The organism is Pseudomonas sp. NS1(2017) (genome assembly GCF_002269425.1).
Classification (GTDB): Bacteria; Pseudomonadota; Gammaproteobacteria; order Pseudomonadales; family Pseudomonadaceae; genus Aquipseudomonas; species Aquipseudomonas reactans.
Window position 1 is genome coordinate 1 of sequence record NZ_CP022960.1, and the last position, 57,671, is coordinate 57,671.

General features: G+C 60.5%; 49 protein-coding genes and 1 tRNA gene (1 of these 50 running past the window's edge). 21 read left to right on the forward strand and 29 right to left on the reverse strand.

Annotation, left to right across the window (positions count from 1 at the left end):
* Positions 1-202: 202 nt before the first annotated feature.
* From CI807_RS00005 to CI807_RS00015, 3 genes are all read left to right on the forward strand, one after another.
* Positions 203-279: transfer RNA gene (locus tag CI807_RS00005), tRNA-Met, on the forward strand.
* 279 nt (positions 280-558) lie between these two features.
* Positions 559-3,201: a bifunctional lysylphosphatidylglycerol flippase/synthetase MprF gene (gene mprF, locus CI807_RS00010; protein ID WP_095013415.1), complete on the forward strand. Its 2,643-nt coding sequence runs from the start codon at positions 559-561 to the stop codon at positions 3,199-3,201.
* Entirely contained in the window at positions 3,201-4,481 is a 1,281-nt protein-coding gene (locus CI807_RS00015; RefSeq protein ID WP_095013416.1) for a virulence factor family protein, read from the forward strand. Before mprF ends, CI807_RS00015 begins: the two co-directional genes overlap by 1 nt.
* A 123-nt stretch (positions 4,482-4,604) precedes the next feature.
* On the opposite strand, the gene recJ is transcribed toward CI807_RS00015, so the two are convergent.
* Together recJ and CI807_RS00025 are read right to left on the reverse strand one after the other, a co-directional pair.
* Complete coding sequence (gene recJ / locus CI807_RS00020) at positions 4,605-6,314, reverse strand: single-stranded-DNA-specific exonuclease RecJ (protein ID WP_095013417.1); 1,710 nt, start codon at positions 6,312-6,314, stop codon at positions 4,605-4,607.
* A 132-nt stretch (positions 6,315-6,446) separates the two neighbouring features.
* Positions 6,447-6,989, reverse strand: a complete 543-nt coding sequence (locus CI807_RS00025; RefSeq protein WP_095013418.1) for a YaeQ family protein — start codon at positions 6,987-6,989, stop codon at positions 6,447-6,449.
* Positions 6,990-7,125: 136 nt separating this feature from the next.
* Here CI807_RS00025 and CI807_RS00030 point away from each other — a divergent pair, with 136 nt between their 5' ends.
* Positions 7,126-8,325 (forward strand): CaiB/BaiF CoA-transferase family protein, encoded by a 1,200-nt coding sequence (locus CI807_RS00030; RefSeq protein WP_095013419.1) that lies wholly within the window; start codon positions 7,126-7,128, stop codon positions 8,323-8,325.
* A complete protein-coding gene (locus CI807_RS00035) occupies positions 8,325-9,191 on the forward strand; it encodes a TIGR02285 family protein (protein ID WP_095013420.1) in 867 nt (288 codons plus the stop codon). Before CI807_RS00030 ends, CI807_RS00035 begins: the two co-directional genes overlap by 1 nt.
* A gap of 170 nt (positions 9,192-9,361) precedes the next feature.
* On the opposite strand, the gene CI807_RS00040 is transcribed toward CI807_RS00035, so the two are convergent.
* Entirely contained in the window at positions 9,362-9,646 is a 285-nt protein-coding gene (locus CI807_RS00040) for a DUF3509 domain-containing protein (RefSeq protein WP_033898579.1), read from the reverse strand.
* A 314-nt stretch (positions 9,647-9,960) separates the two neighbouring features.
* Between CI807_RS00040 and CI807_RS00045 the strand changes: the two genes are divergently transcribed.
* Positions 9,961-10,170: a hypothetical protein gene (locus CI807_RS00045; RefSeq protein WP_033898580.1), complete on the forward strand. Its 210-nt coding sequence runs from the start codon at positions 9,961-9,963 to the stop codon at positions 10,168-10,170.
* A gap of 80 nt (positions 10,171-10,250) precedes the next feature.
* Here the strand turns inward: CI807_RS00045 and thrC are convergent, their stop codons facing one another.
* From thrC to xerD, 4 genes are all read right to left on the reverse strand, one after another.
* Entirely contained in the window at positions 10,251-11,660 is a 1,410-nt protein-coding gene (thrC, locus tag CI807_RS00050; protein ID WP_095013421.1) for a threonine synthase, read from the reverse strand.
* Between the two features lie 67 nt (positions 11,661-11,727).
* Positions 11,728-13,032: a homoserine dehydrogenase gene (locus tag CI807_RS00055; protein WP_010207988.1), complete on the reverse strand. Its 1,305-nt coding sequence runs from the start codon at positions 13,030-13,032 to the stop codon at positions 11,728-11,730.
* A 129-nt stretch (positions 13,033-13,161) separates the two neighbouring features.
* The gene (locus CI807_RS00060; RefSeq protein ID WP_010207987.1) at positions 13,162-13,893 is read right to left on the reverse strand and encodes a thioredoxin fold domain-containing protein; all 732 of its coding nucleotides are present in this window, start codon (positions 13,891-13,893) and stop codon (positions 13,162-13,164) included.
* Positions 13,894-14,035: 142 nt separating this feature from the next.
* Positions 14,036-14,932 carry a site-specific tyrosine recombinase XerD gene (gene xerD, locus CI807_RS00065; protein ID WP_095013422.1) on the reverse strand — a complete coding sequence of 299 codons (897 nt, stop codon included), beginning with the start codon at positions 14,930-14,932 and terminating at the stop codon, positions 14,036-14,038.
* 107 nt (positions 14,933-15,039) lie between these two features.
* Here xerD and CI807_RS00070 point away from each other — a divergent pair, with 107 nt between their 5' ends.
* Positions 15,040-16,848 carry a sodium:proton antiporter gene (locus CI807_RS00070; protein ID WP_095013423.1) on the forward strand — a complete coding sequence of 603 codons (1,809 nt, stop codon included), beginning with the start codon at positions 15,040-15,042 and terminating at the stop codon, positions 16,846-16,848.
* Here the strand turns inward: CI807_RS00070 and CI807_RS00075 are convergent, their stop codons facing one another.
* From CI807_RS00075 to ffh, 6 genes are all read right to left on the reverse strand, one after another.
* Entirely contained in the window at positions 16,849-17,262 is a 414-nt protein-coding gene (locus tag CI807_RS00075; protein ID WP_016977715.1) for an acyl-CoA thioesterase, read from the reverse strand.
* Positions 17,263-17,344: 82 nt separating this feature from the next.
* Positions 17,345-17,695, reverse strand: a complete 351-nt coding sequence (gene rplS / locus CI807_RS00080) for a 50S ribosomal protein L19 (protein ID WP_003175895.1) — start codon at positions 17,693-17,695, stop codon at positions 17,345-17,347.
* A 45-nt stretch (positions 17,696-17,740) separates the two neighbouring features.
* Positions 17,741-18,514 (reverse strand): tRNA (guanosine(37)-N1)-methyltransferase TrmD, encoded by a 774-nt coding sequence (gene trmD, locus CI807_RS00085; RefSeq protein ID WP_016977714.1) that lies wholly within the window; start codon positions 18,512-18,514, stop codon positions 17,741-17,743.
* Complete coding sequence (gene rimM / locus CI807_RS00090; RefSeq protein ID WP_033898585.1) at positions 18,496-19,032, reverse strand: ribosome maturation factor RimM; 537 nt, start codon at positions 19,030-19,032, stop codon at positions 18,496-18,498. The genes trmD and rimM overlap by 19 nt, the downstream gene beginning before the upstream one ends.
* Before the next feature lie 5 nt (positions 19,033-19,037).
* A complete protein-coding gene (gene rpsP / locus CI807_RS00095) occupies positions 19,038-19,289 on the reverse strand; it encodes a 30S ribosomal protein S16 (protein WP_003175899.1) in 252 nt (83 codons plus the stop codon).
* A gap of 250 nt (positions 19,290-19,539) precedes the next feature.
* Positions 19,540-20,916, reverse strand: a complete 1,377-nt coding sequence (gene ffh, locus CI807_RS00100) for a signal recognition particle protein (protein ID WP_003193965.1) — start codon at positions 20,914-20,916, stop codon at positions 19,540-19,542.
* Between the two features lie 234 nt (positions 20,917-21,150).
* Between ffh and CI807_RS00105 the strand changes: the two genes are divergently transcribed.
* The 3 genes from CI807_RS00105 (at position 21,151) to CI807_RS00115 (ending at position 24,750) form a co-directional block, all read left to right on the forward strand.
* Complete coding sequence (locus CI807_RS00105; protein WP_095013424.1) at positions 21,151-21,963, forward strand: inner membrane protein YpjD; 813 nt, start codon at positions 21,151-21,153, stop codon at positions 21,961-21,963.
* 12 nt (positions 21,964-21,975) lie between these two features.
* Positions 21,976-23,214 (forward strand): transporter associated domain-containing protein, encoded by a 1,239-nt coding sequence (locus CI807_RS00110; protein WP_095013425.1) that lies wholly within the window; start codon positions 21,976-21,978, stop codon positions 23,212-23,214.
* Between the two features lie 222 nt (positions 23,215-23,436).
* Positions 23,437-24,750: an MFS transporter gene (locus CI807_RS00115; protein ID WP_033898588.1), complete on the forward strand. Its 1,314-nt coding sequence runs from the start codon at positions 23,437-23,439 to the stop codon at positions 24,748-24,750.
* Positions 24,751-24,858: 108 nt separating this feature from the next.
* Here CI807_RS00115 and purT read toward each other — a convergent pair whose 3' ends face one another.
* The 5 genes from purT to CI807_RS00145 form a co-directional block, all read right to left on the reverse strand.
* Positions 24,859-26,040, reverse strand: a complete 1,182-nt coding sequence (gene purT / locus CI807_RS00120) for a formate-dependent phosphoribosylglycinamide formyltransferase (RefSeq protein WP_017139720.1) — start codon at positions 26,038-26,040, stop codon at positions 24,859-24,861.
* Between the two features lie 69 nt (positions 26,041-26,109).
* Positions 26,110-26,577 carry a VUT family protein gene (locus CI807_RS00125; protein ID WP_015885703.1) on the reverse strand — a complete coding sequence of 156 codons (468 nt, stop codon included), beginning with the start codon at positions 26,575-26,577 and terminating at the stop codon, positions 26,110-26,112.
* 123 nt (positions 26,578-26,700) lie between these two features.
* On the reverse strand, positions 26,701-26,916 hold the full coding sequence (locus CI807_RS00135) for a DUF1289 domain-containing protein (RefSeq protein ID WP_095013426.1): 216 nt from the start codon (positions 26,914-26,916) through the stop codon (positions 26,701-26,703).
* Positions 26,913-27,437, reverse strand: a complete 525-nt coding sequence (locus CI807_RS00140; protein WP_095013427.1) for a gamma carbonic anhydrase family protein — start codon at positions 27,435-27,437, stop codon at positions 26,913-26,915. The genes CI807_RS00135 and CI807_RS00140 overlap by 4 nt, the downstream gene beginning before the upstream one ends.
* A gap of 36 nt (positions 27,438-27,473) precedes the next feature.
* Positions 27,474-28,076: a CoA pyrophosphatase gene (locus tag CI807_RS00145; RefSeq protein WP_033898592.1), complete on the reverse strand. Its 603-nt coding sequence runs from the start codon at positions 28,074-28,076 to the stop codon at positions 27,474-27,476.
* Positions 28,077-28,225: 149 nt separating this feature from the next.
* Between CI807_RS00145 and CI807_RS00150 the strand changes: the two genes are divergently transcribed.
* From CI807_RS00150 to nagE, 7 genes are all read left to right on the forward strand, one after another.
* Positions 28,226-28,774 (forward strand): NUDIX hydrolase, encoded by a 549-nt coding sequence (locus CI807_RS00150; RefSeq protein ID WP_095013428.1) that lies wholly within the window; start codon positions 28,226-28,228, stop codon positions 28,772-28,774.
* Positions 28,775-28,794: 20 nt separating this feature from the next.
* On the forward strand, positions 28,795-29,298 hold the full coding sequence (locus tag CI807_RS00155; protein ID WP_028617820.1) for a murein L,D-transpeptidase family protein: 504 nt from the start codon (positions 28,795-28,797) through the stop codon (positions 29,296-29,298).
* Positions 29,299-29,561: 263 nt separating this feature from the next.
* The gene (locus CI807_RS00160) at positions 29,562-30,320 is read left to right on the forward strand and encodes a GntR family transcriptional regulator (RefSeq protein ID WP_016977704.1); all 759 of its coding nucleotides are present in this window, start codon (positions 29,562-29,564) and stop codon (positions 30,318-30,320) included.
* Positions 30,321-30,330: 10 nt separating this feature from the next.
* Entirely contained in the window at positions 30,331-31,437 is a 1,107-nt protein-coding gene (gene nagA, locus CI807_RS00165) for an N-acetylglucosamine-6-phosphate deacetylase (RefSeq protein ID WP_095013429.1), read from the forward strand.
* The gene (locus tag CI807_RS00170; protein ID WP_095013430.1) at positions 31,430-32,440 is read left to right on the forward strand and encodes an SIS domain-containing protein; all 1,011 of its coding nucleotides are present in this window, start codon (positions 31,430-31,432) and stop codon (positions 32,438-32,440) included. Before nagA ends, CI807_RS00170 begins: the two co-directional genes overlap by 8 nt.
* 29 nt (positions 32,441-32,469) lie before the next feature.
* The gene (gene ptsP / locus CI807_RS00175; protein ID WP_095013431.1) at positions 32,470-34,980 is read left to right on the forward strand and encodes a phosphoenolpyruvate--protein phosphotransferase; all 2,511 of its coding nucleotides are present in this window, start codon (positions 32,470-32,472) and stop codon (positions 34,978-34,980) included.
* A 27-nt stretch (positions 34,981-35,007) separates the two neighbouring features.
* On the forward strand, positions 35,008-36,705 hold the full coding sequence (gene nagE / locus CI807_RS00180) for an N-acetylglucosamine-specific PTS transporter subunit IIBC (RefSeq protein WP_095013432.1): 1,698 nt from the start codon (positions 35,008-35,010) through the stop codon (positions 36,703-36,705).
* Between the two features lie 86 nt (positions 36,706-36,791).
* On the opposite strand, the gene CI807_RS00185 is transcribed toward nagE, so the two are convergent.
* The 4 genes from CI807_RS00185 to purL all read right to left on the reverse strand — a co-directional run bounded on the left by CI807_RS00185 (position 36,792) and on the right by purL (position 42,373).
* Positions 36,792-37,244: a hypothetical protein gene (locus CI807_RS00185; protein ID WP_095013433.1), complete on the reverse strand. Its 453-nt coding sequence runs from the start codon at positions 37,242-37,244 to the stop codon at positions 36,792-36,794.
* Complete coding sequence (locus tag CI807_RS00190; RefSeq protein ID WP_256578697.1) at positions 37,228-37,869, reverse strand: DUF6036 family nucleotidyltransferase; 642 nt, start codon at positions 37,867-37,869, stop codon at positions 37,228-37,230. Before CI807_RS00190 ends, CI807_RS00185 begins: the two co-directional genes overlap by 17 nt.
* A gap of 291 nt (positions 37,870-38,160) precedes the next feature.
* Entirely contained in the window at positions 38,161-38,472 is a 312-nt protein-coding gene (locus CI807_RS00195; protein WP_016977698.1) for an NIF3 1, read from the reverse strand.
* 4 nt (positions 38,473-38,476) lie between these two features.
* Positions 38,477-42,373 carry a phosphoribosylformylglycinamidine synthase gene (gene purL / locus CI807_RS00200; protein ID WP_095013434.1) on the reverse strand — a complete coding sequence of 1,299 codons (3,897 nt, stop codon included), beginning with the start codon at positions 42,371-42,373 and terminating at the stop codon, positions 38,477-38,479.
* A gap of 287 nt (positions 42,374-42,660) precedes the next feature.
* Between purL and mltF the strand changes: the two genes are divergently transcribed.
* Entirely contained in the window at positions 42,661-44,115 is a 1,455-nt protein-coding gene (gene mltF, locus CI807_RS00205; RefSeq protein WP_095013435.1) for a membrane-bound lytic murein transglycosylase MltF, read from the forward strand.
* Between the two features lie 90 nt (positions 44,116-44,205).
* On the opposite strand, the gene CI807_RS00210 is transcribed toward mltF, so the two are convergent.
* The 5 genes from CI807_RS00210 to treP form a co-directional block, all read right to left on the reverse strand.
* Positions 44,206-44,502, reverse strand: coding sequence for a PTS transporter subunit EIIB (locus CI807_RS00210; protein ID WP_095013436.1), 297 nt, complete (start codon positions 44,500-44,502; stop codon positions 44,206-44,208).
* 2 nt (positions 44,503-44,504) lie between these two features.
* The gene (gene ptsP / locus CI807_RS00215) at positions 44,505-47,021 is read right to left on the reverse strand and encodes a phosphoenolpyruvate--protein phosphotransferase (protein ID WP_095013437.1); all 2,517 of its coding nucleotides are present in this window, start codon (positions 47,019-47,021) and stop codon (positions 44,505-44,507) included.
* Positions 47,022-47,164: 143 nt separating this feature from the next.
* Entirely contained in the window at positions 47,165-48,385 is a 1,221-nt protein-coding gene (locus CI807_RS00220; RefSeq protein ID WP_095013438.1) for a carbohydrate porin, read from the reverse strand.
* A gap of 69 nt (positions 48,386-48,454) precedes the next feature.
* Entirely contained in the window at positions 48,455-50,101 is a 1,647-nt protein-coding gene (treC, locus tag CI807_RS00225) for an alpha,alpha-phosphotrehalase (RefSeq protein WP_095013439.1), read from the reverse strand.
* Positions 50,102-50,131: 30 nt separating this feature from the next.
* Entirely contained in the window at positions 50,132-51,574 is a 1,443-nt protein-coding gene (gene treP, locus CI807_RS00230) for a PTS system trehalose-specific EIIBC component (RefSeq protein WP_095013440.1), read from the reverse strand.
* Between the two features lie 239 nt (positions 51,575-51,813).
* Here treP and treR point away from each other — a divergent pair, with 239 nt between their 5' ends.
* Positions 51,814-52,518, forward strand: coding sequence for a trehalose operon repressor (gene treR, locus CI807_RS00235; protein ID WP_093513880.1), 705 nt, complete (start codon positions 51,814-51,816; stop codon positions 52,516-52,518).
* A 16-nt stretch (positions 52,519-52,534) separates the two neighbouring features.
* Here treR and CI807_RS00240 read toward each other — a convergent pair whose 3' ends face one another.
* Positions 52,535-53,770: a type II toxin-antitoxin system HipA family toxin gene (locus tag CI807_RS00240; RefSeq protein WP_095013441.1), complete on the reverse strand. Its 1,236-nt coding sequence runs from the start codon at positions 53,768-53,770 to the stop codon at positions 52,535-52,537.
* Entirely contained in the window at positions 53,754-54,008 is a 255-nt protein-coding gene (locus CI807_RS00245) for a helix-turn-helix transcriptional regulator (protein WP_095013442.1), read from the reverse strand. Before CI807_RS00245 ends, CI807_RS00240 begins: the two co-directional genes overlap by 17 nt.
* Positions 54,009-54,205: 197 nt before the next feature.
* Between CI807_RS00245 and CI807_RS00250 the strand changes: the two genes are divergently transcribed.
* Together CI807_RS00250 and CI807_RS00255 are read left to right on the forward strand one after the other, a co-directional pair.
* The gene (locus CI807_RS00250) at positions 54,206-55,048 is read left to right on the forward strand and encodes an alpha/beta hydrolase (RefSeq protein ID WP_256578698.1); all 843 of its coding nucleotides are present in this window, start codon (positions 54,206-54,208) and stop codon (positions 55,046-55,048) included.
* A gap of 328 nt (positions 55,049-55,376) precedes the next feature.
* Positions 55,377-57,671: the 5' portion of an autotransporter outer membrane beta-barrel domain-containing protein gene (locus tag CI807_RS00255; protein ID WP_095013443.1), read on the forward strand. It continues 9 nt past the right edge of the window; only the first 2,295 of its 2,304 coding nucleotides appear in the window; it begins with the start codon at positions 55,377-55,379; its stop codon lies off the right edge, out of view.

Consider the following 57,671-nt stretch of genomic DNA (forward strand, 5'->3'; position numbering starts at 1 on the left):
AAAAAGGCTACTCGAAAGAGTGGCCTTTTTTGTGTCTGCTCGTTTTTCCTTCCTGTACGAAAATTGTAAGACAAAAAAATCTTTACTCGTCGCGCACTTACCGTCCTTGGTCAACGTGTAACGACAAATTCACACTTATTTGACCCATCAGCCCATTAACGGTTGACACCCCGCCGCTGGGCTGTAGAATGCCGCCCACAGACGCGGGATGGAGCAGTCTGGTAGCTCGTCGGGCTCATAACCCGAAGGTCGTCGGTTCAAATCCGGCTCCCGCAACCAAACATCAAAAAAGGCTACTCGAAAGAGTGGCCTTTTTTGTATCCGGTGAAAAAGTTCTTCTGAAACAATGGCATGGCATCTTTCATGAAACCGCTCGCGGTTTGTAGAGTCCATCTCATTGCAAGCTATGCTCAATGCTCAAGCGCTGCCCTCTACGACCAATGGCCGCAGTCGCCGCACCCGGTGATACGCGTTAATATTTGTAATTATTTTGTCCATAGGGATTGGTAACTTGGCTGGATACCTCCATCCTGTCGCGCACAATCCACGAGGTGATTGATGCGCGCCAACTCGTCTGAACCACAAGACACTGTCACAGCAGAACAACCGATCACACCCACCCGTTTGCGTTGGCTGGATCTGGTGAGCAAGTACCGGCAACCCATCGGGCTGGCCGTCACTCTATTGTTGTTCGCCATCGCCCTGATCGCCTGCCGCCACCTGCTGTTGGAACTGGACCTCTACGCCCTCCACGATTCGATCCTGGAAGTGCCCAAGCCCGCCTTGCTGGGTGCGTTTGCGGCGGCCGTCGCCGGTTTCGTCATTCTATTGGGCTATGAATTTTCCGGCGCGCGCTACGCGGGCGTGAACCTGCCCGCCAAAACCCTGGCCCTCGGTGGCTTTACCGCCTTCGCCATCGGTAATGCGATTGGCCTGTCGATGCTCTCCGGTGGTTCGGTGCGTTACCGTTTATATGCACGCCATGGCATCGGGGCTTCGGAAGTCGCCCATATGACGGTGTTCGCCAGCCTGGCGCTCGGCACCGCACTGCCGCCACTGGCTGCATTGGCGACACTGAGCAACCTGCCCGCCGCATCGACCTACCTGCATTTGCCACAGGCTGTGCTGGGCGGTATTGCTGGCGCGGTGCTGTTGTTGTCGGCGGTGTTGTGCATCGGCATTTATCGCCGTCGCCTGCCGGAACAACCCTACCCGGATAACCTGCTGGTAAAAGCCGGTCGTCGCACCCTGCGCCTGCCAGGTCGCCGCCTGACCTTCCTGCAACTGATCATTACCGCGCTGGACGTGGCCGCTGCCGCCACTGTCCTTTATATGCTGCTGCCGGAAGCGCCGCCGTTCGGTCCCTTCCTGCTGGTGTACCTGCTGGCCCTCGCCGCCGGCGTGCTCAGCCATGTGCCGGGCGGTGTGGGCGTATTCGAAGCGATCCTGCTGGCGGCCTTCGCCGACAAACTGGGGGCCGCGCCATTGGCCGCCGCCCTGCTGCTGTATCGCATGATCTACGTGGTGTTGCCGCTGCTGATCGCCTGCGTGTTCCTGCTGGTCAACGAAGCACAGCGCCTGTTCCAGACCCAGCAAAGCCTGCGGGTTGCCTCGGGGCTGGCCGCGCCAGTGCTGGCCGTACTGGTTTTTTTGTCCGGCGTGGTCCTGCTGTTCTCTGGCGCCACGCCCGAAATCGACTCACGCCTGGAAAACATCGGCTTCCTGATTCCCCACCGCCTGATTGACGCGTCGCACTTTGGCGCCAGCCTGATCGGCGTGCTGTGCCTGTTGTTGGCCCAGGGCCTGCGCCGACGCTTGTCGGCGGCCTGGATGCTGACCATGGTGCTGCTGTTGGTCGGTGCCCTGCTTTCGCTGCTCAAGGGTTTCGACTGGGAAGAAGCCAGCCTGATGACCATGACCGCGATCCTGCTGGCGATCTTCCGCCGCTCTTTCTACCGTGCCAGCCGCCTCACCGAACTGCCCTTCTCGCCGCTGTACCTGGTGGCCAGTGTCTGCGTGCTGGGTGCTTCGATGTGGTTGCTGCTGTTCGCCTATCAAGACGTGCCGTACAGCCATCAGCTGTGGTGGCAGTTCACCCTGGACGCCAACGCCCCACGCGGCCTGCGTTCGCTGTTGGGTGCCGCTGTGGTGCTGGTGGTTGTGTCGCTGACCTGGCTGCTGCGCACCGCGCGCCCGGTGATCCACTTGCCGACGCCGGACGAACTGGAGCGCGCCAGCAAGATCCTGATGGCCTCGTCCCAGCCCGACGGAGGCCTGGCGCTTACCGGCGATAAAGCGCTGCTGTTCCACCCCAATGATGAAGCGTTCCTCATGTACGCCCGTCGCGGCCGCAGCCTGGTAGCCTTGTACGACCCGATTGGCCCGACCCAGCCACGGGCCGAGATGATCTGGCAGTTCCGTGACCTGTGCGACATTCACCATGCGCGCCCGGTGTTCTACCAGGTCCGCGCCGAGAACCTGCCGTACTACATGGACATCGGCCTCACCGCCATCAAGCTGGGCGAAGAAGCCCGCGTCGACCTGAAACGCTTTGACCTGGAAGCCAAGGGCAAAGAGATGAAGGACCTGCGCTACACCTGGAACCGCGGCTCGCGGGACGGCCTGTCCCTGGAGATCTGCGAACCGGGCACCGCGCCGATGGACGAGCTCAAGGTAATCTCCGATGCCTGGCTGACCGGCAAGAACGTACGGGAAAAAGGCTTTTCCCTGGGACGTTTCAGCGACGACTACCTCAAGCACTTTCGCATTGCGATCATTCGCTTCGAAGGGCGCCCGGTGGCCTTCGCCAACCTGCTCGAGACCTTCAACCACGACCTGGCCAGCCTCGATCTGATGCGCGCCCACCCGGAAGCGCCCAAGCTGACCATGGAGTTCATGATGGTCGGCCTGATTCAACACTATAAGAGTCACGGCTACGCCCGCTTCAGCCTCGGCATGGTGCCGTTGTCGGGCCTGCAACCACGACGCGGCGCCCCGCTGACCCAACGCCTGGGTTCGATGGTGTTCCGTCGTGGCGAGCAACTGTATAACTTCCAAGGTTTGCGCCGCTTCAAAGACAAGTTCCAGCCTGACTGGGAACCCCGTTACATGGCCGTGCCCGCAGGACTTGATCCGCTGGTGGCACTGGCCGATACCGCCGCCCTGATCGCGGGCGGCTTGACTGGATTGGTGAAACGCTGATGATTCGACGCTCCTGGCGGTATGTATTGGCCTTTGTAGTGCTGCTCGCCCTGGTCCTGGGTGGCGGCTATTGGTACTGGAACCGCCCTGCCCCGCAGCCGACCCTGGAGCAACTGCCCCAGGCCGATGGCTCGGTGATGACCCGGGTAACCCCGTACGGAACGCCGAAAGCCCGTGTGGCCGTGGCCGTAATGCCCGATGAAATCCTGACCGACAGCCAACTGGTCGCCTTGAGCCAAGGCGGCAAGGCGCAGATTGTCCAGGTGATCCTGCCCAAGGACGACTGCAAGCTGCAGGAACAAGCGCTGCAAAACGCCCTGGGCCAGCTCAAGGGCCCGGCGACGCTGGTCAGCGGCATCGGCCCTGGCGCCGCCCTCGCCTGGCGCTGGCTGGCCACCCAGAACGACGACAAGGCCAACGCCATCTCCGTCGGCTTCGCCTTGGTGCAGGAAGGCTGCAAGGATCCACTGCCAAAGACAGCCGCACACGGCAATTGGCTGGTGGCCTGGAACGACAACCCTGACGATGAAAGCGCCAGTTTCGTACGTGACACCCCGCGCGCCACCACCAGTATCAGCGACTACGATATTCACTACCCGCAAGTGCTGAACAACGAGTTGCGCAAGCAACTGGTAGGTTCGGACAACGGCGGCCTGGCGATTCCGGTGGTTGAAGTGCCGGCCGGCCAAGCCAAAGATACCGTCACCCTGTTCCTTTCCGGTGACGGCGGCTGGCGCGACCTGGACCGCGACGTGGCCGGCGAAATGGCCAAGATCGGCTACCCGGTGGTGGGTATCGATACTCTGCGTTATTACTGGCAGCACAAGACCCCGGAACAAAGCGCCAAGGACCTCACCGAACTGATGCAGCACTACCGTCAGAAATGGGGCACCAAGCGCTTCGTATTGACCGGTTATTCGTTCGGCGCAGACGTACTGCCAGCGATCTACAACCGTATGCCGGAAAACGAGCAGCAGCGTGTGGATGCAATCATCCTGCTGGCGTTTGCGCGCACCGGCAGCTTCGAAATTGAAGTGGAAGGCTGGTTGGGCAACGCCGGTAAAGAAGCCGCCACCGGGCCGGAAATGGCCAAGCTGCCACCTGAGAAAGTGGTGTGCATCTACGGAGCGGAAGAGGTCGACGAGAGCGGCTGCACGGACAAGACAGCCGTGGGTGAAGCGTTGAAGTTGCCAGGTGGGCATCACTTCGATGAGAACTACCCGGCGCTGGCCAAGCGGTTGGTGGATATCATCGTCAAACACCAAGCCAAAACCGAATAACCTGTAGGAGCGAGCTTGCTCGCGAAGAACGTCAACGATAACGCGGGCATCCTGGATGAACGCGTTGCCCTGAGGTTTTTCGCGAGCAAGCTCGCTCCTACTAGCGCACGGTGTTGATCGAGCCTAGCGCGGTTCGATGTGGGCAATCATCAGTTGCACCGTCTCATTCCCACGAAACTCGTTCACATCCAGCTTGTACGCCAACTCCACCCAACGCACGGTCGGGTTCGGCCAGACCTCACGGTCCACTCCGAAGGCAATGCCATCGAGTTTCACTGACCCGCATTCAGTCTTGAGCACCACCTTCAGGTGCCGCTCACCCACCACGCGCTGCTCCACCAACTGGAATACGCCGTGAAAGACCGGCTCGGGAAAGTGCTGCCCCCACGGCCCGGCATGTCGCAACGCGCGGGCCAGTTCCAAGTGAAACTCTTCCACCGCCAGGGTGCCGTCAGACAACAAGCGTCCCGTCAAATCTTCTTCACGCAGTTGCCGACGCACTTCAGCATCAAAGGCTTCGGCAAACAGTGGGAAATTTTCTTCGGGCAACGTCAGCCCCGCCGCCATGGCGTGACCGCCGTATTTGGCGATCAGGTTGGGATGCTGGCTCGCAACCACTGCCAGCGCATCACGGATATGAAAACCCTGCACAGAGCGCCCAGAGCCCTTGAGCAGGCCATCACCGGCGTCAGCGAAGGCGATGGTCGGGCGGAAGTAACGTTCTTTCATACGCGACGCGAGAATCCCGATCACACCCTGGTGCCATTCCGGGTCGAACAGGCACAAGCCATAGGGCATCGACTCCACCGGCAAGTCCTTGAGCTGGGCCAGCGCCTCGCGCTGCATGCCTTGCTCGATGGATTTGCGATCCTGGTTCATGCCGTCCAGTTGCGCGGCCATTTCCCGCGCGGCGGCAACGTCGGTGGTGAGCAGGCATTCGATGCCCAGGCTCATGTCATCCAGGCGACCCGCAGCGTTCAGGCGTGGCCCAAGGATAAATCCCAAATCGGTGGAGGTGATACGCGAAGCGTCGCGCTTGGCCACTTCCAGAATCGCCTTGATCCCCGGCCGCGCACGGCCAGCGCGGATACGCTCCAGGCCCTGATGCACCAGGATGCGGTTGTTGGCGTCCAGGGGCACTACGTCGGCGACGCTGCCCAGGGCAACGAGGTCGAGTAATTCACCGATGTTGGGTTGCGGCTTGTTGTCGTACCAGCCCAAGCTGCGCAGGCGTGCGCGCAGGGCCATCAGCACATAAAAGATCACACCCACGCCAGCCAGCGCCTTGCTCGGGAACTCACAGCCGGGCTGGTTCGGATTGACGATGGCATCTGCCGCCGGCAACTCATCACCAGGCAAGTGGTGGTCCGTCACCAACACCTGCAACCCCGCAGCTTTCGCCGCCGCCACGCCTTCGACGCTGGAAATGCCGTTGTCCACGGTGATCAGCAACTGCGGCTCGCGCTGCAGGGCGACTGCAACGATTTCCGGGGTCAGGCCGTAGCCGTACTCGAAACGGTTGGGCACCAGGTAATCGACATGGGCCGCACCGAGCAAACGCAGGCCCAGGGTGCCCACGGTGCTGGCGGTGGCGCCATCGGCGTCAAAGTCACCTACGATGAGGATGCGCTGGCGCTGCTCCAGGGCGGTCACCAGCAAGTCCACCGCCGCGTCGATACCCTTGAGCTGCTGGTAGGGAATCAACCGCGCCAGGCTTTTATCCAGCTCGGCCTCGGACTGCACCCCGCGCGCGGCGTAGAGACGAGTCAAGAGCGGTGGCAGTTCACCGAGAAACGGCAGGACAGCAGGTAACGGGCGAGGATCGATACGCATGGGAAGCAGGTGAATTCTCTTCAATAAACGGTAGGAGCGAGCTTGCTCGCGAAAATCATTAACGATGACACGGATTGCCTCGATGAACGCGGCGCCCTCAGGTTCTTCGCGAGCGAGCTCGCTCCTACAGGTTCAACCGCGTTCGCCGACCAGCCATTGCAGTTGCACTTCATGTTGGCCACGGTCGTCGGTGACGAACATCGTGCCTTCGCTGATCATCACGTCCCACTTGATGACGCGGGGCATGTCCTTGGCCAGGGTCTCCAGGACATCCTGGGGCACGGCGGCGATGTGTACGTTTTTCAGGTTATTCGCCACCGGCACCACCTTGCCCTCCCACACGCGCAAGCTGCCGTAGGCCAACAGGCTGGTGCGTTCGGTACGACGCGAGCACCAGGTGAGGCGGTCGGCATCGGGCTGGCCGACTTCGATCCAGTGCAAAACCCGATCATCCAGGCTTTTTTCCCACAGGGCTGGTTCGTCTACATCTGACAGGCCGCGCCCGAACGACAACTGCTCGTTGTACCAGAGGGCGTAGGCCAGCAGGCGCACGGTCATGCGCTCTTCGGTTTCCGATGGGTGGCGGGCGATGGTCTGTTTAACGCTCTCGTACACCGAGCGATCGAGGTCGGTGAGGTTGAGTTCGAATTTGTAGGTCGTGGACGGCTGGGCCATGAACGGGCTTCTAGAGACAGGGAAAGGCGGCCAGTCTAACCGATGGCGAGGCTATTCAACGAATCCTGCGCTGCCCAGGGCTACTCGCCTATGTTAAAAGGCATCAAACCAATGCCCTGCGCAGACAAGGAACCTCATGTCGTTCAACGCCAAACCGCTTGCCGGACTGAAAGTCATCGAACTCGGCACCCTGATCGCCGGCCCGTTTGCCTCCCGTATCTGTGCGGAGTTCGGCGCCGACGTGATCAAGGTCGAGTCTCCCGACGGCGGCGACCCGCTGCGCAAATGGCGCAAGTTGTACGAGGGCACATCGCTGTGGTGGTTCGTGCAGGCGCGTAACAAGCAGTCGCTGACACTGAACCTCAAGCACCCCGACGGCCTGTCCATCCTCAAGCAACTGTTGGCCGACGCCGACATCCTGATCGAGAATTTCCGCCCCGGCGTGCTGGAAAAACTCGGCCTGAGCTGGGAAACCCTGCACGCCCTCAATCCCAAGCTGGTGATGGTACGTCTCTCCGGCTTTGGCCAGACCGGGCCGATGAAAGACCAGCCGGGGTTTGGCGCCGTGGGCGAATCCATGGGCGGCTTGCGCTACATCACCGGTTTTGAAGACCGCCCGCCGGTCCGCACCGGTATTTCCATCGGCGACTCGATTGCCGCGCTGTGGGCAGTGATCGGCGCGCTAATGGCGCTGCGTCACCGCGAAGTCAACGGCGGCCTGGGCCAGGTGGTGGATGTGGCGCTGTACGAAGCGATCTTCGCCATGATGGAGAGCATGATTCCGGAGTTCGACGTGTTCGGCTTTATTCGCGAACGCACCGGCAACATCATGCCCGGTATCACGCCCTCCTCGATCCACACCAGCGCCGATGGCAAGCATGTGCAGATTGGCGCCAACGGCGATGCGATCTTCAAGCGCTTCATGTCCGCCATCGGCCGCGAGGACCTGGCCAACGATCCTGCACTCGCCAGCAATGATGGTCGCGATAGCCGCCGTGATGAGCTGTATGGGGTGATTGATCGCTGGGTGAACTCGCTGCCGCTGGATCAGGTGGTAGATATCCTGAATAAGGCCGAAGTGCCCGCCAGCCGTATCTACAGTGCCGAAGACATGCTTGGCGACCCGCAATTCCTGGCCAGAGAGATGTTTCTCAAGGCCCAGCTTCCCGACGGCAAGGACTTCAAGATGCCGGGTATCGTGCCCAAGTTGTCGGACACGCCGGGCAGCTGCGAATGGGTCGGACCGCAACTGGGTGAACATAACAGCGTGGTGCTGGGCGGACTGGGTTACGACGCTGCCGCCATTGTGCGTTTACGTGAGGAAGGCGCGATCTGATGGTTCGCAGGCTTGCTCAGCTTTGCCTCAGCGTCATGCTCGCCTGGGGCTCGACCGCCAACGCTGAAGACACGCTGGTCTGGCTACTCCGTGACTTGCCTCCCCTGACCATTTTCGAAGGCCCACGCAAAGGTCAGGGTGCACTGGACCAGTTACTGCCGATCCTCATCGAACACCTGCCGGAGTACCGGCACCAGGTGCTGCACGTCAATCGCGCACGGGGCATGCAAATGCTGCGTGAGCCCACGTTCACCTGTGATCCGTCATTGCTATGGACGGCCGAGCGGGCCAAGTACGTCGTATTTTCCAGCCAGGCGTTTGTGGTCGCCAGCAATGGCATCACGATCCGGCGCGACCAGCAGGAAGGCATGGCAGCCTACATCAGAGAAGGCCAGTTTGACCTGCAGGCGTTCCTCGATGCTCATAGGGCAAGGGTGGGTGCCGTGGCAGAGCGCAGTTACGGACCTGTCATCGATGAACGGCTCAAACATGCCGATGCGCACAAGCTCGCACTGCATTACGGCAATGACGCGCTGGGTAGCCTGTTGCAGATGCAACGTCTGGGTAGATTGGAGGCGGTGCTGGGTTATTGGCCGGAAATCCGTTATCACGCGATGCAACAGGGCATCGCCTCGGACGATCTGGTCTTCTACCCCATCAAAGATTCGGCGCCGTATCAGCGCATCCATATCGGTTGCTCGGACACGCCCCAAGGGCACCTGGCTATCGAGCGGATCAATCAGGCACTGCACGATCTCCCCCTGGAACAGGTGCAGCAGTCGTATGCCTCATGGCTGGACCCGGTCATGCGTGAACAGTATCTGCGGGATAACCCAAACTTTTTCCGGGACTCGCCGGAGCCCTGACAAATCACGGGCAAAAAGAAACCCCGAAGCGTGGGGAGACACTTCGGGGTTAAACGTGGCCTACAAAGACCAGTACAACAAGGCACAAACACCGGAGCACAATGTTTGCTCTTGCTGTTACGAAATCTGACCGGCCACGTTGTAGGAAGTTTCCACAGTTAAACAATTCTTCATGCGGCGGTGGCGCTGCGGGTCTGGGCTGCGTTGCGCAAGGCTGCGATGACCGAAGGCTCCAAACGCCCTTCGGCGATTTTGATGTCACGCAGCAGGCAATCCACCACATCCACCAGCACGCGCTTGTCCATCAATTGGGCGCGGTCGACTTCACGTTCGACCACGATGGCGCCAGCAGGATTCTTCACGGTTACCAGGCACTCGTCCTGCACACCAGAGGTGGTCAGCGTAACCTGATAAGGGCTCAGTGCTTCTTCGAGCAATAGGCTGATACTTTCCATCTCGATCACCACTCAATAGTTCGGGAACAATCGTTTCAACGGGAGCTGCATCTATCCTAAGTGACTGTTTGTGACGTAGGAAAGTTCGCTTTATCGTCTTTATGGGGCCGTCAGGGGGTGACGGATTCCAGCATGCGCTTGCAACATGACAGGGAAAAAACGGCGGCATATAACTGCTTACGCAATGGGCGGCTGTTTTGGGGTTGGCCGAGGGCTGAGACCCGAAGTGAATCCTATACTCGGTGAGCGCTGGTAATGCTGCTACGCAGATAAAAGCGCATGTCAAAAGGCCCTTATTGCGAAGGATGAAGACGATGTTGGAACACAACAGAGAACAGGCTGCGCTAGAGAAGATTCACGCTGACATTTCACGCATCTATGCCGAGCAACGCAAACTCAATGCCGAAGCTCACAAGATAACCCGTGAGAACTTCTGGTACCCGTTGGCTGTGGTCATGGCCATGTTCACGGTTTTCGGCACGGTATTAGCCATCGTACAAAAAATAATCACATTAGTGGTTTGAGCCAACCGGGCCTGCCAGATACAAAAAAACGCCGCTGACCCAAGGAAGGGAAAGCGGCGTTTTTGTTTGCGTGGGGCGCCTTACAACGGCTTGCCCCTATTGCCATGCTGGCTGACAAATGCCTGCACAGCCTTCAAGTCATTGGCCAGCACAGTGCAACGCTCTTCACGCTCAAACAAATCGGTCAGGTGCACTGGCAATTCCAGCGCCTTGCCCACACCCGCCTTCTCCACCGCTTCCGGGAATTTGACCGGGTGGGCGGTGCCCAGGATCACCATCGGGATGTCCAGGCTGCGACGGCACTCGCGGGCGGCCTTCACACCGATTGCGGTGTGCGGGTCCAGCAGCTCGCCGGTCTGGGCGTAGACTTCAGCGATGGTTTCGCACGTCTGCGCGTCGTCCACCGCCAGGGAATCGAACAGCTTGCGGGTTTCGGTCCAGCGCTCTTCGTCCACGCTGAAACCGCCACCGCTCTTGAAGGTGTCCATCAAACCGGCAATCGCTGCGCCGTTGCGACCGTGCATGTCGAACAGCAGGCGCTCGAAGTTTGACGAGACCATGATGTCCATCGACGGCGACAGCGTGGCGTGCAGGGTTTCCTTGACGTACTGGTTGCCGCTCATGAAGCGGTGCAGGATGTCGTTGCGGTTGGTGGCGACGATCAACTGGTTGATCGGCAGGCCCATGTTGCGCGCCAGGTAACCGGCGAAGATATCGCCGAAGTTGCCGGTCGGCACCGAGAACGATACCGAACGCGCCGGGCCGCCCAACTGCAGGGACGCGTGGAAGTAGTAAACGATCTGGGCCATGATCCGCGCCCAGTTGATCGAGTTCACGGCCACCAGGCGCGTGCCCTTCAGGAAGCTCTGGTCAGCGAAACTGTTCTTGACCATTTCCTGGCAGTCATCGAAGTTGCCTTCGATGGCGATGTTGTGGATGTTCTCACCAAAGATGGTAGTCATCTGGCGACGCTGCACTTCCGACACGCGCTGGTGCGGGTGCAGGATGAAGATGTCGACGTTTTCGCAGTGCTTGCAGCCTTCGATGGCCGCCGAGCCGGTATCACCGGAGGTGGCGCCGATGATCACCACGCGCTCGCCGCGCTTTTGCAGCACGTAGTCGAGCAGGCGACCCAGCAGTTGCAGGGCGAAATCCTTGAACGCCAGGGTCGGGCCGTGGAACAGCTCCAGTACCCATTCGTTGCCATTCAACTGGCGCAGAGGGGCGATGGCGTTGTGGGAAAACACGCCATATGTCTCTTCCAGAATCTTCTTGAAATCCGCATCCGGAATACTGCCGGTGACGAACGGGCGCATCACGCGAAACGCCAGCTCGTGGTACGGCAGGCCGGCCCAGGAAGCGATTTCCTCCTGGGTGAAACGTGGCAGGTTTTCCGGTACGTACAGGCCGCCGTCAGTGGCAAGGCCTGCCAGCAGGACGTCTTCGAAATTCAGGGCCGGTGCCTGGCCGCGGGTACTGATATAACGCATGACTGGCTCCTCTAGAGCATTCTTGAACAAGGGCCGCCGAACCTGCGGGGCCCTTGCAGCAAAACCATTAGTTCAGGTGTTCGACGCGGATCCGTACCACCGGGCCGACCACGCCTTGCAGGGCTTCCAGGGCAGCGATGGCATCATTGATGTGCTGTTCGAGCACGCGGTGAGTCAGCAGGATCATCGGCACCTGGCCGTTTTGCTCCTCGACTTCCTTCTGCATGATCGATTCGATGTTGATACCGCGCTCCGACAAGATGCTCGCAACCTGGGCCAACACGCCCGGATGGTCCTGGGCCTGGATGCGCAGGTAGTAGGCGCTTTCGCAGGCTTCGATCGGCAGGATCGGGTGGGCCGACAGCGAATCCGGCTGGAAGGCCAGGTGCGGCACACGGTTTTCCGGGTCGCTGGTCATGGCGCGGACCACATCCACCAGGTCGGCGATCACCGACGAAGCGGTCGGCTCCATGCCGGCGCCGGCGCCGTAGAACAGGGTCGAACCGGCCGCATCACCGTTGACCATCACGGCGTTCATCACGCCATTGACGTTGGCGATCAGGCGGTCGGCCGGGATCAGCGTCGGGTGCACACGCAGTTCGATGCCCGCAGGTGTGCTACGCGCGACGCCCAGGTGCTTGATGCGGTAGCCCAGGGCTTCGGCGTAGTTCACATCGGCGGTGGTCAGCTTGGTGATGCCTTCGGTGTAGGCCTTGTCGAACTGCAGCGGGATACCAAAGGCGATGGACGCCAGGATGGTCAGCTTGTGGGCAGCGTCGATACCTTCCACGTCGAAGGTCGGGTCGGCTTCGGCGTAACCCAGGGCCTGGGCTTCGGCCAGCACGTCTTCGAAGGTACGGCCCTTCTCGCGCATTTCGGTGAGGATGAAGTTACCGGTGCCGTTGATGATACCGGCCACCCAGTTGATGCGGTTGGCGGACAGGCCTTCACGGATCGCCTTGATTACCGGGATACCACCAGCCACGGCGGCTTCGAATGCGACGATCACGCCCTTCTCGCGCGCCTTGGCGAAGATCTCGTTGCCGTGCACGGCGATCAGCGCCTTGTTGGCGGTGACCACGTGCTTGCCGTTCTCGATGGCCTTGAGCACCAGCTCACGGGCCACGGTGTAGCCGCCGACCAGCTCGATGACGATATCGATTTCAGGGTTGGTGGCAACGGCGAAGACATCGTTGGTAATCGCAATACCGGTCGTTTCGAACTGGGGCTTTGGCGAACGCGTGGCAATTTGCGCCACTTCAATCCCGCGACCTGCACGGCGGGAAATTTCCTCAGCGTTACGCTGAAGTACGTTAAAGGTGCCGCCACCGACGGTCCCTAACCCACAGATGCCTACTTTGACCGGTTTCACTGAAGAACTCCCCATGAAACGGCCGACGCTAGGTCGGCCGTGGAAAACAGCCGCACGACTGCGGCTTGTAATTAACGACTCGCCGACGTGTCAGCAAGCCTTGATCGTCGACGTTTCGACGATACTGATTTATTTGGCACTGAGCGCCAGTTTGGCAACTTGTGGTGCCGGCTGGTAGCCCGGAATTACTTGGCCGTCAGCCAAAACGATGGCCGGTGTACCGTTCACGCCGATAGATTGACCGAGGGCGAACTGCTTGGAAACCGGGTTGGCACATTTGGCCGCTTTGATTTCCTTGCCATCGACCATCTTGTCCATGGCGGCTTTCTTGTCGGCCGAGCACCACACGGCTTGCAACTGCTCGTCACCCGGCGAACCCAGGCCCTGGCGCGGGAACGCGACGTAGCGCACTTCCACACCCAGCTTGTTCAGCGCAGGCACTTCGGCGTGCAGCTTGTGGCAATACGGGCAGGTAGTGTCGGTGAACACGGTGATGTGGGTCTTGGTCTCGCCGATGGCCGGGTAAACCACGGTTTCTGCTACCGGAATACCGTTGATCAGCTTGGACACGCCCAGGCGCTCGGCTTTCTCGGTGAGGTTCACCGGCTTGCCGTCCTTCAATTGGAACAGATAACCCTGGACGATGTACTGGCCGTCGGCACTGGCGTACAGCACGCGGCTGCCCTTGAGCTTGACTTCATACAGGCCGGCCATCGGGCTGGCGCTGATGCTTTCGATCGGGGTATCGAGTTGCAGGTTGGCCAGGCTCTTGCGGATGGTCTGCTCGGCAGCGTCATCGGCAAACGCAAAGGTGGAAACCAACGCAATGGCTGCGGCGGCAATAATCTGGGTCAAGCGCATGGGAACTCCTGAAGGCAGATGCAGGGACGGGAGCAGTAGCACCGATGTGGAAACTCGGGTATGGGCCGTCCCCTTTGCTAACCGGCAAAGCCTACCACAGTTGGGCCGCAGGGCAGCCCGTGACGGGATAAATTGGCGGTTTTCAGCCTCGCGGGTGGTGCTTGGCGTGCATATCCTGCAAACGTGCACGGGCAACATGGGTGTAGATCTGGGTTGTGGATAAGTCGCTGTGGCCAAGCAGCATTTGTACGACGCGCAAATCCGCACCGTGGTTGAGCAAATGCGTGGCAAATGCATGGCGCAACGTGTGGGGTGACAAGGTCTTGCCGATACCCGCGACCTTGGCCTGGTGCTTGATGCGATGCCAGAAGGTCTGCCGCGTCATCTGCTCGCCGCGCAGGCTGGGGAACAGCACGTCGCTGGGCCGCCCACCAAGCAGCTCACTGCGAGCATCACGCATATAGCGCTCGACCCACACAATCGCCTCCTCGCCCATGGGCACCAGCCTTTCCTTGCTGCCCTTACCCATTACCCGCAGCACGCCCTGGCGCAGGTTGACTTGCTCCAGGGTCAGGCTGATCAACTCGGTCACCCGCAGGCCACAGGCGTATAGAACCTCCAGCATGGCGCGGTCGCGTTGACCGATGGCTTCGCTGAGGTCGGGGGCGGCCAGCAAGGCCTCCACGTCAGTTTCTGACAGAGACTTAGGAAGAGGCCTACCTAATTGCGGCATGTCGACTTGTAGAGTCGGATCCACCGCTATCAACTTTTCACGCAACAGATAGCGATAAAAGCCACGCACTCCGGAGAGAAATCTCGCCGTGGAACGTGGCTTGTAGTTTTGCTCAAGGCGCCAGGCCAGGTGGTCGAGAATCAGCTCGCGCCCAGCATTGATCAGCTCGAGGTTTTTCTCCTGCAGCCAACCGTTGAACAGGGCCAGGTCACTGCGGTAGGCCTGGCGCGTATTGTCCGACAGGCCTTTTTCCAGCCAGAGGGCGTCGAGAAAATGGTCGATAAGCAGGTGGTCAATGGCAGGCATGGGCACTCAAGCGACGCGGCACGGGGCTTTGCGGCAATTAATTAGTGAACTGTGATTAGGGTCACTAGTCTTTCATAGCCCGCTACTTCAAGGAACAGGAAGCTTTAATGAACGAACAACAGATTTTGCTGGCCTTTGGCGGCATTGGCGTGGCCGCACTCGGCTGCCAATGGCTGGCCTGGCGCCTGAAACTGCCGGCCATTCTGTTCCTGTTACTGAGCGGGATTCTGGCAGGACCGGTACTGGGCTGGCTCGACCCACAGGAAATGTTCGGCCCGCTGCTGATGCCGCTGGTGTCGCTGGCGGTGGCGCTGATTCTGTTTGAAGGCAGCCTGACCCTGCACCTGTCGGAATGGAAGGAAATCGGCAGTGTGGTGCATCGCCTGGTCACGCTTGGCGCGCTGTCGACCTGGGCGGTGATCACCTTGGCGACTCACTGGCTGCTGGGTTTCGATTGGATGCTCGCACTGCTGTTCGGTACGCTGACCTTGGTCACAGGCCCGACTGTCATCGTTCCCATGCTGCGCGTGGTGCGCCCCAAGGCCTCCATCGCCAACATCCTGCGCTGGGAAGGCATTGTCATTGACCCTATCGGCGCCCTGCTGGCCGTCGTGGTGTACAGCTTCATTATCAGCCGAGCTTCCGGCGATGGCTTGAGCCATAGCCTGCTGACCTTCGGCGGGGTGATCGTCTGCGGCAGCCTGTTCGGGGTAGCTGGCGGCTGGGTATTGGGGCAGATCATGCGGCGGCAGTGGTTGCCGGAATACCTGCACAACCTGGCGACGTTGGCCGGGGTGCTGGGGGTATTTATCGCCTCCAACGAAGTCATGCATGAATCCGGCTTGCTGGCGGTGACCCTGATGGGCATGTGGATGGCCAACATGAAGGGCGTGGATGTGCGGCACATTCTGCACTTCAAGGAGAACCTCAGCGTGCTGCTGATTTCCGGCCTGTTTATCCTGCTGGCAGCACGCCTGGACTTGAACGCCTTGATTGCGCTGGGACCGTTCGTACTGATCCTGTTGCTGATCATTCAATTCATCGCCCGCCCTCTGAACGTCGCGCTGTCGACCGTCGGCTCGAAACTGAATTGGCGGGAGCGCGCGCTGCTGGCATGGATCGCCCCGCGCGGGATTGTGGCGGCCGCGGTGTCGGCAATCTTTGCGATTCGCCTGGATGAAGCCGGGCACGCCGGTGCGCTGCTGTTGGTGCCACTGACCTTTGCGGTGATCATCGGCACCGTGGTGCTGCAAAGTGCGACCGCACGCCCCTTGGCCCGCCTGCTGAAAGTTGCTGAGCCCGCCCCCAGCGGCTTCCTGATCGTCGGTGCGAACAGCCCGGCACGCATCCTCGGCAAGGCCTTGCAGCAACTTGGCAGCCGCGTGCTGCTGACGGACTCAAGCTGGGAAAATATCCGCGCCAGTCGGATGGAAGGGCTTCCCACCTATTTCGGTAACCCGGCCTCCCAGCATGCCGAATCGCACCTGGACCTGGTTGGGCTAGGGCATTTGCTGGCGCTCTCCCCGTCCGGCGAACTGAATACCCTGGCCGCGATGCGTTTTCGTCACGACTTCGGCCACCGCCTGTTCACCCTGAGCAGCAGCCAGGAGAGCCGCCGCACCGATAAACACCGAGCCAGCCATGAACACCGTGGCCAGTTGCTGGGCAGTCAACCCTTGACCTACACCAAGCTAGCCAGCCTGTTGGGCCAGGGCGCCGAGCTGTATAGCACGCATCTCACAGAAGGCTTCGGCTGGGAGCAGTACCAAGCGCTCCATCGAGAGCGCGCGACGTTACTGTTTGCGCGGGATACCAGCGGTTGGGTACACGTGGTCACCCCGGACATCAACTTGAAACCTGTCGCGGGTTGGACCTTGGTTGCAGTGATCCAACCCGAAAACAGCACAGCCGGCTGATCAGTCAGCAAACCCAGGCAATACCGGCACCGGGCGTTTGTCGGCGTCAATCGCGACAAAGCTGAACACGCCCTGGATCGCCTTCTCGCGGCCGTCGGCGCTCATGCTTTCGACGAACACTTCCACTTCAACCTTGAGGCTGGTGTTGCCGACCTTGATCACGCGGCCGATCAGCTCAACGATGGAGCCGGCCGGGATCGCGTGGTTGAAGTCGATGCGGTCGGTGGAGACCGTCACCAGCGGCAGGCGGCAGAAACGGGTGGCCGTGATGAACGACACTTCATCCATCCACGCCAAGGCGGTGCCGCCAAACAAGGTGTTGTGGTGGTTAGTGGTCGGCGGGAACACGGCCTTGGTCACGTGGGTCACGGACAGGTCGGTGCGGCGCTGGATTTCTTCGAGGCGGGTGGTCATGGACAGATACCGGCAAATGGACAAATTTCAGGCACAAAAAAGCAGCCCGTAGGCTGCTTTTTTCTGCATCGGGAAGCTGGACTTAAGCCAGTTTTTCCTTGATGCGAGCTGCTTTACCGGACAGGTCACGCAGGTAGTACAGCTTGGCTTTACGTACGTCACCGCGACGCTTGACGGCCATGCTGTCGATTTGCGGGCTGTAGGTCTGGAAAGTACGCTCTACGCCAACACCGTTGGAGATTTTACGAACAGTGAAAGCACTGTTCACACCACGGTTACGCTTGGCGATTACCACGCCTTCGAACGCTTGCAGACGCGAACGGTCGCCTTCCTTCACTTTCACCTGAACGACAATGGTGTCGCCCGGGGCAAAGGTAGGGATCTCTTTGGTCATCTGCTCTGCTTCGAGTGCAAGGATGATTTTGTTAGTCATGCTGTGCTCCTAAGGTAAGTCAATGGACCTACCATCGATACGTTGTTAACTATCGTCCCGCGCGAGGATGTATTCCTCGAGCAGCTTCTTCTCTTCTCCAGAAAGCGAGCGGCTTTCCAGAAGATCGGCGCGTCGTTCATAGGTCCGACCAAGGGACTGCTGTAAACGCCAACGCCGGATGTGTGCGTGATTGCCACTTAGCAATACGTCGGGAACACGCTGATCCGCATACACCTCCGGTCGGGTGTAGTGCGGGCAATCCAGCAAACCATCCGTGAAGGAATCTTCCTCCGCGGAGTCCGCATGCCCTAAAGCTCCAGGCAGCAGTCGTGTAACCGCATCTATCAGGACCATCGCCGGCAGCTCGCCGCCAGACAGGACATAGTCCCCAATCGACCACTCTTCATCGACATGAGCTTCAATAAAACGCTCGTCAATGCCTTCATAGCGACCGGCAATCAGGATCAGTGCTTCCTCATTCGCCAGTTCGCGGACCCCAGCCTGTTTCAGCTGACGGCCTTGAGGGGACAGGTAAATTACCTTCGCCTTCTCCCCGGCGGCGGCCTTGGCCTGAACCAACGCGTCTTCCAGGGGCTTGATCTTCATCACCATGCCCGGACCACCGCCAAATGGGCGATCGTCTACAGTGTGATGTCGATCCGTCGTGTAGTCTCGCGGGTTCCAACAGGTGAGCTGCAACAGCCCCTGTTTCACCGCCCGACTGGTGATGCCGTACTCGCTGATGGCGGAAAACATCTCGGGAAACAAACTGATCACTTCAATGCGCAAATTAGCCACGCTTAGAAGTCCGCGTCCCATTCCACCTTCATCTCGCCCGCGACCAGGTCGACGGCCAACACGCATTGCGCCGTATAGGGCAACAGGCGTTCGCGATCATCCAGGCTGCCAGCGCAAGGCTTGACCACCATTACATCATTGGCGCCGGTTTCCAGAAGATGATCGATTTTCCCGAACAATTGCCCGAGTTGATCAATAACCTTCAGACCTTCCAGCTGGTACCAGTAGTACTCGCCGTCGGTCAATTCAGGGAACAGGTCTCGCGGCACGCAGATCTCATAACCGGCCAGAAGACGAGCTTCTTCACGGTCATCAAGACCCTTGAGCTTTGCGACCAGGAACTTATCGCTCCCGCGTCCACTGACCAGCTCAACCTGCTTCACACTCCCTTCGCGCTTGAGCGTCCAGGTCTTGTACTGCAACAGGTTTTCAGTCGGATCAGTAAAGGAATACACCTTCACTTCGCCGCGAACGCCATGAACAGAGTAAATCTTGCCGATAACGATCAAATCATCAGCAACAGCTGGCGTCGCGTTCATATTGCTCAGGCTGCGGCCTTAGCCGAGTCCTTCAACAGTTTTGCAACGCGCTCGGATGGCTGTGCACCCACGCTCAGCCAGTAGGCTACGCGCTCCTGGTTCACGGACAGACGAACTTCTTGACCACGAGCAACAGGGTTGAAGAAACCAACCTGTTCCTTGTGCGAACCGTCACGCGGGTTGCGGCTGTCGGTTACGGTCAAGTGGTAAAACGGGCGCTTTTTGGAGCCGCCAAGGGCAAGACGGATTGTTAGCATGTGAACATCGTTCCTGTAGTCGGTGCTGCAAATCTAAATGCACAGCGGGCATAGGTGCCCGAAAGGCCGCATATTCTAAGGAATATCCGGACTTTTGCAAATGTCTTTTTCTGGCGCCTATCAGCGTGCCACTCAGATCTGCTATAGAGCCGTCGTTTAAAACGGCGAGTCAGCGCCCGCCAACGGCGGGTTTGCTGGAGATCCCACGTCCGTGTGGGTCGGAGCAAAAGCGGGCTTTTGCTCGAATACTTTACATTTTCGGCATGCCGCCGCCGGGCAACATACCGCCCATGCCGCGCATCATCTTGGCCATTCCGCCTTTTGCGGAGAATTTCTTCATCATCTTCTGCATCTGCTTGTGCTGCTTGATCAAGCGACCGATGTCCTGCACCTGAGTGCCGGAGCCCATGGCGATCCGACGTTTGCGCGAACCGCTGATCAGCTCAGGGTCGCGGCGCTCGGCCGGGGTCATGGAGTTGATGATGGCTTCCATCTGCTTGAACTGCTTCTCTGCCGCGCCCTGGGCATTGCCCATCTGCGCCAGGTTCACGCCGCCGATGTTCGGCAGCTTGTCCATCAGGCCGCCGAGGCCGCCCATGTTCTTCATCTGTTGCAACTGGTCGCGGAAGTCCTCGAGGTCGAAGCCCTTGCCCTTCTTCAGCTTTTTGGCCAGTTTGTCGGCCTTGTCCTTGTCGAGCGTGGCTTCGGCCTGCTCGATCAGGCTGAGCACGTCGCCCATGCCGAGGATGCGCGAGGCGATACGCTCCGGGTGGAACGGCTCGAGCGCTTCGCTCTTCTCGCCCATACCGATGAACTTGATCGGCTTGCCGGTGATGGCACGTACCGACAGCGCGGCACCGCCACGGGCGTCACCGTCGACCTTGGTGAGGATCACGCCGGTCAGCGGCAGTGCGTCACCAAAGGCCTTGGCGGTATTGGCCGCATCCTGGCCGGTCATGGCGTCGACCACGAACAGCGTCTCGACCGGGTTGATCGCGGCATGCAGCGCCTTGATCTCGCCCATCATCTCTTCGTCGATGTGCAGGCGACCGGCGGTATCGACGATGACCACGTCGATGAATTTCAGCTTGGCTTCTTTAATAGCCGCGTTGGCGATGTCGACCGGCTTCTGGCTCAGATCGGACGGGAAGAAGGTCACGCCCACTTCGCCCGCGAGCATTTCCAACTGCTTGATGGCCGCCGGACGGTACACGTCAGCCGACACCACCATCACGGACTTCTTCTTGCGCTCTTTAAGGAAGCGCGCCAGCTTACCGGCGGTGGTGGTTTTACCCGCACCTTGCAGACCGGCCATCAGCACGACGGCCGGTGGCACGGCGCTGAGGTTCAAATCTTCGTTGGCCGCGCCCATCAGGCTTTCGAGTTCGGCCTGGACGATCTTCACAAACGCCTGGCCCGGGGTCAGGCTGCGGGACACTTCGGTGCCCACCGCGCGCTCTTTGACCGAGTTGACGAAGTCCTTCACCACCGGCAAGGCGACGTCGGCTTCCAGCAATGCCATGCGCACTTCACGCAGGGTGTCTTTAATATTGTCCTCGGTCAGCTTGGCCTTGCCGGTGACATGGCGCAGCGTCTGCGAGAGACGGTCAGTCAGATTTTCAAACATGCGCGATCCTTTCAGGCCCTACTCATCGAAATGCAGTGGTAGACCGAGGTAATGACGGCCCAGGCTGTGGTAAATCGCTATTAAAAACAGCGCTCGGCGAGCCTGCGGCGTGGGCAGGTCGCGGATTATAGCGAAGACTGCCGCCATGCACACCCGCTGTCTGGCTGGAGAGTCTTTCGTGTTACGCGGGGGTATGCCAAACTCAGCGCCTTTCGGGCTTGCCTAACAGGATTTATGCTCCCTTTGTCACCCAGTTTGCTACCCAGCCTCGCCGCCGCCCTTTTGTATGCCGCTGCGACTCTTTATCAGGGCACTCGTCTGGCCCAAGGCGCCAAGGCGGACAAACGCCTGCTCGTCGGCCTTGGCGTCCTCGCCCTGCTGGCCCATGCTGCCAGCCTGTTTACCCATTTGATGACGCCCGTCGGCCTGGGCCTGGATTTTTTCAGCGCCGCCAGCCTGATCGCGGCGGCCGTCATCGCATTGACCCTGCTGGCCTGCTACCGGATTCCCGTCGAGAACCTGCTGGTGCTGCTATTCCCGCTGGGCATGCTGACGGTGCTGCTGGCGCAATTCGCCCCGACCGGCACAGTGCAGGTGATTGATGAAGAGCCAGGCATCCTCGCGCATATCCTGCTGTCGATCCTGGCCTACGGCATGTTCACCATCGCGGTGTTCCAGGCCCTGCTCCTGCTGCTGCAGGACCACCAGCTCAAGCACAAGCACCCTTCGGGACTGATCAAGAACTTCCCGCCGCTGCAAACCATGGAAAGCCTGCTCTTCGGCTTCCTGTGGGCCGGTTGGACGCTGCTGTCGCTGTCGCTGATCTCCGGCTGGCTGTTCGTCGAAAACCTGTTCGCCCAGCACCTGGTGCACAAAACCCTGCTGGCGTGCCTGGCCTGGGTGGTGTTCAGCGTGTTGCTGTGGGGCCGCAACCACCTCGGATGGAGGGGGCACAAGGCGATCCGCTGGACCCTGGCCGGTTTCTGCCTGCTGATGCTGGCCTATTTCGGCAGCAAGCTGGTCCGCGAATACATCCTGCATATCTGACGGGCAGCCATCATGGACAACTTGCCCCTGGAGCCGATGCTCGCGGTAATCGCCCTGCTGGTCCTATGGGCCGCACTGTTCACCGCCATCGAAGCCGCGCAACAACACCTGCTGGCCCTGCGCCCCGGCACACGCCAGGGCGACAAGGCCGCCGCCCGTCTGAGCTTTCCGCGTAACAGCCTGATCCTGTGCAACAGCCTGTGTCGCGCCGCGGTGGTGATCCTCTGCACGCTGCTGGCCATCTATGCCTGGGCGCAGAATGGACCCTGGCTGGGCTGGATGATTTCCTGCGCGATCCTGTTGATACTGGCCGATTACCTGCCCCGCGCCCTCGCCGTCCGCCATCCACAGGCCGTGCTGGGCTTTGGTAATACGCTGTTGGGCGTGCCGCTGAAAATCCTCTACCCACTGGCCTGGCTGCTCAATGGCATCAGCTTGTTGCTGCTGCGCCCGTTCGCACGCAAATCCGGCGTGGTGAAAAAGAGCGACGAACCGCTGCCCGATCATGACGATGAGCCGGAAGCCGAGTCCGACGACAGCCGCACCCCAGGCATGCCGGGCATCCACGCCCTGGACAACATCACCGTCAACGACATCCTGGTGCCGCGCAGTGAAGTGGACGGCATCAACCTGGATGACTCGATCGAAGAAATCATTGAGCAACTGCGCACCTCCCAGCGCACGCGCCTGCCGGTGTTTCACAGCGACATCAACCAGGTCCAGGCGGTGCTCAATACCCGGCAGATCCAACACCTGCTGCCCGACGCCAGACTGACCAAAGAGGCCTTGCTCGCCGCCTGCCACGAGCCCTACTTCGTCCCCGAAAGCACACCCCTGCAACTGCAACTGCTGAACTTCCACAAGCAGCAGCGCCGCCTGGGCATGGTGGTGGATGAATACGGCGAAGTGCTGGGTATCGTGACCCTGGAAGATATCCTCGAAGAAATCGTCGGCGAATTCGAAAGCGAGCAGAGTGCCGACAACCCGCATATCGAGCCCCAGCCAGACGGCCGCTACATCATCGATGGCGCCGCCTCGATCCGCGAGCTGAACAAAAGCCTGAACTGGCACCTGCCCAGCGACGGCCCCAAGACCCTCAATGGCCTGGTCACCGAAGCGCTGGAGACCATTCCCGATTGCGCGGTGTGCCTGAAAATCGGGCGCTACCGCCTGGAAATCCTCGAGACCGAGGACAACCGCGTCAGCAAAGTGCTGATCTGGCACACCAGCCGGATGCCGGTCGCCGTTTAACCCCCTTGTTGGATCCGCAAACCCCTTCCTATAATCGGGACGGCTTACCAGAGCCGCGCCCGACCGCGTGCTACCCGCACCCAGCGTGTCCAGGCACCGCTTTATCGTGTCTGACCGGTGTTCGCTCCCATCCCGAGCTTTCCCGCGCACAACCCTGATCCATGGGTGTTCGACCAATAATAATCCGCGTCCAAACGCGCAATGACCATCAGGGACACCACCATGAGCACCACGTATAACGAGGCCGCGCCCGCCGCCGCCCCGACCAACTCGACCGCACGGGTTGCCACGGCGAGCATCGTCGGCACCGCCATCGAGTTCTACGATTTCTATATCTACGCCACGGCTGCTGCGCTGGTGATCGGCCCGGTGTTCTTCCCGCAGACCTCCGGCACCGCACAGATGCTGGCGTCGTTCCTGACCTTCGGTATCGCCTTTATCGCCCGCCCGCTGGGTTCGGCGCTGTTCGGCCACTTTGGTGACCGCATTGGGCGCAAATCCACACTGGTGGCTTCGCTACTGCTGATGGGCGTATGTACCACACTGATTGGCTTGCTGCCCGGCTATGACAGCATCGGGGCCTGGGCGCCGATCTTGTTGTGTGTACTGCGCTTCGGCCAGGGCCTGGGCTTGGGCGGTGAGTGGGGCGGCGCGGCGCTGCTGGCCACCGAGAATGCGCCCAAGGGCAAACGCGCCTGGTTCGGCATGTTCCCGCAACTGGGCCCTTCGATCGGCTTCCTGGCCGCCAACGGCTTGTTCCTGATCCTGGCGATGAGCCTGAACGACGAGCAGTTCCGCAGTTGGGGCTGGCGCATCCCGTTCATCCTCAGCGCTGCACTGGTGATGGTTGGCCTGTATGCACGGCTGAAGCTGCACGAGACGCCAGTGTTCGCCAACGCCGTCGCCAAGGAAGCGCCGGTCAAGGTGCCGCTGGTGGAATTGTTCAGCCAGCATTGGCTGCCGGTGTTGCTGGGCGCTGCGTCGATGGTGGTGTGTTACGCGCTGTTTTATATCACCACCGCGTTCTCCCTGAGCTATGGCGTTTCAACCCTGGGCTATAGCCGTGAGACCTTCCTCGGGCTGCTGTGCTTTGCGGTGCTGTTCATGGGACTGGCGACGCCATTGGCGGCGCTGGCCAGTGATCGCTATGGGCGCAAGCCGGTGCTCATCGTCGGCGCGATCCTGGCAATCCTGTCGGGCTTCACCATGGAGCCGCTGTTGACCCACGGTTCGACCTGGGCCGTAGCGCTGTTCCTGGCCTTGGAGCTGTTCCTGATGGGCGTGACCTTCGCGCCGATGGGCGCCATGCTGCCGGAACTGTTCCCGACTCGCGTGCGTTATACCGGTGCTTCGGCGGCGTATAACCTGGGTGGGATTGTGGGCGCGTCGGCCGCACCGTTTTTCGCGACCAAGCTGGTGGCGATGGGTGGGCTGAGTTATGTCGGTGGGTATGTGTCGGCGGCAGCGTTGCTCAGCTTGATTGCTGTGCTGTGCCTGAAAGAGACGCGGGATAATGACTTGAACAAGGTCGTCTGATAGACCGAATCACCTGTAGGAGCGAGCTTGCTCGCGAAAAAGGTACATCCGACGCCGCAATGCGCCTGAAATACCTTCGCGAGCAAGCTCGCTCCTACAAGGGTTGGGTTAGAGCTCTACAACAACAGCCTTCGAAGCACGGGTCGCTTTAGCACGAGCCGCTTCAATCGACTCATCCCGCGCCAATGCCACACCCATCCGACGCTGGCCATTCACTTCCGGTTTACCAAACAGACGCAATGCCGTATCCGGCTCGCTCAGCGCAGCACCCAGGTTGGCAAACGCAGTCTGGGTCGACTGCCCTTCCACCAGGATCACCGCCGAGGCCGAAGGCCCGAACTGACGGATCAACGGGATCGGCAAGCCCAGGATGGCGCGAGCGTGCAGGGCAAACTGCGACAGGTCCTGGGAAATCAGGGTCACCAAACCGGTGTCATGCGGACGCGGCGAGACTTCGCTGAACCACACCTGATCACCCTTGATGAACAGCTCAACGCCAAACAGGCCACGACCGCCCAAAGCCTCGGTCACTGCTTTGGCGACGCGCTCGGATTCGGCCAGAGCAATCGGGCTCATGGCCTGTGGCTGCCAGGACTCCTGGTAGTCGCCCTTCTCCTGACGGTGACCAACCGGCGCACAGAACGTGGTGCCGCCAATGTGGCGTACGGTCAACAGGGTGATTTCGTAGTCGAAATCGATAAAGCCTTCGATGATCACGCGGCCTTTACCGGCACGGCCACCTTCCTGGGCGTAATCCCAGGCTTTCTGCACGTCATCAGCGCTGCGTAGCAGGCTCTGGCCCTTGCCCGACGAACTCATCACCGGCTTGACCACGCACGGGAAGCCCAGGTCTTGCACGGCCTTGCTGTAGTCTTCGAAAGTATCGGCGAAGTGGTACGGCGAGGTCGGCAGGTCCAGCTCTTCAGCAGCCAGGCGGCGGATGCCTTCACGGTTCATGGTCAGCGAGGTGGCGCGCGCGGTCGGGATCACGGTGAAGCCTTCGGCTTCCAGTTCTACCAGGGTCGCGGTGGCGATGGCTTCGATTTCCGGCACGATGAAGTGCGGTTTCTCGGCCTCGATCACCGCACGCAACGCAGCACCGTCGAGCATGTTGATCACGTGGCTACGGTGCGCCACCTGCATGGCCGGCGCATTGGCGTAGCGATCCACGGCAATCACTTCAACGCCCAGGCGTTGCAGTTCGATTACCACTTCCTTGCCCAGCTCACCGCAGCCACACAGCAAAACGCGGGTCGCGGTTGGCGACAATGGAGTTCCGATTCGGGTCATCTCAGGTCCTCAGGGGAGCGGATCATTGGGAGAAAGGCCGGCATTTTACATGAACTGCAGCAATTGGCCTCAGTTGGCGACGGCGCGCTTGCGGATGCGCCAGGCCATGATCAGCCACACCACCGTGACCCCGGCGAATTTCGACACCAGCGCGGTGCCGGCGACCGCAGGGGTCAACGCACCAATCAGGCCGAAGAAGATAAAGGTGTCGAGGGGAATGCTCAGCGCCGAACTTATCCACAGGCGGTCGTGCAGCGGACGCTTGGTGATGCTGAACACCAGCCAGTCGATGCACTCGGACACCGCGAATGCCGTGGCGCTGGCCAGGGCGATGGCTGGGTCGGACGTGACGTACGACAGCACCAGTGCGGCCAGCATGGCGATGATTGCACCGTGGCCAAAGCGGGTTTGCACCATGTCACGCAGGATGAAGACCAGGCCACCCCAAGCGGACCAGATGACATCCAGGTGCGGGGCGGTGGAGAAGGCGAAGTTGATCAGCACGACGCTGCTGATGTAGGCGATCAGGAAGAGCATGGGGCGAAAACCTGTAGGAGCGAGCTTGCTCGCGAAAAACATTAACGATTACGCGGGGTACCTGACTATACGCGGTGTCATCGAGTTTTTCGCGAGCAAGCTCGCTCCTACAGGGGATAGCACTCAGGCGCCGGATTTCCCCGAAACCATAAACACCAACCCACTCGCCACCGCCCGCTCATGACACAACCCCAACACCACCCGGCGCTCGGCATTGTCCATGCGACTCCAACGCGTAATCTCATCCACCGTACGCTGGCAGCCGGTACAGACATCGTCATCATCCAACGCGCAAATGCTCACGCACGGCGATGCAACAGGGCGTTCAACCGGGTTCATTCTGGCTGCTCAGCCAGATCACGCGCATAGCGCTGTGAGTTATGCACATAGTGCGCGGCGCTGGCTTCGAGCATGCGCTTCTGCGCGTCGGTCAATTCACGCACCACCTTGCCCGGCGAGCCCATCACCAGCGAACCATCGGGAATTTCCTTGCCTTCGCCGATCAGCGAATTGGCGCCGATGATGCAATGCTTGCCGATCTTGGCGCCATTGAGGATCACCGCGTTGATGCCGATCAGGCTGTAATCATCCACCGTGCAACCGTGCAGCATGGCGTTATGGCCGATGGTCACGCCGGTGCCCAAGGTCAGCGGGTAGCCCATGTCGGTGTGCATCACGCTGCCGTCCTGCACGTTGCTGTTCTTGCCGATCAGGATCAGTTCGTTGTCGCCACGCAACACCGCGTTGAACCAGACGTTGGCGCCCTCCTCCAGCTTGACCTTGCCCACCAGCGTGGCATTCGGCGCCACCCAGCTGTGTGGATGCGTCTCGACGCGGGCGTCGCCCAGGCGGTATTTCATGGTGTTTCCTCACGGCGTTGCCATTCAAGCGATGGCTTAGATGTTGATGAAACTCTTGGGGGGCTGGTGCAGGCTGATCTGAGCGTCGTCATAGAGCAGGTTGATCAACTCAACGATCATGATCGCTGTCAGCCCCCAAATCTTATATTCGCCGAATCGATAGCTGGGCACGTACCAACTGCGACCCTGGTAATCGATCCTGTGGGTATGTTCGCGCGGGTCCTGTCGGAAGAAGTCCAAAGGCACGCTGAAGACGGCGGCAATTTCGGCATCGTTGGCCAGGTATTCGACGTAATCGGGGATGACGCCGACATACGGCGTAACCCGAATGCCATGCAGGGAGATCAATGGGCTGAGCGGGCCGATGACTTCCACCAGGCCGGGTGGCAGGCCGATCTCTTCTTCCGCTTCACGTAGCGCGGTGAAGATCAGGTCCGGGTCTTCGGGGTCGCGGCGCCCGCCGGGAAAGGCCACTTCGCCACCATGGGTCGACAGGCCGCTGGCGCGCAGGGTCAGGATCAGCTCAGGTTCGTCACTGCGGGTAATCGGTACCAGCACCGCGGCCTCGGGGAAACGCCCGTCGGTCTCAAGCGTATGGGGAGTGTGATTGCTTACCCGGCGAAGTAGCTCGTCCAGCATGAGTCATCTCGGTCTGTTGGCTACCTTGCATCATGCACCAAAGCTCGCGGGTGCCCAACCCCAAAACCCGCGCCGTGTCGCTAAACGACAACTTGTTGCAGCGCCCTGCCCGTCACGCCAAGATAGACGCACTTTCCAGGAACCCCAGCATGAATTTCTGCAGCCAGTGCGGTAAACCGGTTACCCAACGCATCCCCGAAGGCGACGGCCGCCTGCGTTTTGTGTGTGATCACTGCTCGACCATCCACTACCAGAACCCCAATATCGTCGCCGGCACCGTGCCAGTGTGGGGCGATAAAGTGCTGCTGTGCCGCCGCGCCATCGAACCGCGCCTGGGCTACTGGACCCTGCCCGCCGGCTTCATGGAAAACGGCGAGACCGTGGAACAGGCCGCCCTGCGCGAAACCCTGGAAGAAGCCTGCGCCCGCGTGCACAACCTGAACATCTATACGCTGATCGACGTGCCACACATCAACCAGGTACATATTTTCTACCGCGCCGACCTGCTCGACCTGGACTACGCCGCCGGCCCCGAAAGCCTGGAAGTGCAGCTGTTCGACGAAGCCGACATTCCTTGGTCCGAGCTGGCTTTCCGCACGGTCGGGCGTACCCTGGAATACTTTTTCGCTGATCGCAGGCAACAGTCGTTCCCGGTGCGCAGCGAGGCCGTGCCACCCATGGGCAAACCCGCGCCATGACACTAGGGATACCGTCTTTGATGCGTTGGGTGCTTGCCCTGCTCTGCCTGTCGTTCACCACGCTGTCGCCAGCCTCCACGGTGCAAACCCTGGGCGGCAAGCCTGTGGAAAAAGTCCTGGTGCTCAAGTCTGCCCATCAATTGCAGCTGATCAACGACGGCAAGCCGTTCAAGACCTACCGCATTTCCCTGGGCAAGAACCCCAAGGGCCACAAGCTGATCGAGGGCGACCGCCGCACGCCAGAGGGCCTCTACTGGATCGACTGGCGCAAGACCAGCGACCGCTTCAACCTGGCCATGCACATCTCCTACCCGAACATCAGCGACGCCGCCCGCGCCCGCCGTGAAGGCGTGAAGCCCGGGAGCATGATCATGATCCACGGCACCCCCGACACCGAGGACTACCCGGAACAGTGGTTCCACACCCTGGACTGGACCGACGGCTGCATCGGCATGCGCAACGTGGACATGCGTGAAGTGTGGAACCTGGTCAAAGACGGCACCCTCATCGAGATTCGTCCGTAATCCCGTACCGTTCGTAAAATAATTCGAAAAAAAATCCTGCCCTGCCATGCGCCCGCCGGTGAATACCAGTTCACCCCCGCGGGCTGCGCCGTTCTGCGCGCGATAAAGACCTCTCTAATACCACTTGATACCAGGCCCCATTGCAGGGCCCTAAAACCAATGCCTGCACCATTTTGACTGCATTGACATGGTATTTAAGTGGTATTAATTTCCGGCCCATACCGGGCGACAACACTCCAATAACCGCATCGGAAACCTTAACGATGAATCCCATCCTGGCCCTGCGCCCCGACGACAAACAATCCACGCCGCTGTACCTGCAATTGGCGCGCAAACTGGAAGCGGCGATCCATGCCGGCCAGTGGACGTCCGAGCAGGCACTGCCGTCAGAACGCGTACTCAGCGAGCAATTGAGCATTTCGCGCGTCACCGCACGCAAGGCGTTGGAAGTGTTGTTTGCCCAAGGGCTGATCCGTCGTAACCAAGGCTCCGGCACCTATATTTCGCCACGTTTGGAACAGCCGCTGTCGCGCCTGTCGGGGTTCAGCGAAATGCTGCGGCTCAAGGGTTTTGTGCCCAGCTCGCAATGGCTGGAGCGTGAACTGACCCAGCCGACCCACGAAGAGATGATTCGCCTGGGCCTGTCGCCCGCCGACAAAGTGGCGCGCCTCAAGCGCTTGCGTAAGGCGGATGACACGGTGATGGCAATTGAAATGACCACCATGCCCGCCTCGGTGCTGCCACAGCCACAAGCCATAGGCCACTCGTTGTACGAGTACCTGGAAGGTATCGGCAAACCGGTGGTGCGCGCCCTGCAGCATATCCAGGCGATCAACGCCTCGGACGAGTTCGCCAAGCTGGTCGGCATCGCCCCCGGCACCGCCATGCTGCTGATGACCCGGGTCGGCTACACCGCCGATAACACGCCGATCGAAATCACCGACACCTATTGCCGAAACGACTACTACGACTTCGTCGCAGAACTGCGTCGCCACGACTATTCCGCTGAACTGCGAATTTAGAGAACTGCCCATGTCCGAAGACAACATCCTCACGCCCAACGGCTGGATTCGCGGCCGCCTGGTGCACGCGCACGGCAAGGTCGTCGCCATCGAAGGCACGCCCTGCGACCCGGCTGAAAACGAGTTGCCCTACCTGCTGCCGGGCTTTATCGACCTGCATGTGCACGGCGGTGGAGGCGCGGACATCATGGAAGGCCGCGATGCCTTCGAGACGATCACTCGCACCCATGTTCGCTTTGGTACCACCTCGTTGCTGGCCACCACCATGACCGCTCCGGTGGAGGAAATCTCAAGCGTGCTCAGCCAGCTCGGCACCTTCTGCGAGCAACGTCCTACCGGCAGCGCCCGTGTACTCGGCGTACACCTGGAAGGGCCCTACATCAATCCCGGAAAACTCGGCGCCCAACCCAACTTCGCCCACACCGCATTGATGGCCGAAGTGGAAGCCTACCTGCGCCTGGCGCCGATCCGCGTGATCACCATCGCACCGGAAATCGCCGGCCACGACGGCCTGATCCGCGCCCTCAGCGAACGCGGCGTGCGCATGCAGATCGGCCACACCCTGGGCAGCTACGAAGAAGGCGTCGCCGCCCTCGCCGCCGGCGCCACCAGCTTTACCCATTTGTACAACGCGATGAGCCCGTTGCATCACCGCGAACCGGGCATCGTCGGCGCCGCGTTGGCCCACGCCAAATACGCCGAATTGATCCCGGATCTGCTCCACGTTCACCCCGGCGCCATGCGCGTGGCGTTGCGCTCGATCCCGTGCCTGTACTGCGTCACCGACTCCACCGCCGCCGCCGGCATGCCCGACGGTGAATACAAGCTGGGCAGCCACACCGTGACCAAATGCCTGGGCGGCGTACGCCTGGCCGACGGCACCCTGGCCGGCAGCACCCTGACCATGGACCAGGCGCTGCGCAACCTGGTGAAGATCGGCCTGCCCATCAGCGAAGCCTCACAACGCCTGTCGCAATTTCCTGCGGACTACCTGGGCCTGGAAGAACGCGGTCGCCTGCAACCCGGCAGCTTTGCCGACTGCGTGCGCCTGGACCGCTCCCTGACACTCACCGACGTAATGGTCGAAGGAGAAACCATTGACTTCAAAAATGCTTGAAGAGGCCCTGGCCTCCTGCGACGCCGTCGCCGCCCAACTGCAACGCCTGGACCCGGCGCTGGAAGAAATCGCCGGCCGCCTGCGCCGCCAGCCGCCGCAAGTGGCAATGACCATCGCCCGTGGCAGCTCGGACCATGCCGCCAGTTACTTCGCCTACCTGACCATGCAGCATGTCGGCATTCCAGTGGCGTCGTTGCCGATGTCGGTAGTGACCCTGCTGCAAGCGCCGATGAAAGTCAGCGGCCAGGTGGCGTTTGGTTTCTCTCAGTCGGGGCAAAGTCCGGACTTGGTGAACAGCCTGCGTCTGCTGCGCAAACGCGGGGCCCTGAGCATTTCGCTGGTCAACGCCGAAGACTCACCGCTGGAAGCCGCCTGCGAATTCCATGTGCCGCTGTGCGCCGGGCCGGAACACAGCGTGGCCGCGACTAAGAGTTTTATCGCCACCCTCAGCGCCAGCGCGCAGTTGATCGGCCACTGGAACCAGGAAACCGAGTTACTGCAAGCCTGCCGCGCCCTGCCCGATGACCTGCGTGCCGCCGCCAAGCAAGATTGGACGGTTGCCATCGACGCGCTGCGCGACTGCCAGCAATTGATGGTGATCGGTCGCGGCGCCGGTTTCGCCATCGCCCAGGAAGCTGCGCTCAAGCTCAAGGAAACCTCGGCGATCCAGGCCGAAGCCTTCAGCAGCGCCGAGGTGCGTCACGGGCCGATGGCCCTGATTGGCGACAACTACCCCCTGCTGGTCTTCGCCCCGCGTGGCGCAGAGCAAGCCGGTCTGCTGAGCCTGGCCGCCGACATGCGTCAACGCGGCGCCCGCGTATTGCTGGCTGCGCCGGATGACATCGTCGAGCGCGACCTGACCCTGAGCCGTGCCGAACACCCGACCCTGGACCCGATCCTGGCGATCCAGAGTTTCTACGTGATGGCGGCAGGTTTGGCAGAGGCCCGGGGCATGGACCCGGACCAGCCGCGTCACCTGAGCAAAGTTACCCGCACTCACTGAGTGGCGTTTTCCTGATGAGTACCGTGCCCATGTCCTACAACAATAATCAATTGACCCTCAGCGCCCCGTTAAGCGGGCCCGTGCTGACCCTGGGCAACGTTCCCGACGAAGTGTTCGCAAGCCACGCCATGGGCGATGGTATTGCCATCGACCCTCTGAACGATTGCCTGCATGCACCCTGTGACGGCGTGATCATCCATGTCGCACGCACCGGGCACGCCCTGACGATTCGCGCCGAGAACGGTGCCGAGGTGTTGATGCATGTGGGCATCGATACGGTGGAACTGAATGGCGAAGGCTTTGCGTTGCTGGTGAAGGAAGGCGCGAAGGTGAGCAAGGGGCAGGCATTGGTACAATTTGACCTGGACCGCATTGCGCGCCAGTGCAAAAGCCTGGTCAGCCTGATCATCCTGACCAATGGCGAGCGTTTCGAGTTGCGTTCGGTGGCCGGGCAATCGGTCAAGGTCGGTGAGCCGTTGTTGCAGGTCGTGGCGCGTTCGACGACAGCGGCTCAAACGGCTGTGGATAACTCGGACACTGAAGTCAGCGCCAGCGTGCGCATCACCCATCGCGGTGGTTTGCATGCGCGTCCTGCAGCGTTGATTCGCAAGACGGCCCAGGGTTTCAGCAGCCGGGCGCAGCTGCATTTCGGTGATAAATCAGCTTCGTGTGACAGCCTGATTGGCTTGATGGGCCTGGGTATTGGCGAAGGGGATGAAGTGCGTGTGAGCTGTCGCGGCAAAGATGCCGACGCCGCGTTGCAGGCCTTGGTCGCGGCGTTATCCGCCGTCATCAAGGAGGAACACCACGCGCCTGTTATTGCGGCGCCTCGTCGGGCGAATACCGAGGCCGGCGTGTTGCAAGGCGTGTGTGCTGCGCCGGGCCTGGTCTGCGGGCCGCTGTTCCGCCTTACCGGTATCGAACTGCCGGCAGACACCGGTAACCATGCTGCCGACGAACAACTGCAACGCCTGGACACTGCTCTGGAGCAAGTACGCAGCGAAATCCGCATCACTCTGGATCAAGCGCGCCAGCGCAAGAACGTCGAAGAAGAAGACATCTTCGCCGCCCACCTCGCGCTGATGGAAGACCCTAACCTGCTGGAAGCCGCGACCGGTTCCATTGAACAAGGCAGCGCAGCCACCCACGCCTGGCGCGATGCAATCCAGGCGCAATGCGCGGTATTGCTGGCCCTGGGCAAACCACTGTTTGCCGAACGCGCCAATGATCTGCGGGATTTGCAACATCGGGTGCTGCGTGCGCTGCTCGGTGAAGCCTGGCATTTCGAATTGCCCGCCGGGTCGATTGTCAGCGCCCACGAACTGACCCCCTCAGACCTGCTGCAACTCAGCGCGCAACAGGCCGTCGGCATTTGCATGGCCGAAGGCGGCGCCACCTCTCACGTGGCGATCCTGGCTCGCGGCAAAGGCTTGCCCTGTGTGGTCGCGTTGGGCGCCGAAGTCCTCGACGTGCCGCAAGGCCAACGCGTGGTGCTGGACGCCGCCAACGGCCGCCTGGAACTGGCGCCCAGCGACGCACGCCACGCCGAAGTGCACCAGATTCGCGACGCACAGAAACTGCGGCGCCAGCAGCAGCAGGCCCAGGCCCAACAGCCGGCGCGCACCACTGATGGCGTGACCATCGAAGTGGCCGCCAATGTTGCCTCCAGTGCCGAAGCACTGGTGGCGTTTGAAAATGGCGCCGATGGCGTCGGCCTGCTGCGCACCGAATTTCTCTTCGTTGACCGGCGCACTGCACCGGATGAACAGGAGCAGCGCCACGCCTACCAAGCAGTACTGGATGCCATGGGCGACAAGTCAGTGATCATCCGCACCATCGACGTGGGCGGCGACAAGCAGCTCGACTACCTGCCGCTGCCAGTCGAAGCGAATCCGGTGCTGGGCCTGCGCGGCATTCGCCTGGCCCAGGTACGCCCGGAACTACTCGACCAGCAACTGCGTGCGCTGCTGCAGGTCTCCCCGCTGGAGCGCTGCCGCATCCTGTTGCCGATGGTGAGTGAAGTGGATGAATTGCTGCAGATCCGCCAGCGTCTGGATGAGTTGTGCGTGGAGCTGGAACTGACTCAGCGCCCCGAACTGGGCGTGATGATCGAAGTTCCCGCCGCCGCGCTGATGGCCGAGCAGTTGGCCAAGCACGCGGACTTCCTGTCCATCGGCACCAATGACTTGTCCCAGTACACCCTGGCCATGGACCGCGACCACGCTGGCCTTGCCGCCCGCGTCGATGCGCTACACCCAGCGCTGCTGCGGCTGATCGCGCAGACCTGCGCGGGCGCTGCGAAACACGGCCGTTGGGTCGGCGTGTGCGGCGCCCTCGCCTCCGACCCGCTGGCCACGCCGGTGCTGGTCGGCCTGGGGGTCAGCGAGCTGTCGGTAAGCCCGCCGCAGATCGGAGAAATCAAGGACCGCGTCCGCCACCTGGACGCGGCGCAATGCCGGCAACTGAGCCAAGGGCTGCTCGACCTGAGCAGCGCCAAAGCCGTTCGCCAAGCCTGTCAACACCACTGGCCGCTGAGCTGACAACAACAAGAAAAAAGGAGACTCGCCATGTACCAACATTTCATCGAAGGCCTGCAACGCCTGGGCCGTGCACTGATGCTGCCGATTGCGATCCTGCCGATCGCCGGCCTCTTGCTGCGCCTGGGTGACACCGATCTTTTGAACATCGCGGTGATGCACGACGCCGGGCAAGCGATCTTCGCTAACCTGGCGCTGATCTTCGCTATCGGCATCGCCGTGGGGTTTGCCCGCGACAACAACGGCACGGCCGGTTTGGCGGGTGCGATTGGTTACCTGGTGATGGTCTCCACGCTCAAGGTGATGGACACGTCCATCAACATGGGCATGCTTGCCGGTATTGCCAGCGGCCTGATGGCGGGTGGGCTGTACAACCGCTTCAAGGACATCAAGCTGCCGGAGTACCTGGCGTTCTTTGGTGGGCGACGGTTTGTGCCGATTGTCACCGGGTTCAGTGCGGTCGGATTGGGCGTGATCTTTGGTTTGATCTGGCCGCCGATCCAGCACGGCATCAACAGCTTCGGCGTGTTGTTGATGGAAAGCGGCAGCCTGGGTGCGTTTGTGTTTGGCGTGTTCAACCGCCTGCTGATCGTCACCGGCCTGCATCACATCCTCAACAACATGGCGTGGTTTGTGTTTGGCAGCTTTACCGATCCGGTGACCGGCGCGGTAGTCACCGGCGACCTGACCCGCTACTTTGCCGGCGACCCGAAAGGCGGCCAGTTCATGACCGGCATGTTCCCGGTGATGCTGTTTGGCCTACCGGCTGCATGTTTGGCGATGTACCGCAATGCGCTGCCAGAGCGCCGTAAAGTGATGGGCGGGATTTTCCTGTCGATGGCGCTGACCTCGTTCCTCACCGGGGTGACCGAGCCGATTGAGTTCGCCTTCATGTTCCTGGCGCCGTTCCTGTACCTGATCCATGCGGTGCTGACCGGCCTGTCGATGGCGGTCACCAACATGCTGAATATCCACCTCGGTTTTACCTTCTCCGGTGGGTTTATCGACATGGTGCTGGGTTGGGGCAAGTCCACCAATGGTTGGCTGGTGTTCCCGGTTGGCTTGGCGTACGCGGTGGTCTATTACAGCGTGTTCAACTACTGCATTCGCCGCTTCAACCTGAAAACGCCGGGACGTGAAGACATCCAGGTGGTGCAGGCTGAGGTGATGACGGATAACCAGCGCGCCACGGCCTACATCCAGGCCTTGGGCGGTGCGCAGAATCTGCTGAGCGTCGGTGCCTGCACCACCCGCCTGCGGTTGGACATGGTGGATCGCAATAAGGCGGTCGATGCGCAACTGAAAGCACTGGGCGCCATGGCTGTTGTGCGACCGGGTAACGGCGGGAGTCTGCAGGTGGTGGTGGGGCCGATGGCCGATAGCATTGCTGATGAGATTCGCCTGGCCATGCCGTCGTTTGTTGCCAGTGCGCCGGTGAGCGTTGCGCCTGTGGATAAGCCGGCGGCGGTCAATGTGCAGGAAGCCGAGAAATGGCTGAGTGCATTGGGTGGCCGGGGGAATGTACGGCAGTTGGAAGCGGTGGCGATGACGCGGTTGCGGGTGGAGTTGGGGGATGATTCGGTGCTGTCCGAGGCTGACCTGACTGCGCTGGGTTGCCAAGGCGTTAGCCAACTGGACAGCGGTGTTTGGCATTTGTTGATTGGTGACAAGGCGTCGGGCTTGGGTGAAGCGTTGGAGCGGTTGGTCGCCCGCCCGATCAACGCCTGATCACCCTGTGGCGAGGGAGCTTGCTCCCGCCACAGGCACACAGCAAAAACCCGGCCTAAGCCGGGTTCTTTAATCGCAATCAGCGCCTAGGCAGACGCCCTACGCTGCTCCGCTTCGTAATGGCGGGTCTGAAAAGGCATCAGCGCTTGAACCTTCAAACCCAACCCCTCACTCAGCCCCCAGGACACAGCCAGTTCATCACGGCGGCTGCGCAGTGCAACAACGCCCAAAGGCTTCACATCCTGTTTGGAAGCGGTCGCCGAAAACAGCTCAATCGCGTGCAACGCTTCTAAAACCCGGCTATCCGTTACACACGAAAAGCGTGTGAAGCGCTCCAGCAGATACCCCGCACGACGAATCTCCAATTCGCTGGAGTGAGCATCTAGAAAGTTTTTCACTTCACCGACAAGGTTCGCGTCCGAGTACCAGACAGCCTTCGCGGCACTCACCAGCGCATCGTCATCCGCCTGATTCAAAGGACTTTTAACTAACGTGTCCAACGCGGACGAGAGGACGGGAGCGTTAAAAGGCTTCGCCATCTGCTGTCTCCAGATAATCGTGCAAAATAGTGTTGAGAATGGATCTGGGTGGTTCTTTGTTTCCAACATACATATCAATCGCCTGCAACGCCAGCCGACGGAGCTCAGCGGTCACGATGAAGCCCGACCTGAGCAGTGCCTTGATATCGCATACATCCTGATCGGTAGCTCTAGCCAATTTGGAGATAGCAATGTCGATAGGAGCTGCTATATGCAAGTGCAATGCGGATTGTGCAGGAAACTCGTCCAGGGGAAGACTTCGTTCCCAATAATCTTCGTGCAGCGGGCCAAAGCTAGTGTTGTATTGGAGGTCGTAGTTCAGTTCCATGACGCGGCCAGATCGCTCATCAAAAAACTGCTCTGGAAATTCCGCCAACAGTGTCTGAAGGCGCAGCTTATTTCGAAAACTCGCGCAATAAATCTCCGCATCAACATCCGTGGAAATACGGTGGTGCGTGTACAAATGAACAGCGCAACCGCCGAAGACGATGACCTTGACCGAGCCAGGTCCAGCCCCTTCAAGCATCAATTCCACTTCGATGGATTTGAACATTGAAACCAGGGCTTTCCCTAGTGGGCTACTGGTATTTAGGCGTGGAGCGTCGGTATCTTGCAATTCCATCATTGAATATCAAACCCGAGAGCAATGTTGCTGGACGGGCCTTGAAATCAGATCCCGATCACTGAGCCGACAGCGACCGAAGAAGGCTATTGAGCCAGGTTCCGAGGGACAACCTGAAAGGTTTGTCGGAAAGGTCTGCGGCGCCTGTACGGACGCCATCGCCGCAAGCCGGCTCCTACAGTTGAACGCGCTCCCTCTGTAGGAGCCGGCTTGCCGGCGATGGGATTTCACAGCCAACAAAAAACCCGCTGACCAAACTGGCCCAGCGGGTTTCTTGTTTTCACAGCCTGCGAATCAAAAATCCGCCAACTGCCACACCTCATACGCCGGTGTCTCATACGGGTGACTGAGTTTAAGCGCAGCCACAACAGCCACAATCAATTCATCCGCCACCACCAGCTCAACCTTCCATTCTTCAACCACTTCAACCTGACCCATCTGCCCAATAAACGGCTGGCTGCCGTCCAACGCACGGAATTGGCCCTGGCCCAGCACTTGCCAGGCGCAGCTGTCGTAGTTGCCGATGCGCCCGCCGCCGGCTGCGAAGACGGCGGTTTTCACCGTCTCCACATGGCTTGCGGGTACAAAGAAGGCGAGCTTGTACACCGTCTTAGTTCACCCACACGCGGGCGTTGCGGAACATGCGCATCCAGGCGCCGTCTTCGTTCCACTCTTCCGGGCGCCACGAGTTCTGCACGGCGCGGAATACACGCTCCGGGTGCGGCATCATGATGGTCACGCGGCCGTCGCGGCTGGTGAGGCCGGTGATCCCGCGCGGCGAGCCGTTCGGGTTGGCCGGGTAGGTCTCGGTGACCTTGCCGTGGTTGTCGACAAAACGCAGGGCGACGGTGCCGGACAGGTCGGCTTCCAGCAACGCTTCTTCGCTTTCGAACTCGGCATGGCCTTCACCGTGGGCGATGGCGATAGGCATGCGCGAACCGGCCATGCCTTGCAGGAAGATCGAGTTGGATTCCTGCACCTGCACCATGGCGACACGGGCTTCGAACTGCTCGGAACGGTTACGCACGAAGTGCGGCCAGAACTCGCTACCCGGAATCAGTTCGCTGAGGTTGGACATCATCTGGCAACCGTTGCACACACCCAGGGTGAAGCTGTCGTTGCGCTCGAAGAAGCCTTGGAACGCATCGCGGGCACGGCTGTTGAAGAGGGCCGACTTGGCCCAGCCTTCACCGGCACCCAGCACGTCGCCGTAGGAGAAACCGCCGCAGGCTACCAGGCCTTTGAACTCATTGAGGTCAACGCGACCAGCGAGGATGTCGCTCATGTGCACGTCAATCGCATTGAAGCCGGCGCGGTCGAACGCGGCCGCCATTTCCACCTGGCCGTTGACGCCCTGCTCACGCAGTACGGCAACCTGTGGGCGGATGCCTTTCTTGATGTAAGGCGCGGCGATGTCCTGGTTGACGTCGAAGCTGAGCTTGGTGCTCAGGCCCGGATTGTCTTCTTCCAGGATAACGTCGAATTCCTGCTCGGCGCACTCAACGTTGTCGCGCAGGCGTTGGATCTGGTAGCTGGTCTCGGCCCACTGGCGTTGCAGCAGACGACGCTGGCCGGCAAACACCGTGTCACCGTTGAACGAGATGTTGATCTCGCCGTTGTTGATCGGCTGGCCGATCACGGCCACGCAGTCGTCCAGGCCAGCGGCGCTGAATTGGGCGAGCACGTCCGGGGTAGCGTCCTGGCGAACCTGGATCACCGCGCCCAACTCTTCGTTGAACAGGATGCCGTTGATCTCGGATGCATCCTCGGCAACGCTGTCGAGCACGATATTCAGGCCGCAGTGACCGGCGAAGGCCATCTCGACAACGCTGGTCAGCAAACCACCGTCAGAACGGTCGTGGTAAGCCAGCAGGTGGCCGTCGGCGTTCAGACCCTGGATCACGGCGAAGAAGGCTTTCAGGTCTTCGGCGTCATCGACGTCCGGTGCCTGGCTGCCGAGCTTGCCATGGGTTTGCGCCAGGATGGACGCGCCCATGCGGTTCTGCCCGCGGCCCAGGTCGACCAGGATCAGATCGGTAGTGCCCTTGTCCATGCGCAGTTGCGGGGTCAGGGTCTGGCGGATGTCGGTGACCGGTGCGAAACCGGTGACGATCAACGACAGCGGCGAGGTAACCGTCTTGTCGATGCCATCTTCGTTCCAACGGGTGGCCATGGACATGGAGTCCTTGCCCACCGGAATGGTGATGCCCAGCTCCGGGCACAGCTCCATGCCGACTGCTTTAACAGTGTCATACAGACGCGCGTCTTCACCCGGGTGACCGGCAGCCGACATCCAGTTGGCCGACAGTTTGATGTCGGACAATTTACCGATGCGCGAGGCGGCGATGTTGGTGAGGGTTTCACCAATGGCCATGCGGCCCGACGCCGGGGCGTCGAGCAGGGCCAGCGGTGTGCGCTCGCCCATGGCCATGGCTTCACCGGTGTAGACGTCGAAGCTGGTGGCGGTGACGGCAACGTCAGCCACCGGAACCTGCCACGGGCCGACCATTTGGTCACGGGCCACCAGGCCAGTGATGGTGCGGTCGCCGATGGTGATCAGGAAGCTTTTGCTCGCCACGGCCGGGTGGTGCAGCACGCGTTCGATGCTGTCGGCCAGTTCCAGTTGGCTTGGGTCGAAATCATCGCCCAGCTCGGTTTCGCGCACGGCCGAACGGTGCATGCGCGGGGCTTTGCCCAGCAGCACTTCGAGAGGCATGTCCACCGGGCTGTTGCCGAAGTGGCTGTCGGTAACCGTCAGTTGCGGCTCGGCAGTGGCTTCGCCGACCACGGCAAACGGGCAACGCTCGCGTTCGCAGATGGCCTGGAAGCGTGCGAAGTCTTCAGCGCCGACTGCGAGCACATAGCGCTCCTGGGATTCATTGCTCCAGATTTCGTGCGGGGCCATGCCCGGCTCGTCGTTAGGAATGTTGCGCAGTTCGAAACGGCCGCCACGGTCGCCATCGTTGACCAGTTCCGGGAAGGCGTTGGACAAACCACCGGCACCGACGTCGTGGATGAAGCTGATCGGGTTCTTGTCACCCAACTGCCAGCAACGGTCGATGACTTCCTGGCAGCGGCGTTCCATCTCTGGGTTTTCGCGCTGTACGGAAGCGAAGTCCAGGTCTGCCGAGCTGGTGCCGGTGGCCATGGAGGAAGCCGCGCCGCCGCCCAGGCCAATCAGCATCGCCGGGCCGCCGAGTACGATCAGCTTGGAGCCGACCAGAATCTCGCCTTTCTTGACGTGTTCTTCACGGATGTTGCCCATGCCGCCAGCCAGCATGATCGGCTTGTGGTAGCCGCGCACTTCATCGCCACGCGGGGTGGTGATGGATTGTTCGAAGGTACGGAAGTAACCGGTCAGCGCCGGACGCCCGAATTCGTTGTTGAACGCGGCGCCGCCCAGCGGGCCTTCGATCATGATGTCCAGCGCGGTAACGATGCGCTCAGGTTTGCCGTACGGCACTTCCCATGGCTGTTCGAAGCCTGGGATCTGCAGGTTGGACACGGTGAAACCGGTCAGGCCCGCCTTTGGCTTGGCGCCACGGCCGGTTGCACCTTCGTCACGGATCTCGCCGCCGGAACCGGTGGCTGCGCCCGGGAACGGGGCAATCGCGGTCGGGTGGTTGTGGGTCTCGACCTTCATCAGGATGTGCACCGGCTCCTGCACCGCACCGTACTGGCGGGTTTCAGGGTCCGGGAAGAAACGGCCGGCGATGGAGCCGACGATCACCGAGGCGTTGTCCTTATAAGCAGAAAGGACCCCTTCGCTGTGCATCACGTAGGTGTTCTTGATCATGCCGAACAGGCTTTTTTCCTGGCTTTCGCCGTCGATGTCCCAACTGGCGTTGAAGATCTTGTGACGGCAGTGCTCGGAGTTGGCCTGGGCAAACATCATCAGTTCGATGTCGTGCGGGTTGCGCTTCAAGCCGTTGAAGGCGTTGACCAGATAGTCGATCTCGTCTTCGGCCAGGGCCAGGCCCAGCTCGGTGTTGGCCTTCTCGAGGGCGGCGCGGCCACCGCCGAGCACGTCAATCGCGGTGAGCGGCTTGGGCTCGGCGTGGCTGAACAGGCCGGCAGCCTGTTCCAGCTGGCTGACGATGATCTGGGTCATGCGGTCGTGCAGGCTGCTGGCGATCAGCTCGGCTTCGGCATCGCTGAACTGGCCGGCGACGTAGAACGCGATACCACGCTCCAGGCGCTGGATTTTTTCCAGGCCGCAGTTGCGGGCGATATCGCTGGCCTTGCTCGACCAGGGCGAGATGGTGCCGAACCGCGGCAGAACCAGGAACAAGCGGCCATTAGGCTCTTGAACCGGAACGCTTGGGCCGTACTTCAGAAGGCGTGCCAGCACTTGCTGTTCGTCGGCGGTCAACACGCCGGTAACGTCGGCGAAGTGAGCAAATTCAGCGTACAGGCCTGTAATAGCTGGAACCTTTTGGCTCAGTTGCTCAAGGAGTTTGCTGTGGCGAAAGGCAGAAAGGGCAGGAGCGCCGCGCAGGATCAACATCTTCGGGACAGCCTCGGGAAGGGGGTGTGCTTTGAGGCCGTGCATTCTAGCGTAAACCGCCGCCAACGGCACCCGAAACGCTACCGGTGGCTGCTGCCGGACGTCAGTTGGCCGGATTACACCCCGTTAGAGGGGGGATGCCGGGCATCCGGCGCAGTTATTTTAACCGTCACAATCGCGCGCCAAGCCCCGTTTCTGCGGGCTGCAGCACAGTTTTACCGGCGCTAGCAGACAAGACCCGCGCTGTCGAGATATGGCGCCGTGGGCCGTTTGCGTATACTGCGCAGATGTTCTCCCCAACTGCTTTGCGCCCGCGATGCGCCAAATGGCTCATCGCCACCGGACTCTTCCTGATGCTCAGCGCCTGTGTTGATAAACCCAGCACGCTCGAGCGAATCAAGGAGGATGGCGTATTGCGGGTGGTCACCCGGAACAGCCCGGCGACCTATTTCCAGGACCGCAACGGTGAAACCGGTTTCGAATACGAACTGGTCAAGCGCTTTGCCGATGACCTGGGCGTGAAGCTGGAGATCGAGACCGCCGACAACCTCGACGATCTGTTCGGCCAACTGGGCAAACCCAATGGCCCGGTTCTCGCAGCGGCCGGCCTGGTCAGCAGCGAGCAGCGCCAGACGCAGGTGCGTTTCTCCCACCCTTATTTAGAAGTCACCCCGCAGATCATCTACCGCAACGGCCAGTCGCGCCCGACCAACGCGGCCGATCTGGTGGGCAAGAAGATCATGGTGCTAAAAGGCAGCACCCACGCCGAACAGTTGGCGGCGCTGAAAAAGCAGAATCCTGCGATTGAATACGAAGAATCCGACGCCGTTGAAGTGGTCGACCTGCTGCGCATGGTGGACGAAGGGCAAATCGACCTGACCTTGGTGGACTCCAACGAAGTGGCGATGAACCAGGTGTACTTCCCCAACGTGCGCGTGGCGTTCGACCTGGGCAACGCCAGCAACCAGAGCTGGGCGGTGGCCGCCGGCGAAGACAACAGCCTGCTCAACGAGATCAACAGTTACCTGGATAAAGTCGAGAAGAACGGCACGTTGCAGCGTCTGAAAGACCGCTACTACGGGCACGTCGACGTCCTCGGGTATGTGGGCGCCTACACCTTCGCCCAACACCTGCAGCAGCGTTTACCCAAATACGAGAAGCACTTCCGCGCCTACGCCAAGGAAGAAAAGGTCGATTGGCGCCTGCTGGCTGCCATCGGCTATCAGGAATCGCTGTGGCAGCCGACCGTTACCTCCAAGACCGGCGTGCGCGGCCTGATGATGCTGACCCAGAACACCGCCCAGGCGATGGGCGTGTCCAACCGCCTGGACCCCAAGCAAAGCATCATGGGTGGCGCCAAGTACCTGGCCAAGATCAAGGATGAATTGGACGACAGCATTGCCGAGCCGGATCGCACCTGGTTTGCCCTCGCCGCCTACAACGTCGGCACCGGCCACCTGGAAGATGCGCGCACCTTGGCCAAGCGTGAAGGCCTGAACCCGAACAAATGGCTGGACGTGAAGAAGATGCTGCCGCGCCTGTCGCAGAAGCAGTGGTACAGCAAGACCCGCTATGGTTATGCCCGTGGTGGTGAGCCGGTGCACTTCGTGGCGAACATCCGGCGTTACTACGACATCCTCACCTGGGTGACCCAGCCGCAGTTGGAAGGCAACCAGGTGGTCGAAGGCAACTTGCATGTGCCGGGTGTGGACAAGACCAAGCCGCCGGAAGATAGCCTGTAGGAGCGAGCTTGCTCGCGAAGGGCGTCAACGATAACGCGTACTGCCTGATTTAACCCGGTGTGCTGGAGTTCTTCGCGAGCAAGCTCGCTCCTACAGGGTTTTGACGCTGGTCAGGCCGGTGAGCAGATGCACCACGCCGCCTGACAACACCATCACGCCCGCCACGCCCGCCGCCTTTAGCGCCACGGCATCCACCCGCGCCGCATCCTGCAACTGCACCCTCACCCGCGTCAGCGCCACCCGCTGCTGCGACTTGAGGTTATCCGCCCCGCCCAACGCATTCAGCACCTCGGCCGACAGCAGACTCTGCGTTGGCGCAACGACCGTCTCGGCAATCAAATCCGGCGTCAGGGCCTTCCAGAACGCCCGCTGTAATTTCTCGAACATACTCAGTGCTCCACGACAGGTGAGGTTTCAACGGTAGCCGCGTGATACTGGCGCAAGGCCTCACGCACCTGGGCGGCTTCTTCCAGGCCCAGCACCTGGCGGGCGATGATCTGGCAGTCGGCCAGGTCCAGCTCGCGCACGGTGGCCTTGATGGTGGGGATCAACGGCACGCTGACCGACAACTCGTCCACACCCAGCCCGATCAATACGGGCACCGCCAACGCTTCGGACGCCAACGCGCCGCACACACCCACCCACTTGCCATGGGCGTGGGCAGCCTTGACCGTGGTGGCGATCAAGCGCAGTACCGCCGGGTGGAAGCTGTCGGCCTGACTGGCCAGGCGCGGGTGGTCGCGGTCCATCGCCAGCGTGTACTGGGTCAGGTCGTTGGTGCCGATGGAGAAGAAATCCACATAGGGCGCGAACACATCCGCCATCAGCGCGGCGGATGGCACTTCAATCATGATGCCCAGCTTTGGCAACTCGGTGAGCCCCAGCGCCAGCGCTTCTTCTTCAAGGATTTTGCGCGCCAGGTGCAGTTCCGACAGCAGGCTGACCATCGGCAACATGATGTGCAGCCGTGCAAAACCGGCGCTGGCGAGGATTGCGCGAAATTGTTCGCGCAACAGTTCCGGGCGCTCCAGGCACAAACGGATTCCACGCAAGCCGAGGAACGGGTTGGTCTCGGCGTCCATCGGCACATAGGCCAAGGGTTTGTCGCCACCGACGTCGAGGGTGCGCACCACCAGGTTGCGCTCGGTGCCCAGGGCGCGGGCGATAGCGGTGTAGGTCGCGGCCTGTTCGTCGGGACTGGGGGCACGGTTACGATCCAGATACAGGAACTCCGAGCGCAACAGGCCGACGCCTTCTCCACCGAGGGTCAGGGATTGCTCGACTTCCTGCAACGACGCCACGTTTGCAGTGACTTCAACGTGGTGGCCGTCACGGGTCGTTGCGGGTAACGACGCCTGCGCCATATCGCGCTGATGGCGCAGCTCCTGTTGTTTACGCGCAACGTCCAGTTGCTCGATTTCGGCCAGGTTCGGGTCGAGGTGCAGCTCGCCCTTGTCGGCGTCGAGCAGCACCTGCTTGCCATTGGCCAACGCCAACACCTCGCCCGGCACACCGCAAATAGCCGGCAGGCCCAGGGCACGGGCGAGGATTGCGACGTGGCTGGTCGCGCCACCACCGACAGTGACAAACCCTAGCACCTTGCGTGTGTCCAGGCTGGCGGTCTGTGAAGGCGTGAGTTGTTCGGCAATGAGGATCGCGCGCTCGGGCAAGTCCCAGGCGCTGTCTTGGATGCCCAGGATCCGTTTCAGCACGCGCTGGCCGACGTCCGTCAGGTCTGCCGCACGCTCAGCGATCAGCGCGTTGCCCAATCCCTGGAAAAGCTTGACGGTCGCGAGCGTTGCACTGTTCCAGGCAAAGGCCGCGCTCTTGCCTTCCGCCAGCAGGCGGTGGGCATGTTCCAGCAAGGTCGGGTCTTCGAGCAATTCCTGATGGGCGCGGAAAATCTCGGCCTGGGCGCTGCCAGCCGCTTTGTCCTGCAACACCTGCAACGCTTCAGTGGCGGCGAGCAGGCTACGGGTCAAAGCAGCACGTTCGGCAGCTTCGCCCGTGCCTTGCTGCGTGATGACCAGTTCGGGCTCGGTCACTTGAACGACCTGACCAAACGCCGAGCCCGGTGATGCACACACGCCCCGCAGCAAGGTCGCCGACGACTGCGCTGCGGCTGATTCGGCAACACTCGCCACCGACTCGCCACACCCTTCGGCCAACAAGGCCACCAGCGCCTTGATCGCCGCCTCGGCGTCCTCGCCCGCCGCGCTCACTTGCAAGGTATCGCCCTGCACGGTTTGCAACGCCATGATCGCCACCAGCGATTTGGCGTTGGCGCTCTGGGTTTGCTTGTGCAGGTAGATGCTGGCGTTGAAACCTTTCGCCGCCTGGGCAAATACCGCGGCCGGGCGGGCGTGCAGGCCGTTGGCATTAGGCAAGGTCAGCGGCTTGGAGAACAGGGCATCGCCCTCCTCTTCGTCCGCTGCTTGCACAGCCTCACTTGGGGATAACTGCAACAGCGGCTGGCCCGTTTCCACCAGGCCGTCCGCCAACAGGCTGAAGGGCTCGCCGCTGACCACCAGCATCAAGGTCAGCAAACTGCGTGCATTGAGCGCCACGTAGTCGGCATCGAATTCGATCAACGGCTGCCCGACCTCCACCCGCTGGCCTTCCTGCACCAACCGGATGAAACCCTGGCCTGCCAGGTTCACGGTGTCCAGGCCGATATGCATCAGCACCTGGACGCCGTTGTCGTCGGTGACACTGACCGCATGCCCACTGTCCTGGATATTGCTGATCACCCCGGCCAGCGGCGCGCAGAGCGTCTGCGACGTGGGGTCGATGCACAGGCCATCGCCGATCAGGCGGCTGGAGAAAACCGGGTCCGGCACCTTGTCCAGCGCCAGCAGCACACCCGACAAGGGCGCCAGCAATTCCAGGGGTTGAGTTGTGGTCATGACTTCACCTGCTGTTTTGTTCTGTAAATAACCCTGTAGGAGCGAGCTTGCTCGCGAAGGACGTCAACGATGACGTACGCATCCTGGATGAACGCGGTGCCCTTGCGTTTTTCGCGAGCAAGCTCGCTCCTACAGAGAATTGATTATTTCCACCAATATTCGACTTGCACACCAAAGTTCGACCCATGTCGCGCCGTGCCATAGGAACCGGTATCGGATAACGCCGACCCCGCCGCCAATTCATTCGCCGCACGCTTGGCCGCTTCGTTCCAGGTTGCATAGGTGTAGTACAAGCGCACCTCCGGCCGCGCCCAGAAATCCGGGCCTTTGGGCGACCATGTGGGAGCGAAGGTAAATTTGCTCAGCTTGCGTGTGCCGCCCGTGGCCTCGACTTGATCATGCCCAAGCTCGGTGACCAGTTTGAATTGCTCGCTGATGGCGTATGCCGGGCGCACACCGAGGGACATCCAGGTCTGGTCGCTTGAGCCTGGGCGAATGTCTTTCTGATACACGGCCTCGATCTGCCCGCCAAAACGCGGGGTCACTTGCCAGTCGAAAAACTCCACGGCGCGGTAACTTTTGCTGCTGTTATCCAGGAAAGTATTGCCGGTGTAACCCAGGCCGGTGCCGGGGCCCTCGCCGTACTGCAAAGCGAATTTATTCTTGCCGCCGAGGAAAGGTTTTTGCACGTGCTGCGCGGTGATCGCCCAACCGCTGTTGGTGTCGCGTCCGCCAGCTTTCTCGATGTAGCTCAGGCCCAGCTCCAGCTCGCCGCCGGGGTTGGTCTTGAAACCTGCGACGTTGAAGTCGTGACGGGTGGCGTATTCCTTCTGGTACAGGTTGTCCTTGCGGGAAATGGCGTAGCTGTACTTGAGGTCGCCGATCAGCACGTCCTCGATACCGCCGCCCGTGGCGCTCTGGTTCCAGTAGTAGAAGTCTGAGATATGGATGTCGTTTCGTTTGTAGTAACGCCGACCAGCCCACACCGAACCACCATTGAGGCTGGGCAGGTTGGACCACTGCGCATACATCTGCGGCATGCGTGCCGAGCCATTGTTCTCGCCCTGGAACTTCAGCGCGCGGTCGTACTTGTTGTAGAGCGATGCCATGGCATCGACGCTGAGCACCGAGCCGTCGTCGAGGGTGAGCAGGTCCTGGCGCAGTTCCAGCTCGGCGTATTGTTCGCATTCGTTACCCAGGCGGTATTTGGATTGCGCCCCCGGCAGTTGAAAACATTGCTGTGGACCGCTGCCCGTTGAGGTGCCCGCGCCGCTGCGCAGGTAACCGGCAAATTCCAGGGCTTGAGCGCCAAGAGGCAGGCTTAAACAAGACGCGACGAGGCCCAGCCTTATTGTTGTTTTCATAAAGCACTCCGATATTTTTATTATGGTTTTTGCAGCGCCCCGTGCTCCCACACGGGGTTACAGCGGGTCTCAATCCTTGAGGTGCAGCACAAACGATTCATAAGGCCGCAGCGTTACCGTGGCGGTACGTTGCGGGCAGTCGGGGTAGTTGCTGATCAGCAAACGTTGTTCGCTCGCCGTACTGATCACGCTGTCCGGCAGCTGGATGTCGCACGGCGTGCCATAGAAGTTGTTCAGCACCAACAGGCGTTCGCCATGGCCTTCACGCGTGTAGGCCCACACCTGCAAGTGGTCTTGCAGCAGTTGGCGATACACGCCCTCCTGGATCAGCGGTTCACGACGACGCAAGGCAATCAGCGCGCGGTAGTGATGCAACACTGAGTCCGGGTCATCCAGTTGGCTTTCGACGTTGATCTGCGCCGCGTTGGCCGGAATGCCGATCCACGGTTCACCGCTGCTAAAACCGGCGTTTTCCCCGGCACTCCAGTGCATCGGCGTACGGCCGTTGTCACGGGACTTCTGCATGATCGCCGCCATGCTCGACGCCTCGGACTCACCCGCATCGCGCTTGAGACGGAAGATGTTCAAGGTCTCCACATCCCGGTATTGCGAGATGCTGTCGAAACCCGGATTGGTCATGCCCAGCTCTTCGCCCTGGTACACATACGGCGTGCCTTGGAGGAAGTGCAGCGCAGTCGCGAGCATCTTGGCCGAGACCACACGATGCTCGCCGTCATTGCCGAAACGCGAGACCACCCGCGGCTGGTCGTGGTTACACCAGAACAGCGCATTCCAGCCACCACCGGCCTGCATGCCCAGTTGCCAGTCAGAGAAGATCTGCTTGAGTTGCAGAAAGTCGAAATCGGCCTTCACCCACTTCTGCAGGTTCGGGTAATCGACTTTCAGGTGATGAAAGTTGAAGGTCATCGACAGCTCTTTCGACTCCGGCCGCGAGTAGCGGATGCAGTGTTCCAGGCTGGTGGACGACATCTCGCCGACGTTGATCAGGTCATGCCCTTCGAAGACTTCACGGTGCATTTCCTGCAGGTATTCGTGCACGTTCGGGCCGTCGGTGTAGAAGCGGCGGCCGTCGGTGTTGTCTTCGGGGAAGTCGGCAGGCTTGGAGATCAGGTTGATCACGTCCAGGCGGAAACCGCCCACGCCCTTGTCGCGCCAGAAGCGCATCAGCTTGAACACTTCGGCGCGCACCTTGGGGTTGTCCCAGTTGAGGTCGGCCTGGGTGTGGTCGAACAGGTGCAGGAAGTACTGACCGGTTTGCGCCTCGTACTCCCAGGCCGAACCGCCGAACTTGGATTCCCAGTTGTTCGGCTGGTCGCGCCAGATGTAGAAGTCGCGGTAAGGGTTGTCGAGGCTGCTGCGTGCCTGCTGGAACCATTCGTGTTCGATGGAGGTGTGGTTGACCACGATATCCAGCATTAACTTGATGCCGCGCTTGGCCGCCTCGCTTATCAGCAGGTCGCAATCGGCCATGGTCCCGTAGCTGGGGTCGATGGCGTAGTAGTCGCTGATGTCGTAGCCGTTGTCGCGTTGCGGCGAGCGCAGGAACGGGGTGATCCACAGGCAGTCGACGCCCAGCCATTTGAGGTAGTCGAGTTTGTCCACGATGCCCAGCAGGTCACCGGTGGCGTTACCCGCGTGGCTGTGGAAGCTTTTCGGGTAGATCTGGTAGATCACCGAGTGTTGCCAGTCTTGCATGGTGGACTCCTTCAATGTGAAAGCGCTGGTTCAGGCGACGCGATAACCAGGGCGCACGATCTTCATGCTCAACGCACAGGTCAGAACAAACGGCACCACGATCGCGATGACCATCCCGATCACAAAACTCGGGATGTACTGCGGAATGATCGAGATGAATCCAGGCAGGCCACCGACGCCGATGGCCGAGGCCTGCACCTTGTTCAGCGAGAGGAAAATACTGCCCAGTGCCGAGCCCAGCAGCGCGGCATAGAACGGGAACTTGAAGCGCAGGTTCACGCCGAACATCGCCGGTTCCGTGATGCCGAAGTACGCAGAAATCGCCGAGGTGGACGCCATGCTTTTGTCCCGCGCGTTGCGGGTCATGTAGAACACCCCGAGCGCGGCGCTGCCCTGGGCCAGGTTGGACATGACGATCATCGGCCAGATGAAGGTGCCGCCCTGAGTAGAAATAAGCTGCAGGTCAACGGCGAGGAACATGTGGTGCATGCCGGTGATCACCAACGGCGCGTACAGCAGGCCGAAAATCGCACCGCCGACCATGGGTGCCAGGTCGAACAAGGTGACCACGCCTTCAGTAATCAGGATGCCCAGGTGACGGGTCACCGGGCCGATAATGGCCAGGGCGAGCACGCCGGTGAAGACGATGGTGGTGATCGGCACGACCAGCAATTGAATCGCGTTGGGTACTCGCGCCCGCAGCCATTTCTCGATCACGCTCATCACATAGGCGGCCATCAGGATCGGCAGGATCTGCCCCTGGTACCCCACTTTCTCAATCTTGAACCAACCGAAAATATCGAAGTACGGCAGGCTCTGGCCGTCGAGACCGGCGACCGCCTTGCCGTAGTTCCAGGCGTTGAGCAGGTCCGGGTGCACCAGCATCAGGCCAAGCACGATGCCGAGGATTTCACTGCCGCCAAATCGCTTGGCGGCCGACCAGCCCACCAGCGCCGGCAGGAACACGAACGAAGTGTTGGCCATCAGGTTGATCAGGCTCCACAGGCCATCCAGGTTCGGATAGGCCTCCAGCAGCGTCTTGCCCTCGATGAACATGCCCTTGGCGCCCATCAGGTTGTTCACGCCCATCAACAAGCCGGCAATGATCAGCGCGGGCAGGATCGGCATGAACACGTCGGAGAACACCCGCACCAGACGCTGCATGGCGTTGGTCTTGTCGGCGCCCTTCTTCTTCACGTCGGCGATGGTGGCGGCGGCGAGGCCGGTCTGCTCGCGCAGGGCGGCGTAGACCTTTTCCACTTCACCGGGGCCGATCACTACCTGGAACAGACCGCCGGTGAAGAACGAGCCCTTGACCAGATCCACCTGGTTCAGCGCGCTGCTGTTGACCAGGCTCGGGTCCTTGAGCGCCAGGCGCAGGCGGGTGACGCAGTGGGCAGCTTGCTCAAGGTTGCCTGTGCCCCCGAGGTTCTCGAGAATCTCGCGGGCGATAGTCGAATAGTCGTGGCTCATGCTTGGTTTCCACTTTGATTTTTTTATTTGAGGGGCAGTCATTGGCAGCACGCCGAGGGCAAAAGTACTCGTCTGTACGAGTTAAAGCAACAACTCGTCTGTACGAGTTACATATTGTTTATTTTTTGTAGTCCCGCGTATCGCTGCAAGCCGCATAAACCCAAGGGTCTAATGGACAAACACCGGCTCTGCCACTAAGGTTCCTGCCTTGACCGCAACCCCGGCAAAGAGCCATCCCCATGAGTAAATACAACCAGATCTACACGGATCTGCTTGCCAGCATCACCACCGAACGCCTGCAGCGCGGCACACGCCTTCCCTCCGAAACAGAACTGATGGACAGCTACCAGGCCAGCCGAGGCACGGTGCGCCGGGCTATCGAGCAACTGCAGGAACGTGGGTTTGCGCAAAAGATTCACGGCAAGGGCACCTTCGTGTTGTCGCCCAACCCGATTGAGTTCCAATTGGGCGGCATCGTCAGCTTCCACGAAACCCACGCCGACCTGGGCGATGACGTACGCACCGAAGTGGTCGAATTCACGCAGTTCCCGCTGGAAGGTTCGCTGCTGCAACACATCGAAGCCGAACCCGGCACCCTGATCACCCGCATCAAACGGGTACGGCGCATCGGCGGCAAACGGGTGATCCTCGACATCAACCACTTCGTCGCTGACGTGATTCCGGGGTTGGACCGCTCGATTGCCGAACAGTCGATCTACGCGTTTATCGAACAGACGTTGCAGCTGCAAATCGCCTACGCCCAACGCACCATCGAAGCCCTGCCACGCGGCAAGGACGACCAGACACACCTCGACCTTGAAGGCCAGAGCCATGTGATCGTGGTGAGCAACCAGACATTTTTGCAGGACGGACGGCAGTTCGAGTACACCGAGTCGCGGCATACGTTGGATAAGTTTTACTTTTCGGATATTGCGCGGCGGTAAGCATCCGTCGGGAAGATCATTGCACTGCGATGCTTCTCGCCAGCCCTGCCGACCAGGCTGCGGTCATCTTCTCCCCAACCACCTCGAACTCTGGGTGAGTGCTTCGGTATTCTGAAAGCTCCGTAATCCCGCGGGTCATGCCGTCTTGCACTCTGGCAAGCAGTTCGTTGCAGCGAGATTCAGTCAAGCTGCACGCACTGCGTCCGAACTGGACCAGCATCTTGCGCTTCGGCCAGGCTTTCGAACCGCCGAGCAGCAAGCCCATGATGTCATTGCTGCTGTACACGGTGGTGGTCACCAGATCGTAAGCAGGTGCCAGCCAAACGTCCGCGTCCTCTGCGCAATTCTCGTACAACAGACCGTAGTTTTTCAGGTGTGCGTCACCATTCTGGATGCCGGCAGAAAGCGCCACCATCAAGAAGAAGTCTTCCAACGTTTTGGTGACACGGCTAGGCGTGACGAATGACCTGATCAGCTTCGCGCATCCCTGGTAGCTTCCGTCGTACTTTTTGGCAGTTCCCCATCCCGATAAAACGCACATGTCCTCAAACCCGAGATAGGCGCTTTCACTGATGTCGAACCGTTTTACCACCAGGAATTTCCCGTGCTGGCTGAGCTGAAACTCAGGCACGTCGAGGCCACAATGGAATGCCGCACGCATGCAGAAAAACTCATTGGCCGCCAATTGCGGAAAGTCGGATTCATTGAACGCCTTCACCAAGTGAGTCGCGCCCCGATGGGTGAGACGCTCAATACCGGGGGCCATGTCGTCAACATCGCGCACCAAAACCTTGGGTTGAACACCCGACACTCCCGAGTAGGCTGCGTAGGTTTTCAGAAGGTCGTCAAACAGGTCTTTGGCCCCGTTATAGACCAATAGCTCGGAGAGCTTGACCTCAGGCAGTGACTCGCCATCCGCGTCATGGGCAACGCTGATACGTCCCAGCTGGTGTGGGCCTACAATGCCCAGCAAAGCGAAGTCGTCAAAGCCGCGCACTGACTTGCTGAAGCGTCGCACCAGTTCATCCTTGAGGTGCCCCTCGGGGATGTGCATCTCGAACAGAGGATGGATCCCGTACTCCCAGTTGTAGCTCTCCAGGCGCACCGGCATCGTCAGAGAAACGGCATTCTCTTCGCCGACCGTTTCGTTATACGAGAAAACCGTATCGCGCCGGTTCTCCTCGCCCCGCCCGAGCGTCCCAGCAGGCACACCGCCAGCACCAATATAGAGCCGCTCACTTTGACGGGTCATGGATGTTCTCCGATTTCAGCTCATCAAGGGTCATGCGGCGACGCTTTGGAATGGCGGTCAACTCATACCCCAAGCCCTCAAGAATGGCTGCGACCTTGCGAATCCCCACTTCCGGGATGGTATTGTTCTCAATCCCCGAAATGGTGGCGCGACTCATACCATGACGTTGCGCGAGCTGGCTTTGTGAGAGGCCTGCGGCTTTGCGAAGTTTCTTGATTAACAATCCTAGATCGTTCATTACAAAGTGCATCCAATACAATGCAAAAATTAATTAATCAACACAAATGCATGCTATACGATGCAATTAGTTTTAAACAACCCTTATTCGCGTGGCACTGAGCTGAGCGTTCGCACACCAGAAATACCAATCTCTAGCCATCGCCGCCCAGACTTAACCTAGAGCTACGCCGCTATTGCCAAGGTGTGTTGTGAAATATGATAAGTAGACACTTTCGCTATCAACGAACATTGGCCGGTTTCTACAAAGCCTGGATGGTGATGGTCTGTGCGCTTCTTGTCGCCTGCCAATCGCCGCGCGAGGCACTGCAACAACTGGCGCAAGCGCGCGGCCGGCAAGTAGAGGTCCTGCCGGGGCGCGACTTTCCCCTCCTCATACTTGCGCCGCAAAGTGCAGAAAAGACAACGCGCCTGCGGGTCTACCTGGAAGGCGATGGCCATGCCTGGTCGACGGCCACCCAACCCAGCCTGGATCCGAGCCCGCACAATCTGTTGGTACCAAGGCTGGCGGTCGATGACCCGACACCGAATGCGTACCTGGCACGTCCCTGCCAGTTCGTCATGGCCGCAGCCTGCCAATCGGCCCTCTGGACCAATCGCCGATTTTCTCAGGAAGTGATCACTCGTCTCAGCCAGGCGCTGGACCAGTTAAAACAGCGGTACGGGAATAGGGAATTTGAACTGGTGGGGTATTCAGGTGGTGCCGCGCTTGCCTTATTGTTAGCGGCGCAGCGCAATGATGTTACCCAGGTGCAAACCCTGGCTGGCAACCTCAGCCCACGCTTGTGGGCAACGATGAAAGGATTGTCGCCACTCGACGGTTCGCTGGACCCGCTGGACTACCGTGAGCGGCTCGCCTTGTTACCCCAGCGCCATCTCATCGGCGAAGCAGACCTGATTATTCCAAGTGGGTTGGCTGATAGGTACCAACAGGCGCTTGACTCGCCCCTCTCCGAATACATCCATGTACGGGGAGCAAGCCATGACAAAGGGTGGGAAGCGACCTGGAGCCGATGGGTTAAAACGCCATTAATCCATTAAGGTCCTAAAATTGACGACAAGCAGGTCCGCTTAAAAACATCCGAATACCTTCCCCCTAGCGTCCAATCCAGGCGCGACCACAACGTCAACCTTAAAGTTCCATTTATTGCTGGATTACCCCGTACAGCCACAAAAAATAACGGTAACGTCGCATTTCTTAGCTTTTTTTCCTTCGCCGATCCTTTTTATGATGAATTGTCCTACACGCATCGTGTAAGTTTGCACGCGCTTGAATCAGCCATTCACTGACAAGCTGGCAGGGATGCCTAAAACAGACGCTGACGCGTGGGTTGTTCCCTGCCAGTTTCTGCCCTGTAAGGATACTGCCTTGAACACTTCCCACCTGCGCCGCTCGTTGTTGGCGCTGTCCGTCGCGGCGACCACTGCCACGGCCCATGCCGCACCCGCACCCGACTTCAATTACGACCTGAGCACAGGGGCCTACAGCAGCTTCGGTGATGTTTTCAATAACGCCACCTTCACCGGAACGTCGCAAAACGCAGGTGTGGAGCTGACGAACGTGACGTTGGCCGGCAACCTGGTCAACCAGGGCAACATCAACCTGACGGCTGCGAGCCCCACCGACTTCCCGTCTGGTATCGCCATGACCCTCAACTCCAACGTCGGTGGCGACGTGGTCAATAATGGCGACATTATGGTGAACGGCAACTCCGTCGTCGGGCTGGACCTGTACCTGGCGAAGATCGCAGGTGAAGTGAGCAACAACGGCAACATTACTGTGACGGGCGCAAATGCCGAAGGCATGCTGATCACCTCGACCCAGGCGCGCATCAATAACTCGGGCACTATCATCGCGCGGGGTATCGACTCTGAGGGGATCGACATCGAGAAAGCCCGCTTTACGGGCCAGATGACAGGCGCGCCCTTCCTGAGTGATATCAACAACAGCGGGACTATTTCCGCCGACGGGATCGGTATCCGCTTTCGCAGTCTCGACACCACCGACGGCTTCAGGATCTTCTCTATCAGGCAGACAGGTGGCCTGATCGAAGGCGGCACCGCAGCCATTCTGGCGGACGACAATGCCTCCCCTTCGTACTTCTACTGGCAGGGTGGTCAGGTCAAGGGTGACCTGCTGGGCCTCAGCGGTGTACTGGTGCAAGGGGACGCGATGTTCGATGGCTCGACCATCCGCGCCGGTTTCGTCGATATCGACGGTGGCCGCCTGACCCTGCTTCGCCCGCAGACCACGATTGTCGGCGACCTCGACATGGACAGCGACACGGCGCGCCTGCGCCTGCTGCTGGATAACAACACACAGCCCAATACACCGATCCTGAAAGTCACCGGCAATACCTTCTTCTCTCCAGGCAGCCAGATCGAACTGCAGGCGCGCTCCGACGACTTCCGCACGTCGGCCCAGGGCACCCGCTACACCCTCATCAATTCCAGCACTTGGGAAGACCCGCAGAACCTGTCCGTGGTGTCCTCCTCGGCGCTGCTTGAGGTGAAGAACTTCGGCATTGAAGGCCAGGATGTGAAAGCACTGGTTGCCACCCGCAGTGATGAGGTGATCACGCAAGACCTGTTGGACGCCCGTGGTTCGAACAATGCGGTGAGCGCCATCAAGCCGCTCAAGAACACCGTCATGGCCCAGATGGACGAAAGCGACCCGGTATTCCAGCAATTCGCCAACGCCACCACCAGCGAAGAGCTGGCGAAACTGGCCGAAAGCTTGGCCCCGGACGTCAGCCGTGGGGCGATCAACGCCGCGACCAACAGCCAGAACCTGGTCGCAGGCGCCATCAACCGCCGGGCCAGTAAAGCGCGGAGCGGTCTGTCTTCCGGTGACGTCCTGGCAGAACAAGGCGTATGGCTGCAAGCGCTGTCCAGCGATGCCAACCAGGACAGCCGTCACGGTATCGACGGCTACGACGCCAACACCAACGGCATTGCCGTGGGTGCGGACGGCAAGCTCAATGCCCAGACAACCGTGGGCCTGGCTTACAGCTACCTGACCAGCGACGTCAAATCCGACCGAGGCAACAAAACCGACGTCAGCGGCCATGCACTGACCCTGTATGGCAACTGGGCCCGCGACAACTTCTTTGTCGACACCTCGCTGATGTACGGCTGGAACGACAACGAGTCCAAACGCTACATCGCCGGTACCCGCGCCAAGGCCAACTACGACAGTGAGATCTTCGGCATCAACGCACTGGCTGGCTACACGTTCCAGCTCGACAAGCAGTGGCTGCTGGAACCACAGGTCGGTGCGCGCTATGCCAACATCTCGATGGATTCGTACCGTGAAAAAGGCAGCTCTGCCGCCCTCAACGTCGGCAGCCAGCGCTATGAAATCGGCGAAATGGGCCTGGGCGCTCGTCTGGCGGCCGCTTTTGACGTAGGTGTGGGCAGCTTCGAACCGGAAGCCAAGCTGATGGCCTGGCACGACTTCATCGGCGACAAGGCCAGCACCACCTCCACCTTTGTGCTCGGCGGCACCCCCTTCACCACCACCGGCGCGACGCCGGCGCGCGACAGCTACGAGCTGGGACTGGGTGCCAACTACCGCGTCGGCGCCTGGAGCGTGGGAGGGTCGTACAACTACCTGACCAGCAGTGGTTTCGACGCTGACACCTTCACGGCGAACGTGCGTTAC

Bases quoted from the DNA above. Each gene is read 5' to 3' on its own strand.
- mprF (WP_095013415.1), top strand. From the start codon at position 559: ATGCGCGCCAACTCGTCTGAACCACAAGACACTGTCACAGCAGAACAA.
- CI807_RS00015 (WP_095013416.1), top strand. From the start codon at position 3,201: ATGATTCGACGCTCCTGGCGGTATGTATTGGCCTTTGTAGTGCTGCTC.
- recJ (WP_095013417.1), bottom strand. From the start codon at position 6,314: ATGCGTATCGATCCTCGCCCGTTACCTGCTGTCCTGCCGTTTCTCGGT.
- CI807_RS00025 (WP_095013418.1), bottom strand. From the start codon at position 6,989: ATGGCCCAGCCGTCCACGACCTACAAATTCGAACTCAACCTCACCGAC.
- CI807_RS00030 (WP_095013419.1), top strand. From the start codon at position 7,126: ATGTCGTTCAACGCCAAACCGCTTGCCGGACTGAAAGTCATCGAACTC.
- CI807_RS00035 (WP_095013420.1), top strand. From the start codon at position 8,325: ATGGTTCGCAGGCTTGCTCAGCTTTGCCTCAGCGTCATGCTCGCCTGG.
- CI807_RS00040 (WP_033898579.1), bottom strand. From the start codon at position 9,646: ATGGAAAGTATCAGCCTATTGCTCGAAGAAGCACTGAGCCCTTATCAG.
- CI807_RS00045 (WP_033898580.1), top strand. From the start codon at position 9,961: ATGTTGGAACACAACAGAGAACAGGCTGCGCTAGAGAAGATTCACGCT.
- thrC (WP_095013421.1), bottom strand. From the start codon at position 11,660: ATGCGTTATATCAGTACCCGCGGCCAGGCACCGGCCCTGAATTTCGAA.
- CI807_RS00060 (WP_010207987.1), bottom strand. From the start codon at position 13,893: ATGCGCTTGACCCAGATTATTGCCGCCGCAGCCATTGCGTTGGTTTCC.
- xerD (WP_095013422.1), bottom strand. From the start codon at position 14,932: ATGCCTGCCATTGACCACCTGCTTATCGACCATTTTCTCGACGCCCTC.
- CI807_RS00070 (WP_095013423.1), top strand. From the start codon at position 15,040: ATGAACGAACAACAGATTTTGCTGGCCTTTGGCGGCATTGGCGTGGCC.
- CI807_RS00075 (WP_016977715.1), bottom strand. From the start codon at position 17,262: ATGACCACCCGCCTCGAAGAAATCCAGCGCCGCACCGACCTGTCCGTG.
- rplS (WP_003175895.1), bottom strand. From the start codon at position 17,695: ATGACTAACAAAATCATCCTTGCACTCGAAGCAGAGCAGATGACCAAA.
- trmD (WP_016977714.1), bottom strand. From the start codon at position 18,514: ATGGGACGCGGACTTCTAAGCGTGGCTAATTTGCGCATTGAAGTGATC.
- rimM (WP_033898585.1), bottom strand. From the start codon at position 19,032: ATGAACGCGACGCCAGCTGTTGCTGATGATTTGATCGTTATCGGCAAG.
- rpsP (WP_003175899.1), bottom strand. From the start codon at position 19,289: ATGCTAACAATCCGTCTTGCCCTTGGCGGCTCCAAAAAGCGCCCGTTT.
- ffh (WP_003193965.1), bottom strand. From the start codon at position 20,916: ATGTTTGAAAATCTGACTGACCGTCTCTCGCAGACGCTGCGCCATGTC.
- CI807_RS00105 (WP_095013424.1), top strand. From the start codon at position 21,151: ATGCTCCCTTTGTCACCCAGTTTGCTACCCAGCCTCGCCGCCGCCCTT.
- CI807_RS00110 (WP_095013425.1), top strand. From the start codon at position 21,976: ATGGACAACTTGCCCCTGGAGCCGATGCTCGCGGTAATCGCCCTGCTG.
- CI807_RS00115 (WP_033898588.1), top strand. From the start codon at position 23,437: ATGAGCACCACGTATAACGAGGCCGCGCCCGCCGCCGCCCCGACCAAC.
- purT (WP_017139720.1), bottom strand. From the start codon at position 26,040: ATGACCCGAATCGGAACTCCATTGTCGCCAACCGCGACCCGCGTTTTG.
- CI807_RS00125 (WP_015885703.1), bottom strand. From the start codon at position 26,577: ATGCTCTTCCTGATCGCCTACATCAGCAGCGTCGTGCTGATCAACTTC.
- CI807_RS00135 (WP_095013426.1), bottom strand. From the start codon at position 26,916: ATGAACCCGGTTGAACGCCCTGTTGCATCGCCGTGCGTGAGCATTTGC.
- CI807_RS00140 (WP_095013427.1), bottom strand. From the start codon at position 27,437: ATGAAATACCGCCTGGGCGACGCCCGCGTCGAGACGCATCCACACAGC.
- CI807_RS00145 (WP_033898592.1), bottom strand. From the start codon at position 28,076: ATGCTGGACGAGCTACTTCGCCGGGTAAGCAATCACACTCCCCATACG.
- CI807_RS00150 (WP_095013428.1), top strand. From the start codon at position 28,226: ATGAATTTCTGCAGCCAGTGCGGTAAACCGGTTACCCAACGCATCCCC.
- CI807_RS00155 (WP_028617820.1), top strand. From the start codon at position 28,795: ATGCGTTGGGTGCTTGCCCTGCTCTGCCTGTCGTTCACCACGCTGTCG.
- CI807_RS00160 (WP_016977704.1), top strand. From the start codon at position 29,562: ATGAATCCCATCCTGGCCCTGCGCCCCGACGACAAACAATCCACGCCG.
- nagA (WP_095013429.1), top strand. From the start codon at position 30,331: ATGTCCGAAGACAACATCCTCACGCCCAACGGCTGGATTCGCGGCCGC.
- CI807_RS00170 (WP_095013430.1), top strand. From the start codon at position 31,430: ATGCTTGAAGAGGCCCTGGCCTCCTGCGACGCCGTCGCCGCCCAACTG.
- ptsP (WP_095013431.1), top strand. From the start codon at position 32,470: ATGTCCTACAACAATAATCAATTGACCCTCAGCGCCCCGTTAAGCGGG.
- nagE (WP_095013432.1), top strand. From the start codon at position 35,008: ATGTACCAACATTTCATCGAAGGCCTGCAACGCCTGGGCCGTGCACTG.
- CI807_RS00185 (WP_095013433.1), bottom strand. From the start codon at position 37,244: ATGGCGAAGCCTTTTAACGCTCCCGTCCTCTCGTCCGCGTTGGACACG.
- CI807_RS00190 (WP_256578697.1), bottom strand. From the start codon at position 37,869: ATGATGGAATTGCAAGATACCGACGCTCCACGCCTAAATACCAGTAGC.
- purL (WP_095013434.1), bottom strand. From the start codon at position 42,373: ATGTTGATCCTGCGCGGCGCTCCTGCCCTTTCTGCCTTTCGCCACAGC.
- mltF (WP_095013435.1), top strand. From the start codon at position 42,661: ATGTTCTCCCCAACTGCTTTGCGCCCGCGATGCGCCAAATGGCTCATC.
- CI807_RS00210 (WP_095013436.1), bottom strand. From the start codon at position 44,502: ATGTTCGAGAAATTACAGCGGGCGTTCTGGAAGGCCCTGACGCCGGAT.
- ptsP (WP_095013437.1), bottom strand. From the start codon at position 47,021: ATGACCACAACTCAACCCCTGGAATTGCTGGCGCCCTTGTCGGGTGTG.
- CI807_RS00220 (WP_095013438.1), bottom strand. From the start codon at position 48,385: ATGAAAACAACAATAAGGCTGGGCCTCGTCGCGTCTTGTTTAAGCCTG.
- treC (WP_095013439.1), bottom strand. From the start codon at position 50,101: ATGCAAGACTGGCAACACTCGGTGATCTACCAGATCTACCCGAAAAGC.
- treP (WP_095013440.1), bottom strand. From the start codon at position 51,574: ATGAGCCACGACTATTCGACTATCGCCCGCGAGATTCTCGAGAACCTC.
- treR (WP_093513880.1), top strand. From the start codon at position 51,814: ATGAGTAAATACAACCAGATCTACACGGATCTGCTTGCCAGCATCACC.
- CI807_RS00240 (WP_095013441.1), bottom strand. From the start codon at position 53,770: ATGACCCGTCAAAGTGAGCGGCTCTATATTGGTGCTGGCGGTGTGCCT.
- CI807_RS00245 (WP_095013442.1), bottom strand. From the start codon at position 54,008: ATGAACGATCTAGGATTGTTAATCAAGAAACTTCGCAAAGCCGCAGGC.
- CI807_RS00250 (WP_256578698.1), top strand. From the start codon at position 54,206: ATGATAAGTAGACACTTTCGCTATCAACGAACATTGGCCGGTTTCTAC.